The sequence below is a fragment of the Pseudomonas sp. CFBP2511 genome (assembly GCF_030209255.1).
GTDB lineage: Bacteria > Pseudomonadota > Gammaproteobacteria > Pseudomonadales > Pseudomonadaceae > Aquipseudomonas > Aquipseudomonas avellanae.
Genome location: NZ_JARVSI010000029.1, coordinates 54,311 through 108,945 on the forward strand (window position 1 = coordinate 54,311; position 54,635 = coordinate 108,945).

Here is a 54,635-nt window from a genome sequence, read left to right on the forward strand (position 1 = left end):
AGCGCGAGACGCGTCACGGGGAATCGGGAGGCGCGCGGTATCGATCGAATGCTCATGAAAAGGGTTTCCTGGAGGCGTCAGGGGGCCGCGCTTGCGGCGGGTCATGTGTTTAGCGTCGAGTGTTGTTCAGGGGCTTTCGGTGATCACCGACAGGCGACTGATGCCGGCTTTCTGCACATCGGCCAGCACTTGGGCGACGCGGCCGTAGCGGGTCGCCTGATCAGCACGCAGGCTGACGGCGACGTCCGGGTCTTGGTCGTGCAGGGCTTGCAGCGCGTCCGGCAGTTGCTCCATTGCCACCGCCTGGCTGTCAATGAACACACCACCGCTGGCGTCGACGCTCACCACTGTCGGGCTTGCCTGGTCCAGTGAGGTGGTGGCGACGGTTTGCGGCAGGTCCAGCGGGATGGAGTTGTTGAGCAACGGCGCGGTGACGATGAACGTCACCAGCAGCACCAGCATTACGTCTACCAGCGGCGTGATGTTGATGTCGCTGATTGCATCGTCGTCATGGGAGGTGGAGAAGGACATCTCAGCTCACTCCTTTCAGGTTAGGTGCTGCCTTGTCGCGACTCTCGGGTTGCAACCGGAAGGCGTTGCGCTGCGAGAGGTTGAGAAAGTCCACGGCGAACTCCTCCAGGTCGGCGATCACCAGCTTCATGCGTCGTCCGAAAAAGTTGTAGGCCAGCACGGCGGGCACGGCGACGGCGATACCGACGCCGGTCGCCACCAAGGCTTCACCGATGGGTCCTGCAACCACCGCAATGCTCGCTGACTTGGCCTGGCTGATCGCTGTGAGTGCGTGAATGATTCCGAAGACGGTACCGAACAGACCGATAAAGGGCGCTGTGCTGCCGATCGAGGCCAGCAGGATCATGCCGCTCTCCAGGCGACGACGCTCCTTGTGGATCTGCTGGCGCAGGCTGCGCTCCAGCAGGTCCTGACGATTCCAGCTGTGGCCCAGGTCCGGCGAGTCGTGCGGCGTTGCGAGGGCCTGCGCGCCTGCGTCGGTCAGGCGTGCCAGGCTGCCTTCACTGTGCGGCAGGTGCAGCGCATTTTTCAGGTCGCGGGCGGCCCAGAATTGCGTCGAGTAGCGCCGGTTCTGACGGCTCAGTCGCCAGTGCTGAAGAGTTTTGCCGAGCAGCAGCGCCCAGGTCACCAGCGAGAAAATCACCAGCAACGTCATCGAAGATTGAGTGATGAGTACGGAATAAGCAGTGTTCATGACGTAAGCCTCAGGGTGCGAGTTTGAAAGCCAGGGGCACGTTGACCCAGCCTTCAACCGGGGTTTCGCCGCGTTTGGCGGGAATAAAAGTCCATTGCCGGACAGCGGCCTGCGCGGCTTCGTCCAGCGCCGGGACGCCACTGCTTTGCAGCACTTGCACCTGATCGGTACGTCCGCTGGGCAGCACATGAACGCGCAGCAATGTCGTGCCTTCCTGGTGCCTGCGCGCAGCGGCGGGCGGGTAGATCGGGGGCGGGTTGTTCAGGTAACCGGCGCGGCCTATGGGCGCAGTGGTGGTCTGTGCTGGCGCAGGTGCTGCAGCTGGCGACGGTGCTGGCGCGGGCGCAGGTGTCGTCGGTGCTGTAGAAGGTGCCGCGGAATGCGTCGGTGCGGCGGGTTTTGCTGCGGCCGTTTTCGCCTGCGTTTTGGGCCTGGGCAATGCTGTGGGGTTAGGCGCAGCAGGCGCGGGAGCCTGCTGCTGTGGTTCGGCCGCAGGCTGTGGCGTCGGTTGTGAAACGGGCTGCGTGGCTGGCACGGGGGCTGGCGGCGGCACCCATTGCACAGTGATCGGCATTGGCGGCGTGGGTTCGGGCGCCTGTGGGTGCTCGGCTGTCAGCCAATACGCCAGTGCAGCATGCAAACTGAGCGCAACCATGATCGCCAGTGCGTTTTGCGGCCATGCTCGTGGTTGCGCCGGGTTCTGTTGCGGCACGCGCAGCGAAGACGGGGCGACCGGGCAGCCGCCGTTTGGCTGTTCTGGCCAGTGGCGTAACTGACGCGGCGGTAGTCGGCGGGGCAGGATCAGCGTTGACATGAGTTCAGCTCACCAGCGAAAGAGTACGAGCCCGGCGCGTTGGCGACGGGCTCGTTTCAACTGGTGCTGATATTAATACTCAGTGTGTGTATTAATTATGACCACTGCCGCTTGGTCAGGGTTTTTCTATCGATGGAGGCGGGCGAGGGGATTTCTACAGTGGCTGTGTCAGCTCGCGACAAACGCCAGCAAATCCTCGTTCAACTGCTGCGCGTGAGTCACGGCAAAGCCATGCGGTGCGCCTGAATAGACGTTCAGTCTGGCACCCTTGATCAGTTCGGCAGCGCGTTTGCCCGAGGCCTCGAAGGGCACCACCTGATCGTCATCACCGTGGATCACCAGGGTCGGCACATCGATTTTCGCCATGTCATCACGCAAGTCCGTTGCCGAGAACGCCGTGACGCAATCCAGCGTGCCTTTCAGCGAGGCAAGCAGGGCGATATTCAGCGTCTGGGTCAGTACGCCCTCGGAGACTTTCTGGCCATGGTTGATGCCATAGAACGTGTTGGCGAAATCGCTGATGAACTGCGCACGGTCTTTCAGCAAACCGTCCTTGATCCCGTCGAAGACTGACTTGTCGACGCCTTCCGGGTTGTCTTCGGTCTTGAGGAAAAACGGAGTCACCGAGCCCAGCAAGGCCAGTTTGGCGACCCGCTCGCTGCCGTATTTGGCGATGTAGCGCGTCACGTCGCCGCCGCCCATCGAGAAACCGACCAGTGTCACGTCGCGCAGGTCAAGGTGCTCGATCAATGCCGCCAGGTCGTCGGCGAAGGTGTCGTAGTCGTAGCCCGTCCACGGCTGGCTGGACCGACCAAAGCCGCGACGGTCATACGCGATGGTGCGGTAGCCGCGGCTGCTGAGGTATTCCATCTGGTATTCCCACATGTCCGCATCCAGCGGCCAGCCGTGACTGAACAGTACCGGCGTGCCTGTGCCCCAGTCCTTGTAATAGATCTCGGTGCCATCTTGTGTGGTGAACGTGCTCATGTAGATTCCTCTCGATGTCGGATTGATCGGGCAGCGCCATTGCGGGCTGACTCATCGGAGCATTTGGCAGCTCCCGATAATTCCGGCATTCAGCCCTTTGCATAGTTCAGCCGGGAAGACTAAATGCACGGTGCCAAGGCGGCTTTTGAAACATTGGCTCACCGTATTTCCCTCCCACAACCGAACTTGCCGGGCAAACGGGAATCAGTTCCTTGGGACTAAAGCCCCCGGACCTGTCCATTTAAGGAGAACTGCGTGGCGTCTCAGCTGAAAATCCTGATCCTGTCGGGTCTGTTGTTATTGGCAGGCAGTTTCAATCTTCAAGCGGCCGATGTTCCTGCACTGCCCATGGGCGCCGCGGTGCCAGCCGATGACAAGGCGGCCGACAAGGCCGATGGCAAGGCTGCTGACAAAGCAGCGGCCAAGCCGGATGAAAAGGCCGCCGAAAAAACCGATGCCAAATCAGACGCTGCTGCCGACCCTGCCGCAGCCGATCCGGCCGCCGAGCTTCTGGTGCAAGGCGGTTTGCTTGGGGCTATCAGCTCCAGCATCGATGACGTCCAGGAAAAGCTCAATCTGGATGACAACCTGTTCGACGCCTGGCGATTGCGCGCCGACCGCGCAGCCGATGAACTGGAAAAACTGGTCAACAAACGCACGACGCGCTCTGGGTGGAGTGTCGTGGGCGACTTTCTCGCCCTGTCGTTTGTGTGGATCGGCTCGTTCGCGGTACTGACGACCCTCGGACGCTTCCTCGCCGTTCGCCTGTGCCGGACCAACTTTATCCATGTTCGCGAGCGCAGCCAGGCGCTGCTCAAATACGTCTTGCCGTTCACATTGCCGGCGATCATCTGCCTGCCGTTGACCCTGTATGTCAGTCACTTCATGCCGGCATCGGTCGGCCGTGCGCTGGCGCTGTGTTTTGCCTACGCGACCAGCAGCGGCATCGTGTCCACCTCGGTGCTGCTCTGCGTGATCGTGATGTTCAACTCCGGGCACAAGCGCGCTGCGGTGCGCATGATCCGCCGCTACGCGCCAAGGCCCTTGTTTGTGGTCGGCTTTCTGGCGGCGCTGAGCGATGCACTGACCAGCCCGCAGATCGCCCGTCAACTGGGCAGTAACGTTACCACCAGCGTTGCAGTGTTCACCGGGCTGTTCGCCTCGGTGGTGTTCTGCATGCTGATCATCAAGGTACGTCGCCCGGTCGCGCACCTGATCCGTAACCGCTCGTTGGGCAGCCGCTTGCAACGACCTGCACTGCAACAGTCGCTGAAGATATTCTCCAATCTGTGGCACCTGCCGATTCTGCTGATGATTCTGGTCTCGGCGATCAACCTCATCGGTGCCGCTGAAGACAGTCAGGAAGCGCTGCGTTGCGCGTTGTTCACGACCATTCTGCTGATCGCCACGGTGTTTTTGAGTACGGTCTTCCAGCACCTGTTCAAACCGAACGAATCTCTGGGGCGCGGCGGCCATGTGTACAAGGCGCGCCTGCTGAGCCTGCTGTATGCGGTAGTGCGCATTGCGCTGGCCATCACGTTCATTGAGGTGTTGGGGCGTATCTGGGGCTTCTCGATGTTCGAGTTTGCCCAGCGCAATACTCTGGGCCGGGTGATCAGCGACTCGTTGAGCAGCATCGGCCTGATATTCGTGGTCACCTGGTTGCTGTGGGTGGTGCTCGACACCGCGATTCAGGAAGCCCTCAAACCGCCGGTCAACCATCGCAGCGGCCGCCAGCCGAGCACGCGCATCAAGACCATTCTGCCGCTGCTGCGCAACGCCGTTAAAATCATTCTGGTGGTGATCTGCGCGATCACCACCATGGCCAATCTGGGCATCAATGTCGCGCCGCTGCTGGCGGGTGCCGGGGTGGTCGGTCTGGCCATCGGTTTTGGCTCGCAACAACTGGTGCAGGACGTCATCACCGGCCTGTTCATCATCATCGAAGACACGTTCTCGGTGGGCGACTGGGTGGTGCTCAGCACCGGCCACTCCGGCTCGGTTGAAAGCCTGACCATCCGCACCGTACGCCTGCGGGACGGCAAGGGCTTCGTTCACTCGGTGCCGTTCGGGCAGATCAAGGCGGTCACCAACCAGTCGCGACAATTCGCTTACGCGTTCTTCTCGGTGCAGTTCACCTACGACTCCGATATCGACGATGCGCTGGCGCTGATCCGCGAAACCGGGCAGTCGATCAGTGATGACATTCTGCTCAAGCACAACCTGCAGGGGCCGCTGGAGGTGTTCGGCGTAGACAGCATGAACCTTAACGGCATGGTGTTAACGGCGCAATTTCGGACCTCTTCCGGTGGTCAGTACGCAGTGGGGCGCGCCTTCAACGAGCGCCTCAAGCGGCTTGTGGATAAAAACCCGAACGTGCGTTTCTCGCAAACTTATCCACAGGTGGTCATGGGGCCGGGATTCAACAATCCGCAAGCGGGCACCGAACCCGAAGGGCCTCCTGCGCCGTCGGACCCTGCTGCTGCCACACCTTCTGCGCCAGCACCGGCACCGCTGGGTCTGCCCAAGGGTGGCGGCGCGCCAGGGCCTGCGGCTCAATAACTGAAGGTGTCGGCCATAAGGGAGGCGCTGTAACGCCTTGTTTTGGCATCATTAACCGGCCAGGCTGCGCAACTGTTGGGGGTTGGCAGCCAACGTGTTATGTTTGCAGGCGTTTTTGATTGTTCGTTTGATTATCTGACACCGAGCCTGCTGACTCTATGCGAATGCGCCTTATGCTGTTGGGCGGCGGGAATGCCCTCGGGCAGGCGCTGATTCGTCTGGGTGCCGAGGAAAACATTGGTTTCCTTGCACCACGTCCACCGCAAGACGGCTGGGATGCGGCGAGCCTCACGCAACTGCTTGACGACACCCGTCCCGATGCCCTGATCAACCTTGCTTACTACTTCGACTGGTTTCAGGCGGAGAGTGTCAGCGAAGCGCGTCTGACCCACCAGGAACGCTCTGTCGAGCGCCTGGCCGAACTGTGTCAGCACCACAACATTACGCTGGTTCAGCCTTCCAGCTATCGAGTGTTCGACGGCTCGCGGGCGACCGCCTACAGCGAAAAAGACGAACCTGTGCCATTGGGCCTGCGCGGCCAGGCGCTGTGGCGTATCGAACAAAGCGTGCGCGCGACCTGCCCGCAACATGTGCTGGTACGTTTCGGCTGGCTGCTGGATGACAGCGCCGACGGCGTACTGGGCCGCTTTCTGTCGCGTGCCAAAGAGCCCGGCGAATTGCTGCTGGCCGATGACCGACGTGGCAACCCGACACCGGTCGACGACGCCGCGCGGGTGATCATTTCGGTGATCAAGCAACTCGATTGCGAAGCGCCGTTGTGGGGTACTTACCACTACGCCGGGCATGAGGCGACCACGCCGCTGGCACTGGGTCAGGCGGTACTCACCGAAGCGCGCCTGCTACACCCGCTGGCTATCGAGTCGCCTACCGCGCAGGCGCATGCCGCGCGTCCCGACGCAGCCGAAGAACCGCAACACGCGGTGCTCGCCTGCAAGAAAATTCTCCACACTTTCGGCATCAAGCCCCGCGCCTGGCGGGCCGGCTTGCCAAGCCTGCTGGATCGGTATTATCGACATGTCTGACGCTCCTGTTCTGATCACTGGAGGTGCGGGTTTCATCGGCTCGCACCTGACCGACGCATTGCTCGCCAGCGGGCACAGCGTGCGCATCCTCGACAACCTTTCGGCGGGCAAGCGCAGCAACCTGCCGCTGGACAATCCACGGGTTGAACTGATCGAAGGCGATGTGGCCGATGCCGAACTGGTCAAGCGTGTGGCGCAGGGCTGCAAGGCGGTCGTTCATCTGGCGGCGGTGGCCTCGGTGCAGGCGTCAGTCGATGACCCGGTGCGCACCCATCAAAGCAATTTCATCGGCACGCTGAATGTCTGCGAAGCGATGCGCGAGGCGGGTATCAAGCGGGTGATCTTCGCGTCCAGCGCAGCGGTTTACGGCAACAATGGCGAAGGCGAAGCGATCACCGAAGACACCACCAAAGCACCGCTGACCCCTTATGCTTCGGACAAACTGGCCAGCGAGTTCTACCTGGACTTCTACCGCCGCCAGCATGGCCTGGAGCCGGTGATCTTTCGCTTCTTCAACATCTTCGGCCCGCGCCAGGACCCGTCGTCGCCGTATTCCGGCGTCATCAGCATCTTTGCCGAGCGCCTCCAGAACGGCTTGCCGATCCTCGTGTTTGGCGATGGCGAGCAGACACGCGATTTCTTCTACGTGGGCGATCTGCTCAAGCTGCTGTTGCAGGCTCTGTCACGAGACAGCGCCATCGAAGGCGCGATCAACGTCGGATTGAACAACACCACCTCGCTCAATGAGCTGTTGTCGGCACTGTCGCAAGTGGTTGGCAAACAGCCGCAAGTCACCTACCAGGCGCCACGTTCGGGAGACATCAAACACTCCCGCGCCAGTAATCGGCGACTGCTGGAGCACTTCACCCTCGATGAAGTCACCCCTTTGAAGCGCGGGCTTGAGTTGCTGATAGGGTAGTGAATGCAGGAACGGACCGGGCGATGCGTCGCCTATCCGCGATCTCTCGATGTAGGAGCGGACTCGTCCGCGAAGACGATACTCCGTTATTTCGAAATGAACTATTAACGTCCACAAAAAACAAAGGCACCCGATAAGGGTGCCTTTGTGTGTGGCGTTTGAAAGTGTGCAGATCAGAACTTGTAACCCACACCGACCATGTACACCCACGGGTCGATGTCCACATCGACCTTGGTCTGGCCGACTGCCAGCGCAGATGGGCCGTCCACTGTCGCTTCGGACGCAATATCCACGTACCAGACCGAGGCGTTGACCAGTACGTTGTCGGTGATCATGTAGTCCATGCCCAACTGAGCGGCCAGGCCGACCGAGTCCTTGAGTTTGAGGTTGCTGAAACCTTGACTCTTGCGATCGCTGGTCAGGTCATTGTCGAAGAAGGTGGTGTAGTTGATGCCCACGCCCGCATACGGCTGGAATCTGGACGAAGGCTCCATCGGGTAGTATTGCAGCGACAGGGTTGGCGGCAGATGTTTGACATCGGCCAGCTTGCCGTCAAGCCCGGGGCCCAGGCCCTTGACGGATACGGTGTGGTTGAACGGTGTGGCAGCCAGCAGCTCGATGCCGATATGGTTGGTGAGCATGTAAGCGAACGTCAGGCCCAACTGAGTATCGCCATCCAGCGTCGATTTGGTGCCGGAAACCTTGGCACCGTCCAGGCGGACTTCACCGCTGTCTTCGTTGGGCTGGACGTGGGCGGCACCGGCGCGAACGATGAAGTCGCCTTTCTCGTAGGCGTTCGCCGCGAGCGGGGCTGTGAGGGCAAGCGCGGCAAGAGATGCGCGTAGCAGATGCTTGTTCATGGAGGCTCCAGGGGATCAGTCAAAATTTATGGGCAGAATGTTAAAGCGCTGTCGAGCGGCGACTTTGACTCAGCTCAATGAAATCGCTGGGAACCCCGTCATCCTTATGAATCCGGCAACTCGTAGACAAGAATCTTGTCTGCCTGCATCTGATAACCCGCTTCTGCCAGTTCGCTGGTCGACGACTTGGCCTGCATCGGTCCTTCGATCCAGTACGGCTGATACAGCTCATCGACCTTCACGCCCAGCTCACTCGTGACATGCACGATCTGGTTCGCTGGCGGCGGCGGCACATGGATGCAGGCGCCGAAATACGGCACCAGCAAAAACTCCGTCACTCTGCCTTCCTCACTGACCTCAAGCGGCACGATGTAGCCCGGTAAACGCACCAGTTTGCCATCCAGTGCCTTGACCACCGGCGCATGCGGTGCCAGTTGATGGGCCGCAGGCGCTGCCTCCATGGCCAGTGCATCGGACAGCTTGGACATATCGTGTATGGGCGCCGTTACCGGCTTCACCACGGGTGCATCGGGCGGAATCATGTCATTCCAGGTCAGTTCACGCGGCTCGGCGGCCCACACCTGAGTGGTAACCGAGAGCAGCAAAGTGAGTAGCATGCGCCGCATCATGAAGGTCCTCATAAACGAATCGACAGTCCATCGGCCAGTGACTGCCTGTAGGCTCGCCAGGCTGGCACGGTTCCCATCAACAGCGCGCAACCGAGAATGCCACCCAGTAAAGTCCATTCATATTGGCCAGGTGGCATAGACGACAGGTATAAGCCGTAGTTCTCGAGCACGTAGTCGTGGGCCGCGAAAATGCCGATATAGAGCAGCGCAAGGCCACTGACCACCCCGGCCAGTGCCAGGGCGAAGGCCTCCAGTATAAGCAGGCTTGCGATATGCCAGGGCCGCGCGCCGACCGAGCGCAGGATGGCCATTTCCCGACGTCGTTCGTTAAGGCTGGTGAGGATCGCGGTCAGCATGCCGATCAGCCCGGTCAGCACCACGAACAGCGAAATCACGAACAGCGCCTTTTCAGCGGTGCCCATCAAGCTCCACAGTTCCTGCAAGGCCACGCCCGGCAGAATCGCCAGCATCGGCTCGCCGCGGTACTCGTTGATCTCGCGTTGCAGGCTGAACGTTGAAATCTTGCTGTTCAGGCCCAGCATGAACGCAGTAATCGCGGTGGGCGTCAGGTCCATGTTGCGCGCCTGATCGGCTGAAATGCGTTCGTTGCCCCGGGCCGGCGCGCCGTTGTGCCAATCGATATGGATGGCTTCCATGCCGCCCAGGCTGATGTGCAGTGTGCGATCCACAGGCGTGGCGGTAGGCTTGAGGATGCCCACCACGGTAAACGGCTTGTCGTCGTGCTTGACCAGGCTGATCGCTGCAACGCCGTGCGCCAGTACCAGCTTGTCACCGAGCTTGTAATGCAGCGCTCTGGCGACTTCCGAGCCAAGGACAACCTCAAAAGGATCGGTCTGAAACTCACGCCCTTCAGCCATTTGCAGGTGCTGCTGGCGGCCGAACTGATAATGCTCGAAGTACGACTCGTTGGTGCCCATCACCCGGTAGCCACGGTGCGAGTCGCCCAACGAAACCGGTATCGCCCATTTGACCTGTTGGCTTTGGGCAAAGTGCTCGAAGCTGTCCCAGCGAATGTTGTTGGTGGCGTTACCGATGCGGAACACCGAATACAGCAACAGATTGAGCGAGCCGGAGCGCGCGCCGACGATCAGGTCGGTGCCGCTGATGGTGCTGGCGAAGCTGGCGCGGGCTTCGGTGCGCACCCGCTCGACGGCCAGTAACAGGCAGACCGAAAGGGCGATGGCGAAGGCAGTGAGAAACGCAGTAAAGCGGCGGTTGGCCAGGCTGGCGAGCGCCAGACGAAACAGATACATCTCAGATCTCCACAGCGACGGCGGCGCGATTCAGGTCGCTCAGCGACAGGTTGCGATCAAACAGCGGAGCCAGGCTCTGGTCATGGCTGACGAACAACAGGCTGGCGCCGGCCTCGCGACATTCGGCGAACAGCAGACGAATGAATGCCTCGCGCGAGTCTGCGTCCAGCGCGGATGTCGGCTCGTCGGCAATCACCAGTTCAGGCTGGCCGATCAGTGCCCGTGCGGCGGCGACGCGCTGCTGCTGACCGATGGACAGCGAATCGGCGCGGCGGGCGAGCATCGCCGGGTCTTTCAGGCCCAGATGGGCGAGCAGGGCGGTGGTAGCTTTTTCGACACTGCCGTGACGTTGCCTGGCACGTTCGGCGCGGACGCTGGAAAAGTGGCAGGGCAGCTCGATGTTTTCCCGCACCGACAGAAACGGCAACAGATTGAACTGCTGAAAAATGTAACCGGTGTGGTCGACACGAAAGCGATCACGCGCCGCCGACGACAGGCTCGACAGCTCCTGATTCAACAGGCGAATGCTGCCGCTGACAGGTTGCTGCACGCCGCCGAGCAGGCCCAGCAACGTGGTTTTACCGCTGCCGCTGGGGCCTTTGAGGAACAGGGTTTCGCCGGTTTCGAGGCGAAAGCCCGGGATGTCCAGCAATTGAGGGTGACCTGGCCAGTTGAAACTCAGGTCAGACAGCTCGATCAGTGCTTGGGGCATGGGCTGACTCACGCTCGGTTGGAAATTAAAAGACCGGGCCAGGCCCGGTCGTTGTGCCGCAGGGTGCGATCAGAATTTCAGCGTTGGGTTGGCTGCGATCACTTCTGCGCCCGACTGGCCGCCTGGCGAAATCAGTTGTACCTGAAGCTTTTTGGTGGCGGGGAAGGTTTTGAATATCTGCGACAGGTCGAGATTTTTCAGAACGGCCGGTGCGTCGCAAACGAATTTGTAGTGACCGTGAATTTCACTGTGTTCATGGTGTTCTGCATCGCCAGCCTTGGCGTGCTCGTCGTGCTCGTCATCCTTGTCGCCAAACAGCGGGCTTTCCAGTTTCACCGACGTAGCCGAGCAGTTTGCCGCATCGGCGATGCTGAACAGTGCATTGGGCTTGAGCAGCAACTCGCGGGCCTTGGCGACCTTGTCTTTGTCTTCTGCTGAGGTTGCAACGTGCTCGAAACCGACGATGTTCATGGCAGGGCTGTCGAACTCAAACTCCAGCGTCTTGCCTTCCAGCACCACATCCAGACGCCCGACGCCATGCTCGTGGGCACCCAGGCTGCCGTGTTCGTCGCCGTGATCGTGGTCGTGTTCTTCAGCAGCGTGCGCAGCAACAAGTGGCAACAGGGCGAAAGGCAGGGCGAGTAGCAGGCGGCGCATAGCGAACTCCGGAAGTTATGGGCGGGTATCTGTTATGTGATCTTATAACAAGTGCCGGTGAGGGTGGACGTGTTTTTTGTGCCGCGCCTGGATGATTGAGTCGCTTTAGGCCGGCAGCGTGTGGTGCTCTCTGGAATACCTCGACCCGCGCTTATGCAGAAGTAGTCTCACACGTTGCGTCATCAAGTCCTACTCTGGAAGATGAAAATCGCTACACCTGCGCCGGATGCGTCGGGAGGATTTTCATCGCCAGCCCGCACAGGCGTTCGACGTCGGTCGAGTGCATTATCAAGGACGATATCCATGAACAAACTCCATTCGAACAGGGAAATACTGCGTGCGGTGTACAAGGATCCGACACGTATCACCGAGTTTGCCGACACTGACATCGTCCTGCATAAGGCGGATCAGGGCGCTGGTGGTGGCCTGTCCATAGCCATCGGCAAGGACGCGGTGCTTTCCCACGAGATCAATCTGCTCAGACGCACGCGTCAGACGCTCTACATGGATGTCCACGACATCATTGCCAACGACCATTTCGGCTCGGTGGTGGGCGACCTGCGCGCCCGCTGCGAGGGGCGCAGAATCATCATGCCGTTTTGCGGCCTGTGGCGATTTCGTGACGGCAAAATTATCGAGCACTGGGAAAACGTCTACGACGTGCGCGCACTCGGCAATTTCATGAACGGCAAAGAACCGGTCATCAATCAGTGGCTTTACGGCTGAGCCCTTGCGGTTGTGCATGGGAATGCGCGCCAGCCTGTGGGAGCATGTGTGCCTGACTGTCAGCAGGTACACATCATGTTGCGTATTCGTGGAACCGTAGGCCAATGGCCGGTGGATTTGACCCTTGAACTGGACGAAGGCGACTGGGCCCAACTGGGCGCGCAGCTCAAGGCGGTAGCGCCTGACCTGGCGGCACCGACCGCTGCCGAGAGCAAGCCGATCAACCCGGATGACCGACTGTGGCTGGTCGCTCGGGAAATGCTGCAAAAAGCCGGGCAAATGAGTGGGCCGGATCTGCTGGGGCAACTGGAGGGGCTGGCCGGCAGCACCGCCGCTGGCAAGCATTTGCTGGTGCGTTTGCGTCACTCTGCGAACGTGAAGGTCGAGAGCGGCGGGGATGCGCCGCTTTACAGCTGGGTAGAAGCGACCTGATCTGACCTGGTTGTTCAGCCACAGGAAACCGTGCGTCGCCTGTGTCGAACAGCCTTAATACAGCGCAGCAAACAGCTTGCGGCGATACGCCGTCACCAATGGATGGTCATTGCCCAGCAGGTCGAACACTTGCAGCAGCGTCTTGTGCGGCAGGCCTTCGGCGTAGTTGCGGTTGCGGATGAACAGCTTGAGCAGGCCATCAAGTGCGGCTTCGTACTGTTGACGCGACAACTGCTGAATCGCCAGTTGATGCGCGGCTTCGTCATCCTGAGGGTTTTGCGCCAGACGGCTTTTCAGCTCGGCAGCATCCGGCAGGGTGGCCGCTTCAGCCAGAAAAGTCAGTTGCGCCTTGGCACCGGCCAGTTCGGCTTTATGTGCATCGCCGGTAACTGCATCGAGCACAGCGCGGGCTTCACTCAACTCGCCACGCTCGGCCAGGCAGCGCGCATACAGAATCAGCGCGGCTGCGTTAGTGTTGTCTTCGCCCAGCAGTTGCTTGAGAACCGCCTCGGCCTCGGAGAATCGGCTTTCGGCAAACAATGCCTGCGCCTGCTTGAGCGGGTCAGCCGCCGGGGGCGGTGGCATGACGACATGTTGTTCAAGAATCTTACGGATTTCCGACTCGGGCTGCGCACCGGCAAAGCCATCCACCGGCTGGCCGTCCTTGAAAAGCACCACGGTCGGCAGGCTGCGAATACCGAAGCGGGAGACAACATCCGGCTCAGCGTCGCAATTGACCTTGGCCAGCAGCAACTCGCCCTGATAGCTTTCGGTGATCTGCTGCAACAGCGGCATCAGGACCTTGCAGGGCGCACACCACTCGGCCCAGAAATCAACGAGGACAGGCTGATCGAATGATTTGTCGATCACCTGTTGGTCAAAGTTCGCGCTGGTTGCGTCGAAGATGTAAGCAGTTTCTTGGCTCATTGCACGTCTCGAAGAATCTGAATGCCGCCAACTATAAAGCCCGCAGGGCAATGCTGAAAGCGGCGTCGGCGGTGGGGCATCATCCTTACCCTACGCTTGGCACTGTCCACACATCTGCTTTTGATTCTGCAGAAACCGTTTGGCTGAGCGATTCTGGACTGTTATTCAGCGCTCACCGCGCCGCGTGATACACACTCACGTCGCGAAACTCGTGCGGCTCTGCCAGGTCCGGCAGGGTGTGCGCATGCAGTATCGCCACACGCTGGTAGGCATCGTGCTTGAAGTCGCGCACGCGGGAGTCCGCCACCAATGCCTCGCGGCCTCGGGAGAGAAACTGGTCCAGCAGCGGCATGTTGGCGCGGTCGTAGAGCACGTCGGCGACCAGAATCAGATCGAAGCGGTCCGCCTCGGCAAAGAAATCCGTCGAGTAGCTCAATGGCACCTGATTGAGTTCGGCATTGGCCCGGCAGGCAGCGAGCGCCAGTGGATCGAGATCACAGGCAACCACTTCAAGCGCCCCGGCCCTGAGCGCAGCAATGCCCGCCACACCCGAGCCCGCACCGAAGTCCAGTACCCGCTTGCCAGCCACCCAGTGCGGGTTTTCAGCCAGAAAACGCGCCAGGGCCAGGCCACTCGCCCAGCAGAAGCTCCAGTACGGTGGATCTTCCAGAATACGGCGCGTTTCATCCGGGCTGAAGGCGCGGTCCATGTTGGCCTCGTCGATCAGCCACAGCTTCAGCTCTGTGCCCGGCAGCGCAGTGACAACCAGCCGGGCGTCGCCAAGCAGTTCGCTCAACGCGTGTTGCAGATGTTGCGGGGCGATCATGGCGCCTTGACGAACTGCAATTGCCCCAGTGCCTGAGTGGTTGCCTGTTCGATGCGCATTGATGGCAGGTGCAGAATCAACTGTCCTGATTTGCTCGCGCGGCCGCGCAATTCGACGCGTCCGCCCACCGGAAAGGCTTCAGGGTTGAAGCGCAACTGAAACGGCAGCGACTGGCCGTTGCCCTTGAGCAGGGTGCTGGTCAGCAGTTTTTGCGGACGACCGCGATCGTCGATCACCAGCATCGCCAGTTCGACCTCGGCACCGGCCGGGACACCCAGCAATTGCCCGCTGAGCTCACGCTGATAAGGCAGCAACGGACCCGGCCCGGCCGGCAGCTTGATCGCTGGCGCCACTGGGGGCGCGGCGACAGGTTTCGGGGCGTCATTGCTGCTGCATGCGGCCAGCAAACCGATGAGGCCGAGTAAAAAAAGGGGGCGTAACGTCATCAAGAGCTCCACAAGACAAAAATCGAAAGGCTGTGTCACGCCAAGCGTGCAGTATTACCGAGCCGGGGCAATTTCACATCGCTTTAATGCGCGTCTATATACCGTAAACCCCCAGCCTTGTCTTGCCAGCAGGATGCGCTAACATGGCGCTCCTCATTCTTTCGTTGCCAGCCACCATGCACTGTCCCTTCTGCGGTGCCAATGACACCAAAGTCATCGACTCCCGCCTCGTCGCCGAAGGCGAGCAAGTACGCCGCCGCCGCGAATGCCTGGCCTGCGGCGAGCGCTTCACGACGTTTGAAACCGCCGAGCTGGTCTTGCCGCGCCTGATCAAGCAGGACGGCAGTCGCCAGCCGTTCGACGAAGAAAAGCTGCGCGCCGGCATGCAGCGCGCCCTTGAAAAGCGCCCGGTGAGTGTCGAACGCCTTGAAGCTGCACTGGCCCACATCAAGCACAAGCTACGGGCCACGGGTGAGCGCGAGGTCAAGTCGCTGGTGGTCGGCGAGCTGGTCATGGGCGAGCTGCAAAAGCTGGATGAAGTGGCCTATATTCGCTTCGCGTCCGTGTATCGCCGCTTTCAGGACCTCAACGAGTTTCGTGAAGAAATCGACCGTCTGGCCCGCGAGCCGGGTAAGGAATGAGTGCAGTGTTGACTGAACAGGCAGCCCTCGACGTTCATTACATGGCCCATGCGCTGGAACTGGCGCGCAAGGGCCTTTATTCGACACACCCCAACCCGCGAGTCGGTTGCGTGATCGTGCGTGACGGCCAGATTGTCGGTCAGGGCTGGCATGCGCGGGCTGGCGAGCCGCACGCCGAAGTGCACGCGCTGCGCGAGGCCGGGGAGCTTGCCCGGGGCGCAACCGCCTACGTCACACTTGAACCGTGCAGCCATCAGGGACGCACCCCGCCGTGCGCCGATGCACTGATCAGCGCCGGGCTGGCGCGGGTCGTTGCGGCAATGCAGGACCCCAATCCGCAAGTGGCCGGCAGCGGGCTTTTGCGCCTGATGACTGCCGGTATCAGCGTTCAGTGCGGCGTACTGGAAAGCGAAGCGCGAGCGCTGAACAAAGGTTTTATCAAGCGCATGGAAACCGGACGGCCCTATGTGCGGGTCAAGATGGCCATGAGCCTGGATGGCAGAACGGCCATGGCCAGCGGTGAAAGCCAGTGGATCACCGGCCCCGAGGCGCGTTCTGCGGTTCAGCGCCTGCGCGCCCAATCGAGTGTGGTGCTGACCGGTGCCGATACGGTGCTGGCCGACAAGGCACGCCTGACCGTGCGCCCTGACGAGTTGGGGCTCAATGCCGAACTGACGGCGCTGGCGGCTGCATGTCCGCCCCTGCGCGTATTGATCGACGGACGGCTGCGCGTGCCATTGGATACGCCGTTCTTTCAGGCGGGCAGTGCGCTGGTCGTGACCTGCGCCGCGGCGTCGGCGCGGGGTCGTTATCAGGAAGACGGTCACGAGATGCTGGCGCTGGCCGACAGCGCCGGTCATGTTGACCTGCGCAGGTTGATGGGCGAACTGGGCGCGCGGGGCGTCAACGAGGTGCTGGTCGAAGCCGGTCCGCGTCTGGCCGGTGCCTTCACGCGTCTCGGGCTGGTCGACGAATTTCAGCTATTCATTGCAGGCAAGTTTCTCGGTTCGTCGGCCCGGCCGCTGCTCGATCTGCCCCTGGCGCAGATGAGTGAAGCGCTGGAGCTGAACATCATCGAAATGCGAGCCGTCGGCAATGACTGGCGAGTCATTGCTCTCCCTGTCAGTGCACCCGGCGTATAATTCTTCGCTTTCGCCTAGCGCGTAGCCCTTGTTCTCCCGGAGGACCCATGTTTACCGGCATCATCGAATCCATCGGCAGCATCCGCGCCCTGACTCCCAAGGGTGGCGACGTCCGCGTTTACGTGGAAACCGGCAAGCTCGACCTGAGCGACGTCAAACTCGGCGACAGCATTGCCGTCAATGGCGTGTGCCTGACCGCCGTCGAATTGCCCGGCGACGGCTTTTGGGCTGACGTCAGCCGTGAAACCCTGACCGTGACTGCCTTTGTCGATTTGAAGAGCGGCAGCCGGGTCAACCTGGAAAAAGCCCTGACGCCGACCACGCGCCTGGGCGGTCATCTGGTCAGCGGCCATGTCGACGGCGTAGGCGAAATCGTCGCCCGTGCCGATAACGCCCGCGCCATCCAGTTTACGGTGCGTGCGCCGCGCGAGCTGGCCAAATACATCGCCCATAAAGGCTCGATCACCGTTGACGGCACCAGCCTGACGGTCAACTCGGTCAATGGCGCCGAGTTCGAACTGACCATCGTGCCGCACACCCTCAGCGAAACCATCATGGCCGACTACCTGCCTGGCCGTAAGGTCAACCTGGAAGTGGACCTGCTGGCGCGCTATCTGGAGCGTCTGTTGCTGGGCGACAAGGCAGCAGAACCGGGTCACGGGACGATCACCGAAAGCTTTCTGGCCGAGAACGGCTACCTCAAATCCTGAATCAAGGAGGGTGCCGCGTGGCGCTCAATAATATCGAAGAACTGGTTGAAGACATCCGCCAGGGCAAGATGGTCATCCTCATGGATGACGAAGACCGCGAGAACGAAGGCGACCTGATCATGGCCGCCGAATGCGTAAAGCCTGAGCACATCAACTTCATGGCGCGTTTCGCCCGTGGCCTGATCTGCATGCCGATGACCCGCGAGCGCTGCGAAACCCTCAAGCTGCCGCTGATGGCGCCGCGCAACGGCTCCGGTTTCGGCACCAAGTTCACCGTCTCCATCGAAGCTGCCGAAGGCGTGACCACCGGTATTTCCGCAGCCGACCGTGCGCGTACCGTGCAGGCCGCCGCTGCCAAAGAAGCCAAAGCCGAAGACATCGTCAGCCCGGGGCACATCTTCCCGCTGATGGCTCAGGCCGGTGGCACTCTGGCTCGCGCCGGGCATACCGAAGCGGCGTGCGATCTGGCGCGCATGGCCGGGTTCGAGCCGACGGGGCTGATCTGCGAAGTCATGAACGACGACGGCACCATGTCGCGTCGCGCCGAACTTGAAGAATTTGCCCTGCAACACGACATCAAGATCGGCACCATCGCCGACTTGATCCACTACCGGATGATCCACGAACGTACCGTTCAGCGGATTGCCGAGCAGCCGATGGACAGCGAACTGGGCAGTTTCAACCTGGTGACCTACCGTGATTCGGTCGAGGGCGATGTGCATCTGGCGCTGACCCTGGGCAAGATCTGCGCAGAAGAGCCGACCCTCGTACGCGTCCACAATATGGACCCGTTGCGCGACCTGCTGATGGTCAAACAGCCCGGCCGCTGGAGCCTGCGCGCCGCCATGCGTGCGGTTAGCGAGGCGGGCAGCGGTGTTGTGCTGTTGCTTGGTCACCCCCTGGATGGTGATGTATTGCTGGCCCATATCCGCGAAACCGCAGGGCAGCAACCGATCAAGACGCCGACCACTTACAGCACGGTGGGTGCCGGTTCGCAGATCCTTCGTGACCTCGGTGTGCGCAAAATGCGCCTGATGAGTTCGCCAATGAAGTTCAATGCGATATCCGGTTTCGATCTGGAAGTTGTAGAATACGTGCCCTCCGAATAAATACCGGCAGGTCGAGGCGTGCGAAAGACGGTTTTCGCAGCTTTTGGCCTGACAGTTGTGATTCGTGGCCTAATATCCCTCAAAGTCCGCCCCAAGGCGGGCTTGCTCTTTAATACGAGACTCACCGAATGACCTTGAAGACCATCGAAGGTACCTTCATCGCCCCCCAAGGCCGCTACGCCTTGGTGGTTGGCCGTTTCAACAGCTTCGTCGTGGAAAGCCTGGTTAGCGGTGCCGTTGATGCGCTGGTACGCCACGGCGTGAGCGAAAGCGATATCACCATCATCCGTGCGCCGGGTGCGTTCGAGATTCCACTGGTCGTGCAGAAAGTTGCTCAACGCAGCGAGTTCGCGGCCATCGTTGCACTGGGTGCAGTGATCCGTGGCGGTACTCCGCACTTCGAATACGTGGCAGGCGAGTGCGTCAAAGGCTTGTCCCAGGTTTCCATGGAATTCGGCGTTCCGGTCGCTTTCGGCGTATTGACTGTCGATTCCATCGAGCAGGCCATCGAGCGCTCCGGCACCAAGGCCGGCAACAAGGGCGCTGAAGCTGCCCTGTCCGCCATCGAAATGGTCAGCCTGCTGTCGCAGTTGGAGGCCAAGTGATTTCCGACGACACCGACCAGTTCAACCCGCGCGACGCCAAATCGCCGGAAATCGCCAAGGGCAAGAGCGCCAAACGTCGCGAAGCGCGTCAGATGGCAACTCAGGCCCTGTACCAACGGCACATGGCTGGCCACGCGCTGAACGAAATCGAAGCCCAGTTCCGTGTCGATAATGACTTCAGTAACGTTGACGGCACTTACTTCCGTGAGCTGCTGCACGGCGTGGCAACCAACCAGACCGAGATCGACACTGCTCTGACGCCTTGCCTTGATCTGACCATCGAAGAACTCGATCCGATTGAGCTGGCGATATTGCGCCTGTCCACCTTCGAACTGCTCAAGCGCATCGACGTGCCTTACCGCGTTGTGATCAACGAAGGCATCGAACTGGCCAAAGTCTACGGCTCCACTGACGGCCACAAGTTCGTCAATGGCGTGCTGGACAAGCTTGCACCGCGCCTGCGTGAAGTCGAAGTGAAGGCTCACAAGCGCTGATCAGCGCCTGACCTTCATGGGAGAGTTCGAGCTGATCCGCAATTACTTCGCCGCCGCGCCCTGTGCGCAGGCGGGCGAAGAGGTTGTATTGGGGATCGGCGACGATTGCGCGCTGCTGGCGTTACCGCCCGGTGAGCAGTTGGCGATCTCGACCGATACGCTGGTGGCCGATGTGCATTTTCCGGCCGTCTGCGACCCCTTTCTGCTTGGTCAGCGTGCATTGGCCGTCTCTGCCAGTGATCTGGCGGCCATGGGCGCTCGTCCCGTTGCATTCACCCTTGCCCTGACCTTGCCGCATGTCGATGCCGACTGGTTGCAGCGCTTTGCTCACGGTTTGAGCCTGATGGCGCAAGGCTGTTCGTTGCGCCTGATCGGTGGTGACACCACGCGCGGTCCGTTGAGCCTGACCCTGACCGTGTTCGGCGCTGTACCCTCAGGGCTTGCATTGACACGTAGCGGCGCTCGCGTAGGTGACCTGTTATGTGTCGGCGGTGCGCTGGGCGATGGTGCCGCTGCGTTGCCCCTGGTGTTGAATCAACGCAGCGCCGAGGCTTCTATTGCCGAACCGTTGCTGGCGCGCTACTGGTCGCCACAACCGCAATTGGCGCTGGGTCAGGCATTGCGCGGCAAGGCGACATCGGCACTGGATATCTCCGATGGCTTGCTCGCGGACTGCGGGCACATCGCCCGTGCTTCGGGGGTACGTCTGTTGATCGAGCGCGACGGGCTGCCAATGTCGCCGCACTTGCTCGCGTTGTTCGACCTGCAGGCCGCGCAACAGGCGGCGCTTAGCGGCGGTGACGATTACGTGCTGGCCTTTACGCTGCCGCCCGAACATCTGGCTGGGTTGCTCGACGCCGGCTGGCCGGTGCATGTGATCGGCCGGGTCGAGGCTGGAAATGACGTGGTTCTGATCGACCATGCCGGAGCCGACATCACCCCCGATACCCGTGGCTACCAGCATTTTGGCGGCCCACAGTGACGGGGTGTGTCAGGTCTATCTATCGAACTTTATGATCTAAATGCCCGAGAATTCAGCCTGAGCGTCTGTAGGAACCTGCTGTTACAATGCAAATCTTGCGAATTTCCAGTCTTCATACTGATCAGGAGCACACGGTGCCCGTCGTATTTGTCGCCGCTTCCAAACTGCCCACACCCTTTGCAGAATTTGCCATGCACGGCTTTATCGAGTCAGCAACCGGCCGTGAACACGTTGTCCTGAGCCTGGGCGATGTAGCGGATGGCGCTCCGGTTCTTGGCCGGGTGCACTCCGAATGCCTGACCGGTGATGCACTGTTCAGTCAGCGTTGCGATTGCGGCTCTCAACTGGAAGCCGCCATGCGCGCCATTGCTACCGAGGGGCGCGGCGTATTGCTGTATCTGCGTCAGGAAGGGCGCGGCATCGGCCTGATGAACAAGATCCGCGCCTACGAGCTGCAGGACGGCGGGGCCGATACGGTCGAAGCCAACGAGCGTCTTGGTTTTGCCGCCGACCAGCGCGACTACGCCATCTGCCTGCCGATGCTTCAGCATCTGGGTGTGCAGTCGCTGCGCCTGATGACCAACAACCCGCGTAAAGTCAAAGCGCTGACCGACATGGGCATCAATGTCGCCGAGCGTGTGCCGCTGCACACTGGGCAAAACCCGCACAATCGCCTTTATCTGGCGACCAAGGCCGGCAAGTTGGGGCACATGATGGGTAACGAACACCAAAGCGAGGTTGGCCCCGCGTGACACGCAGCCAGGTGCGCCAAAAGCTGGAAATGGCCTGGTGGCGCCAACTGGGCCTGACTCTGGCACCCTTGTTGGTGGTTTGTGTGTTTTTCGGCTCCAGTGAGCCACTTATCCCTGTGTTGGCGATACCGTTGTTCATCGCCGGGATAGGCTCGATGTTTGTCAGCTTGAAGCCGTTCGGTGCCTACAAACGTGCATTGGCGGCCACTCAGGCTGCGCTCGACACGCCGGAAGAGCCCGCCGCCTGGATCAAACTCGCTGCGGTTCGCCGTTTCGCCTTTCTGGCGGCCGGGCTTCCCGCCTGGATCGCCGCCATCGCTGTACTGTTCGGCCTGCACCCTCTGCCGGTTTGCCTGTTGGCATTTTCCAGTGTGGTGCTGCTTTACCTGTACCGGATTCCGGCAGCCAGCTGACTAAGGGTGCCGGTGCTGTAGCGCCCGGTCCGCTCCCACATAAGCCACTCTGCGAGCATTTTACAGGTTTTGAGGTGCGTGAAGATTTGGGCTTCTGCCCGGAGGGCGTGGGAGCTTCAGGAGGTTACGACGGCTGCGATGGGCTGCAAAGCAGCCCCAAAAACCGGCCAACTCGGCTCTGTCTGGCAAACCGAGGCGGCAGGTTTTGCTGTCGGTTACCGACAGTTCGCGGACAAGTCCGCTCCTACAGATTCCGACAGGCCCCATAAAAGTCTGACAGGTCGCGTAAAAGTCCGGGAGTTTGTGGACAAGCGAGGCGTCGCCCGGTCCGCTTCACGGTCTGAGTCGGAAGCGGACTTGTGTAACTGTCAGCCAATCAGCGCTAACCGCTCATTGATCGCCGCTTCGATCCCTTCAGCATCCAGCCCGCATTCAGCCAGCATCTGCGCCGGTTTGGCGTGCTCGACATAAACGTCCGGCAAGCCCAGGTGCAGCACGGACTTGAGGATGTTCGCGCGGGCCAGAAACTCGCTGACTGCCGCACCCGCACCACCCATCACCGCGTTTTCTTCCAGCGTGACCAGCAGTTCATGACTGGCAGCTGTTTCACGTACCAACGCCTCGTCCAGTGGTTTGACGAAACGCATGTCGATGACGGTCGCGTCCAGTTTCTCAGCGACCACCAGAGCCTCGGCCAGTTGCACGCCAAACACCAGAATCGCAACCCCCTGACCTTGACGGCGCACAACGCCTTTGCCAATTTCGACCGAGTCCAGATTGGCCTCGATCACAGCATTCGGCCCGGTGCCGCGCGGGTAGCGCACAGCGGCAGGCCCGGTGTGCAGATAGCCGGTGCTGAGCAATTTGCGCAATTCGTTTTCGTCACTCGGCGTCATCACCACAATGCCGGGGATGCAGCGCAGGTAAGACAGATCAAAGCTGCCCGCGTGGGTCGGGCCGTCTTCGCCCACAAGCCCGGCACGGTCAATGGCGAACAGCACGTCGAGGTTCTGCACCGCAACGTCATGCACCAACTGATCGTAGCCGCGCTGCAGGAACGTCGAATAGATCGCCACCACCGGCTTGCTGCCTTCACAGGCCATACCGGCTGCGAGGGTGACGGCGTGTTGCTCGGCAATGGCCACATCGAAGTAGCGCTCGGGAAAGCGCTCGCTGAAGTCCACCAGGTCCGAACCTTCCTTCATGGCCGGCGTGATACCCACCAGGCGCGAGTCGGCCTCGGCCATGTCGCAGATCCACTGGCCGAACACACCGGAGTATTTCGGTGAGCTGACTTTTTTCTGAACGCTGACAGGTGCATTCAGGGGTTCAAGCTTTGTAATGGCGTGATAGCCGATCGGGTCGACTTCGGCGGGCGCAAAACCCTTGCCCTTCTTGGTCACCACGTGCAGGAATTGCGGGCCTTTCAGGTCACGCATGTTGCGCAGCGTGGCAATCAGGGTTGGCAGGTCATGGCCGTCGATAGGGCCGATGTAATTCCAGCCCAGCTCTTCGAACAGCGTGCCGGGGACCAGCATGCCCTTTGCGTATTCTTCGGTACGCCGTGCTATTTCCCACGCGCCCGGCAGCCGCGAAAGCACTTTCTTGCTGCCTTCGCGCATGCTGGTGTAGGTACGGCTGGAAAGAATCTTGGCCAGGTAGTTCGAAAGCCCGCCGACATTGCGCGAGATCGACATATCGTTGTCGTTGAGGATGACCAGCATGTTCGCCGCGACTTCCGGCGCGTGGTTCAACGCCTCGAATGCCATGCCGGCGGTCAGCGCACCGTCGCCGATCACGGCAATCGATTTGCGCTCGCTGCCTTGCAGGCGTGAAGCAATCGCCATACCCAGCGCCGCGCTGATCGAGGTGCTGGAGTGGCCAACGCCAAACGTGTCGTACTCGCTCTCGCTGCGGCGCGGAAAGGCGGCAACACCGTCCTTCTGGCGCAGGGTGGACATGCGCGCGCGACGGCCGGTGAGAATCTTGTGCGGATAGGCTTGATGACCCACGTCCCACACCAGACGGTCGTCCGGGGTGTCAAACACGTAATGCAGCGCGATGGTCAACTCGATGACCCCAAGACCGGCACCGAAATGCCCTCCGGTCTGGCCAACGGAGTACAGCAGCTCCAGGCGCAGTTCATCGGCCAGGGTTTCGAGCTCGGCTTCACCCAGACGGCGTAAGCCGTGTGGGGTGTCAGCCTGGTCGAGCAACGGCGTGACCGGGCGCTCGCGGGGGATCTCTTTGAACGTCGTGGGCATCAGGCGAATCGTTATTTATAAGTAAAGAGGCGGCAGTTTACCTTATGCATCGCACGCTGCCCATGAAGTGAGTCGGCGGAAGGTCCGTCGACTGACAAGCTTGATGATTCAGACCTGATGAACCGTCGTTGATTCATCGTATTTCAGTCCCGGCAAATAGCGATCAGTGACGGCGCTCGACGATGTACCGCGCCAACTCGCGCAACGGCTCTGCCGTGGTGTCGAAAAGACTCAGCGCAGCGAGCGCCTGATCGCGCAATTCCAGGGCATAGCCCTTGGCCGAGTCCAGGCCCAGCAGTGCGGGGTAGGTCGGTTTGTCGCGGGCGATGTCGGCACCCTGGCGCTTGCCGAGGGTCGCGGTATCGCTTTCGACGTCGAGAATGTCGTCTTGAACCTGAAAGGCCAGACCGACCGCACGTGCATAGACCTGCAGGGCATCGAGCCGCGCCTGATCGGCCTGACCGCTGGCCAGGGCGCCGAGCCGAACACTGGCTTCGATCAACGCGCCGGTCTTGTGACGGTGCATGTATTCCAGCGCAGCCTGATCCAGCTTCAGCCCTACCGAGCCCAGATCGATGGCCTGGCCGCCCACCATTCCGGCCGGACCTGCGGCAGCGGCCAGTGTGCTGACCATCTGCAATCGGGTTGCGGCGTCACGCGAGCTCAGGTGCGGGGCGAGCAAGGCGGTGAAAGCGAGGCTTTGCAGGCCGTCACCGGCGAGGATCGCGCAGGCCTCATCGAACGCTTTGTGGGTGGTCGGCTGGCCGCGACGCAGGTCGTCATCGTCCATCGCCGGCAAATCGTCGTGCACCAGTGAGTAAGCATGGATCAGCTCGACCGCACAGGCCGCGCCATTGGCATCTTCGGCCACGCCGCCCAGTGCTTCACAGGCGGCGTAGGCCAGCAGCGGGCGCACACGTTTGCCACCGTTCATCACGCTGTAACGCATGGCCTCGTAGAGGCGGCTCAGCTCAGGGCTCGGTGCCTGAAACAAGCCTTCGAGTGCTGCATTGACGCGAGTCTGGCTTTGCGCTTGATAGCTCGCGATCATTCGGGGAGTTCCGCGTCGTCGAACGGCTCTTCGGTCAGTTCACCGTCGCGTTCCAGCAACACTTGAACCTTTTGTTCAGCCTGGGTGAGGGCGCTCTGGCAGTCACGCGTCAGGCGCACGCCTTGCTCGAAGGCGGTCAACGAGTCTTCCAGCGACAGCTCACCATTCTCCAGTCGCTCTACCAGCGCTTGCAGATCAGCGAGAGACTGTTCGAAATCCAGTGCAGCTTTCTTGCGGGCCATGGGGGCATTTCCGGTAGAGGTTAAACCGCGCGACACTAGCAGAGCGGCGGCCTTGGGGCAAATGACGGCGATGGATGTTCGTTGTCGTAGCGAGCAAAGTGACTCAACCCGCAGCAAACCCGTTCTGCAAGTCGGCGATCAGATCATCCGGGCTTTCAAGGCCGACCTGCAGCCGCAGCATAGGCCCCATACCGCGGTCTGGACCATGCTGCTCGATTTCCGTGACCAGGCTTTCAAAACCGCCCCAGGAATAACCGATGCCAAACAGCGTCAAGGCACCTGTAAAACGATCCAGCACCTGCCGATCAGCCGTTTTGAACTCGAAACTGAGCAAGCCGTTGCAACCATGGAAATCGCGTTTCCAGAGGGCGTGCCCCGGATCGCTCGGCAGCGCGGGATACAGAACGCGCGCGACTTCAGGCTGATCCTGCAGCCATTGCGCGACCTGCATCGCGTGGCGTTCGTGCATGGCCATGCGTGCCGCCAGACTGCGCGCCCCGCGTAGCACCAGATAGGCGTCATCCGGGCTGACGGTGTTGCCGACAGCGGTGTTCATGGTTTTCAGGGTTTGCCAGTGAGTTTCGGTGGTACTGACACTGCCCATCATCACATCCGAGTGCCCGGCCATGTATTTGGTCAGGGCCATCAGCGAGATGTCCGCGCCCAGCTCCAGCGGCTTGTATAAAACCCCGGAACCCCAGGAGTTATCCACCGCCAATAGCATGCTCTTCGCTTTGCACAGCTGCGCCAGGGCGGGCAGGTCGCACATCTCGAAGGTCAGCGAGCCCGGTACTTCGGCGTAGATCATCCGCGTGTTGGTTTTGATCATCGATTCCACGTCACTGCCATCGGCGGCATAGAAGTCGAACTGAATATCGAAAGCCTTCAACATCGTGTTCGCCAGACGCCGGACAGGTCCGTAGACCGATTCGGTGAGCAGTATGTGATCGCCGGGGCGCAGAAAGGATTGAAACATCTGTGCGACGGCGGCAAGCCCGGTCGGGTAAAGACATGTGCCGTGCGCGCCTTCCAGCTCGGAGATCAGGTCCTGCAAGGCAAACGCAGTCGGGTTGCCATTGGCCCCGTAAGTCAGCGAACGCTCCGGCCCAGCCGTGCGAACCTCGGCTTCGCGCAAGCTTTCCAGGCTGTCGAACACTACCGTGCTGAGGCGCACAACCGGCGGATTGACCGCAAGCCCCGGGCCGCTACTGGCGCTGCGACCACGTTGCGACAGGGCAGTGTGGGCGCGAGGGTCTTTGCTGTGCGGCATCTGAGGCTCCGGTAAGTGCTGGCGTTATTGATTGCACCAAGCGTAATGCATCCGTGCGGTTGGCAGGTATTACTGATCGTCCTTCGCTATGTCCAGTGCGTAAAACTCGTGCAGTTTGGCCTGTAGCAATTGCCTGTCCGGCAGTCGGGTCTGGTATTCGGCAATCAGTGCCGGTGACAACGAGCGGTTCAGCGCGTACTCGACCACTTCATCGTTCTTGCTGGCGCACAGCAGCACGCCAATGGCGGGGCTTTCATGGGGTTTGCGCTCGGTCTGGTCCAGTGCTTCCAGATAGAAGTTCAGTTTGCCCAGGTACTCAGGCTCAAAGCGTCCGACCTTAAGTTCGATGGCAACAAGGCAGTTGAGGCCACGATGGAAAAACAGCAGGTCCAGGGCGAAATCCTGGCCACCCACCTGCACCGGGTACTCGGAGCCGACAAAGCAGAAGTCACGACCCAGTTCGATCAGAAAATCCCTCAGGCGTTGCAGCAAGCCGCGATGCAGGTCCGCCTCGGCATGTCCGGCAGACAGCTCCAGAAACTCCACCATGTAGGCATCACGAAACACCTCCAGTGCGGCCGGCCGGGTTTCCTTGAGCATGGCCGAGGCTTTGGCTGGCTGGGTGACAGTGCGTTCGAACAAGGCGGTTTTGAATTGGCGTTCCAGTTCGCGGCTGGACCATTTTTCCCTGATAGCCATACGCAAGTAAAACTCACGTTCTTCGGGTCGCTTGCTTTGACTGAAAATGATCAAGTGATGAGTCCACGGCAATTGTGTCAGCACTGCTGACACTTTCTCATCGCCCCGGTAAGCCTCGAAAAACTGGCGCATGCGAAACAGATTTCGACGTGTAAACCCGCGCAGCCCCGGTTGGGTGGTAGCCAGGTGCTCGGCAAGCTGGCTGACCACTGCATCGCCCCATTCGGCGTTTTCAATCTTGCGACTGATGTAGGCGCCGACTTGCCAGTACAGCTCGATCAGACGCGTGTTGACCGCCTGCGCTGCCTGCTGTCGAGCGCCCTGAATCATGGCGAGCACTTCATCGAAGCGATCACTTGCGGGTGCCTGCGGTACGTTGGGAGTATTCATGCTGCCAGTACTCCGCGATGTGGCAATCGGGTTGCTGGTTGCAAGAGAGGGGCCGGGCGGGTAGTTCCCTGGTTCATGTGAGCGCGTCCTTTGGAAGTCAGTAGGCCGGCTACTTTACGTGCAGATCACACCTGCCAGACCCGGCATTTGCGCCGGGTTTGTGACATCAGGTTTCTCTTCGCGCCGACCTTGACTTGCGCCTCATTTATCCAGATCAGAGGCCTCATGTCGCTCCGGAACCTGATCCGCTTCTTCGCCCCAGGTGCGATTGACCTTCTGGCCTTTGATGACAGCCGGGCGTGCTGCGATCTCTTCCGTCCAGCGGATCAGGTTCGGGTATTCGTGCACTGACAGGAACTCGGCAGCCGAGTAAACCTTGTTGCGCACCAGCGCGCCATACCATGGCCACACCGCGATATCGGCAATCGTATAGGTATCGCCGGCCAGGTAGCGGTGCTGCGCAAGGCGACGGTCCAGCACATCGAGTTGACGCTTGGCCTCCATCGCGAAACGGTTGATGGGGTATTCGAGTTTCTCGGGCGCGTAAGCATAGAAATGCCCGAACCCGCCGCCCAGATAAGGCGCAGCGCCCATTTGCCAGAACAGCCAGTTGAGGGTTTCTGTGCGGCCTGCCAGGTCTGCGGGCAGAAAGCTGGAAAACTTCTCCGCCAGGTACAGCAGGATTGACCCGGACTCGAAGACCCGCACAGGCGTTTCATGGCTTCGGTCCAGTAACGCCGGGATCTTGGAGTTGGGATTGATCTCGACAAATCCGCTGGAAAACTGATCGCCCTCGGATATGCGGATCAGCCAGGCATCGTATTCCGCCCCGCTGTGCCCCAGCGCCAGCAACTCTTCCAGCATGATCGTGACCTTCACCCCATTGGGCGTGGCCAGTGAATAAAGCTGCAGCGGATGCTTGCCGACCGGCAGCTCCTTCTCATGCGTGGGACCGGCGACAGGCCGGTTGATGCTGGCAAACGCGCCACCCGTTGGCGTTTCCGGCTGCCAGACTTTTGGTGGGGTGTAAGGAGATTGCGTCATGAAGAGCCTCGCTTGTTCAGGGACGATCGCAGGACCGGTCGCGTTGAAATGACCATTGACGTTATAGATCAATGCACGGGGAGGGAAGTGCCTTGCGATTCTGGTCGTGCACAGCGCCCATCGTAACGAGGCAGCCAAGGCAGCATTAGATTGCCGTCTGTAGTCTGTGGAATATTCCTACAGCAACTAAGGCGGCGTCCTATAGCTGTAGATCGGCAAAACAAGGGAGTATGTGCGCGCATCAGGAGGCCTGAAGGTTATCCATGTTAGCGCTTGATTGTCAGAGGTCGTTTGCCCAGGCCAAATTATTAATAACCGGATATCCGTATGCCGTTATCTTGTATCGCAGGCGTTATCAAATGGCGCGATCTGGTCATCAACCTCGTCTGCAAAGAAATAAAAATCCGCTATATGGGCGCGACGCTGGGTTTCGTATGGTCACTGGGTAACCCGTTAGTTGTGACACTCACGTATTACATGGTGTTTACCTACATTCTGCCCAGCAGTCAGGACCGTTTCGCACTTCATCTGGTGACCGGCGTCGTCCACTGGATGCTGCTGGCGCAAATAGTCTCGCAAAGTGGAGAGTGGCTCATCAACAACGGCAATCTCATTCGCAAATTACGCTTTCCACGCATCTTGCTGCCCGTCTCCGGGGCGCTCACGATTATTGTGTTCTGGGCAGGCTGCATGATCGTGTACGCATCATTGTTTGCCATGCTCGGCGGTGTGTTTACCCGGGCACTGTTTTTTTACCCGATTGTATTGATCGCATTCATGGCATTGATCATGGGCTTGGGTCTGGCGCTCAGCGTCATCCAGATAACCGTGCGTGATGCCAAGCATTTCATCGATGTGTTTTTACCCTTGCTGTTCTGGTTCACGCCAATCGTGTGGGTCACCTCTTCGCTGCCCGAGGGTATTGCCAGTATCGCGGCCTACAACCCGGTAGCCCTGTATTTCAACAGTTTCAGCAGCATTCTGCATGCCGGGGTCATTCCGGATACCCGTGAACTGGTCCTCTGCGTAGTGCTGGGCGCCACGTCGCTTGTAGCCGGCCTCGCCATATTCAGACGAGTAGACCGTGCGGTGGAGTACTTATGAGCAGCGTCGTCATCAAGGCCGAAAACCTCACCAAGCGGTTCGTCCTGCGCCATAACAGAGGCGGTCTGAAGAAAAAGTTTCTAGGACTGTTTGACGCCCGACACCGGGAGTACGCCGAGCACTTCATGGCGGTAAGCGACGTGTCGTTCACCCTGCACAAGGGCGAGTCGCTGGCGCTTGTGGGCCACAACGGTTCTGGCAAAAGCACGCTTTTGCAGCTTGTCTCAAGAATCCTTATTCCTACCAGCGGGCGTTTGACTACCGTTGGCCGTGTAGCGCCGTTGATTGAAATTGGCGTTGGCTTTCATCCCGAACTGACCGGCGAAGAAAATATTTACCTGAACGCCAGTCTGTTCGGCTTGAGCAACAAGGAAATACGTTCGCGCTTCAACGAGATTGTCGACTTCTCCGGTCTGGGGAATTTCATTGATACACCGGTGAAGAACTATTCATCGGGCATGTACATGCGGCTGGGGTTTTCGGTTGCTGTCCATGTGGAACCGCAGACGTTACTGGCTGATGAGGTACTTGCTGTGGGTGATGAAGAATTCAAGCTCAAATGTCACGAACGAATTCGCAGCCTGCAGGATGACGGCATGGCCTTGATTCTGGTGACTCACGCCGTAGAAGAAGGCAGAGCATTTTGTCAGCGATATTTGAAACTTGAGCGTGGTCGGATGATTGAACATGGTTGCTATTAGTAAGTCTTTTTTTGAAGTTTAAAAGTTCAAGGCGTCAGGTTTACATCAACTGGGTAAACACTATTTCACACAGGAATTTCCATGCTGCAAATTATCGTTCCAATGGCCGGAGCCGGGAGTCGCTTTGCCGTTGCAGGCTACACAGACCCCAAGCCATTGATCCCTGTGCATGGTGTGCCGATGATCAAGGTCGTGATTGATAACCTGACACCTGACTGCCCGCACAGATTCATCTTTATATGTCAGGCGGAACAGGTCGCGGCTTACGGGCTCAGAGAAAAACTGAATGCCTGGGCACCCGGTTGCGGCATCGTCGAACTTGGCGGTTTGACCGGTGGTGCGGCCTGCACTGTTTACGCAGCAAGGCACCTGATCGATTATGACCAGCAAGTGATGATTGCCAACAGCGACCAGTACGTTGACGTAGACATCAATGCCTATCTGCATGCAATGAACGAATGCGATGCCGCTGGCCTGATCATGACCATGAAAGCCAGCGATCCGAAGTGGTCATTCGTGGGGTTCGATTCACAAGGCCACATCAATCGCGTGGTTGAAAAGGAAGTCATCTCGGACGAAGCCACTGTCGGCATCTACAACTTTCGCAGTGGCGGCCAGCTGGTATCAGCCATCGAAGCGATGGTCCTGAAAGATCTTCGCGTCAACGGCGAGTTCTACGTCGCGCCGGCCTACAACGAGCTGATCGAGCAAGGTGCAAAGGTCATTCATTACAGCATTGGCGCTGAAGGTCATGGCATGTATGGCCTTGGCATACCCGTCGATCTGAACCTGTTTCTGTCACTGCCTTTAAGCCGGCAGGCAGCCTCGGGCGTCGGGAACTGACATGCAGATCATCAGCCATCGCGGTTACTGGTTGCACAAGCCCGAGCGCAACCTGAAGCAAGCCTTCCATCGATCATTCGATTTCGGTTTCGGTACCGAAACCGACGTCCGTGATGTGGCGGGTCAACTCGTGATTTCTCATGACATGCCCGTGGGCGGCGAACTGACGCTCGACGGTCTGCTCGACATCATGGCGGGTCGCAACCTGCCTCTGGCCATCAATGTGAAGGCCGATGGCATGGCGCTTGCGCTCAAGAAGACGTTTGCCCGTTACGGCCACACCAACTGGTTCGTCTTCGACATGGCTGTTCCGGACATGCGCAGTTACCTCATCGAAGAGGTCATCACCTATTCCCGCCTCAGCGACGTTGAACCTTCACCCGCCTGGCTCGAAAGGGCCACAGGCGTGTGGCTTGATGGTTTCGACAGCGAGTGGTTTTCCAATCAGGTTATTGGTGATCTTTTGTCACAAGACAAGCAGGTCTGTGTGGTTTCACCGGAACTGCACGGCCGCGACTGCATGGCGCTGTGGCAACAGTTGCTTGAGTTCAGGTCGGAGAACCGTTTGACGCTGTGCACTGATACTCCCGTAGACGCAGCCATTTTCTTCAAGTGAGGCAATCATGATCAAGGCAGTGATTTTCGATATGGATGGTGTCCTCATCGAAGCCAAGGAGTGGCACTACGATGCACTGAACAAAGCACTCAGTCTGTTCGGCTACACCATCAGTCGCCACGAGCACCTGACGGCTTATGACGGTCTGCCCACTTCGCGAAAACTCGACATGTTGAGTGTCGAACGTGACCTGCCGGTTGCCTTGCACACCTTCATCAACGAGATGAAACAGCAATACACCATGGAGATTGTCCACGCCCAGTGCAAACCGACATTTGTGCATCAATACGCGTTGTCATCGCTGAAAACCCTGGGCTACAAGCTGGCCGTTGCGTCCAACTCCATTCGCAACACCGTGGAGATCATGATGGGCAGGGCAGATCTTGATAAATACCTCGACCTGCAACTTTCCAACGAAGACGTGGCACACGCAAAGCCCGCGCCCGACATCTACACCAAAGCCATCAAGCAGCTTGGCATGAAGCCCGAAGAGTGCCTGATCGTCGAAGACAACGAAAATGGCATCAAGGCCGCCAGAGCCTCGGGTGCCCATGTTCTGGTTGTTGCGCAAACCTGCGATGCAAACCTCAACAACATCCTTGACCGAGTCGAACAGATCAACGCCGACAAGGTGGCCAGCCTGTGAGCAAAATGAACATCATTCTTCTGTCAGGCAAAAAGAGCGAAGCGCAGCCCGGCGATGGCGAGTACCCCGAATACTTGTGCGAGTACAACGGCAAGCCGTTGATCCATACGCTGATCGATAATTGTGCCGCGCTTGAGCCGCGCAGGATTATCTGCACGTTCTCGAATGACGACGTCATCGGTTTGCACCTGCGCAACATGGTCCAGCAGATGCATCCTTCTGCCAGCGTTCTTCCCGTTCACAACATCACCCAAGGCGCTGCCTGCACCGCGCTTCTGGCGAGCGGGCAAATCGATAACGATGATGAGCTGCTGATCCTCAGCGTCAGTGATTTTCTCGACATAGAACTGCGAGAGGTGCTGCGTGTTTTTCGGGAAGCGAACGAGGACGCCGGTGTCGTCATCTTCAACTCTCTGCACCCTCGTTATTCATTTGCACGCCTGGACAGCGACCAGCGCGTTATCGAGGCCGCCGAAAAGAATCCGATCAGTCCTCACGCCATTGCAGGCATGTACTGGTTCAAATCCGGTTCGCTGTTTGTCTCCGCCGCCAAGGAGATGATTCGCAAGGACGCCAGGGTCAATGACCACTTCTACATCGCCCCAGCCCTCAATGAACTGGTGCTGTTACACAAGAAGATTGGTGCCTACCGGATTGAACCCCGTCAGTACCGCCCCTTGAAAACCCAGAACCAGCTTCACGCGTTTGAAATGGCGGACATTCGATGAAAACGGCGAAGCTGGGAGACATGGTCAAAGGCTGGTTCGTGGGCGGGTTTGAACCGTCTGCGTTCAAGACCGAGTCTTGTGAGGTGGGCATCAAGCATTACAAGTCCGGCGACAGGGAAGTGGCTCACTATCACAAGGTTGCCACCGAGATAACTGTGTTGCTCTGCGGGTCAGTCATCATGCGCGATAAAGTCTGGGAGGCCGGCGACATCATCGTTCTCGAGCCTGGGGATATCACGGCTTTCGAGGCACTTACCGATGCGACCACCGTGGTCGTCAAGTTGCCGGGTGCACTCGATGACAAGTACGTGGTCTGACGCATGAAAACCATTCATCTTCAACACCATCCAGGTCTTGGTTATGCGTCGGCGAATGTGCTGCGTACTCTGCCGGCGGACCTGTTATTGCCCCACGAGTGCTCAAGCCTGGTCTCGTTTCGCAAGCACCCTGTGCGCAAGCCTGATATGGAAATCAGCAAGCTGCATGCGGCGCAACGGTGTACGCAAATACATGATCATGGTTCGTACTGCTTTTATGGCGTGCAGAGTGATTCACCCCTCGCGCCGCTGCTGCTGTGGGACGGCGCGCATTTTCTGAATGTCGGCGAGAAGATCACCGTCATCGAAGACACTCCGATCGAGTGTTACCTGGACCGTGAATACTTCGCCGGATCACTCAAGGCTATTGCGCGTTCGAGCAACTCGGTCACCTACGAGAAAGTGTCCAGGCTGGCTGCCGAGTCGAATGACGATCTCGATAGCTGGACCTTCGGCATTCCTGTCGGTTCAGGCGACGCTACCGTTCTCAATGCGGTAGTGAAGCGCATTCTGGAAATTGAGATTCCGCACAAGGAGATACTGCTGTGCGGCACACCCGGTAGCAACTTCGCTTATTTCGACAAGGTTCGCATCATTGGGGAGGATATTACTGCGCCGCCCGTGCAGATCTGCAGAAAGAAAAACCGCCTGGCGCAGGAGGCCCGATACAGCAACCTGGTGATCCTGCACGACCGCGTTTTTCTACCCCGGAATTTCGGAGAAGTCGTACATCGCTTCGGTCCGCGCTATCCGCTGATGACGCTGCAAAGCATGTTCTTTGACAATCGAATCAGCATGCATCCGCAGCGCTATTCGGATTACGGCATGGCCATGGACGAGGTCGCGCAGGGGCTGTTAGGGCTGCACCGCACCAACGGTAATGCGCAAGCTATTGCACCGTCAGTATTCTCGGAAGTCGACCGGACTGGATTCTGTTTTGCCAGCCCGATGCGTTATAACAACGATGCCAGTTACCCGACAGGCAGCCTCTATATTTGCCGTAAGGAGGTATGGAATGGCTGCCCTCTGGACGAGTCTCTCCACTGGGTCGAATACGAAGACATCGAGCACGCACTAAGGGCTTCCAGAGCGGGTATTCCGAACCGCGTTAACCCGTACGGTATCACCCAGTCCGTGACCTCCCGAGCATTGCTGGGCGGCAAGGCTCCGGTCGAATCAGTTAACGGATGCCTTGAAATGTCCGGCCCCTGCTATTTGTCCTTGCTTGAAAAGAAGCCTCTTTTCAATCTGTCCGTCGAGGCCGCGTTGACTCGATTGCGGCAGTTTGGCGACAAGTACCTGGCCAATCCGTCGGCGGTGATCATTCCAACCGGTCTTGATCGCATCACCGTCCGCGCCTGGATTGAACTGATTGATCGCGTGGTTCAGCAGTCCACGTTCAAAAACGACATTGAGACGGTCCGAGCGTTTATCGCCGACTTCGAGGGGCTGGTGCTGTGTGATCAGTTGCCAAGTATCCGGCATGCGTTTCTGGTCAGCTGTTTCCTGACAGACCCTATCCAGGCCAAACAGACACTGATCACTCATAGTTGCGAAGTGCGCAACATGTTGCGTCAACGCAGCACGCAGACGTGGTTTGTTCGTCAGCAGGATGATTACTTTCACCACAACCTGCTGTCGCTCCCCGGCATTTTGATTTCGGCGCTGGGTGCTTACAGAAACAACGGGAAAATCTTCTATTTTGAAAGCGCGTGGGCTGCGGTGAAGGCCATCTACAACTCCACGCCCTTCACGTCCTATGCCAGAGGTTCCAGATGAAGATATTCGTCGTGTCTCATTTGAGCCCCACGCCTGCCAGTCATGAGTTGATCTGTCAGTTGTCCCATATTAAACACGAGCCTAGAAAAACCGTTCCTGTGCTTGTCATCGACGACCGCTACAACCTGACCAAACTGCCCGTCAGTGATCTATCGACAGATCATGTCCAGTTCAGCCTGGAAGATTTTCTTCACGAGAACGGTGTGAGCGGCGTCGTGGCCAACACAGTTGCCCGTCATATGGACACGGTGGAGAGCGACTGGGTGCTGATTGATTTTGGGCAGCACGACTCGGCTACCTGCATGGATTTCATCCGGAAAATTGCTCGCTATAACTACCTGAGCCCAAGGCTGCGACACCGGAACATTGTGATCATGGTGCCTGCCATGCATCTGGGCATCTACTCGCGAACGCTCAATGAGTCATTCAACAATTTGCCGGTAAGCACAACCGCTTCGGTCCGCTCCGCTCAGATCGGACGGTTATTCATGGTTACGCGTCTTGAGAAGGTACTGATCAGCCTGCCATTGCTGGTGGGTGTCTTGCGTCGAGCGCGACGTCTTTTTCTTCGCATATTTCGGCGTGCTGCAAGATCCATCTGACTGATCTGTTCTTACCGTTGTTAGCGGTCGTCTTACATTACAAGGTTAAAACATGCGTCATCTTACGGCCGTTGATTCCACAAAGATCAGCGTGGTTATCCAGGGCCCTCTCTATCGAAACTTAAGCCCCAAGCGGAACATCTTCGCCTGCATCGCGTCGATAAGAACGCATTTGCCGCACGCTGAAGTCATCGTTTCAACCTGGTGCAACGAAGATGTTTCTGCAGTGGAGGCTGATCAGATCATCCTGTCGGATGATCCAGGTGCTTTCGTCGACGATGCCGGCAATCAAATCAACGTCAATCGCATGCTGCGATCAACGCTGGGCGGGATTCAGGCAGCAGCACGGCCGTACATCATGAAGATGCGCGCTGACCACAACCTGACCAGCGCTGCACTTGCTGTCATCGGCCGGCCAGATGACAACGAGCCCGTCGAGCCCCGATTGTTCGACACGCCTATTACCACCACGACGCTTTACATTCGCGACCCTGAACAAATGCCGATGCTGTTTCACATATCGGACCTGGTCCAGTTCGGCACACGTGACGCCATGCTCGCCATGTGGGTACAGCCGTTGTTCAAAAGAGAAGAGCTCTTCAACAACACGCCGTCTCGCAACCCGTTCGGAAACTTCATCGGCTATACATCCGCGCGCATAGTGAGCGAACAGGCACTCATGCTTGGCCTCATGCGCAGGCGCGGTATTGACGCTCGACTTGCAAAACCCTGTCAGGTGGGCCTCAGTAATCTGAAACTGTGGGATAACGTTTTGGGGTGCAATTTCAGGGTATTGAACCACCACGAAGCCGGAGTCGATTTCCCTGAGCGCTTTACCGCAAACAGCTACGTGCTGAAAACGCTCTATACAGCAGATGAGATCGAGCAACTAAGGCGCCTTGGGCCTGGCGCCTACCGGTCGAGAATAGCGCGCATCTGGCTCAACCAATACGTACTCAACTGCTTGCGCCCCGGCTGGTGGATATCGTTCGCGACCATCGCCCTGTTCAGCCTCTCGCCTGCGATGGCAAGAGTCGTACGCTCGTACTGGCGAAAGAGCAGGAAGCTGGAGCATGTGGGGTCTTATCGGGTTTAGGCATCATAAGCCCGAACACCTGTACAGTTTAACGAGGCATGATTGTACCGATAATATTTGATGTTATTTCAAGGCTGTTACTTTATTCTCGCCGCGCTCTTCTATGTGGCCAATCGCCATTTTTGCCGCAGCAGGTTCCCGCTACGCATGGAAGCGCCCCCAACATAAGGAATGAATCGTGACCGCTGTGATTTTTCGCAAGACCCTTCTCGCCATGGCTGTGGCTGCAACTGCTATCCCTGCTTTTGCTGAAACTGTCCAACTGACCAATGCTGGCTACAACAGCGAGCGTCAGGCCCATACTGGCAATCTTGAAATCAACGGCGCCTATACCGGCAGTACGGTTAAAGACGCGATCAAACTCAGCGGTTCGACGGTTGACAAGGATCTGATCTTCAACGCGAACATCAACAACTCCGGCAACCTTGCCGGTGGTGAAGAAGCCAAAGGCGTCAGTCTCCAAGGCGGCAGAATTGTCGGCAGCGTTATCAACCGGCGCCTGATTGATGTGACGAGCACAGGGGCAACTGCTCTGGATGTCGCGACGAGTCTGGCTGTTTTCGAAAACCATGGCAGCATTACCGCCACGGGCACGGGGTCTAAAGGCCTTCGCATCGACGGTGCCACGATCACGGGCTCCAATGCTTATATAACCAATGCGGGGACGATTCGTGGGGATGGCGCTGCTATTGCGATCGGTACTACCCGATACAGCATTAGCAATGCCCAACCCTGGTTTATCGAGCGGGGCGACTTCAACATCTACAACACCGGCTCGATCATTTCTGCAGACAGGGCCATCGACGCTTCAAAAAGCAACCGACCGGTCGAGCTGATCCTGAGAAAAGGCAGCGTTGTGGTCGGCAACCTGATAGACCTGAGCAATATCGAGCTGGAAGGGGATACCTCTTTCGCAGGTACTGACAGCCATACCGATGGCTACAATATTCGTCTCAAGACGGGCGGCGAGGTTTACGTTGGCGGCACCTCCAGCAGCCCCACTACCATGACCTTTGAGTCCACGCACACCAGCATTAACGGCGACCTCTATGTCGACGGCAACTCTGCGCTCGGCCTGAATCTGAGCAATGCCACTGATACTAAAACTGCTGTGCTGAAAGTGACCGGCACTACTCAGTTCGAGCAGGGCGCGCAAGTAAAGCTGGCGGCAAAGGGTGACGACTTCAACGCCAACGGCACGACTTACAAGCTTATCGAGGCAGGTAAGATCGAATTGCTGGGCAAAGATGGGACAGCGGTCGATTCTGCCGGCAAGCTCGATGTGGTCAGTACCTCCGCGCTACTTAAAATCGACAGCTATACCGTCGACGGCAAAAACGTGGTGGCTGTAGTCACCGGTAAAGGCCGGGAAGAGGTCGCCCAGGTAGTTGCTGATAACGGCGGCTCAGTTAATGAACAGGCAACACTGGTCACCTTGACCGGTGACAGCATCGTCAGCAGATTGAATGACAGCGACTCGTTCAAACAACTCTTGTTGAACGCGGATGGAGGTCAAGTTGCCAAACTGGCTTCGGCGTTGACCCCGGAAGTCAGCGGTGGGGCCAGAAGCGCCGCCACCACCAGCCAGAGCCTGATCAGCAATGTGACGGGCAGCCGCACCAGTTCTATACGCGGTGCATCCTCTGGCGAAGGCTTCAAAGATGCGGGTGTCTGGGTCCAGTCACTCTACAGCGACGCCACTCAAGACCGGCGTGACGGCATTGCCGGCTACAACGCCTACAGCAACGGAATCGCAGTAGGTGCTGACGGCAAGGTCAATGAAAACCTGACGCTGGGACTGGCCTACAGCTTCATCAACACCGATGTGAATGGCAAAAGTGGCAACAAAACCAACGTTGATAGCCATGCCTTTACGCTGTACGGCGGGTTTGAAAAGGGCAACTATTTCGTTGATACGAGCTTGACTTACGGCTTCAACGACAACCAGGGCAAGCGCAGCATCGCAGGTACGCGTGCCAAGGCCGATTACGACAGTGACCTGCTGGGTCTGAATCTGGTGGGCGGCTACACCTATCACGTCAGCCCGCAAGTACTGATCGAGCCACGTCTTGCCGCGCGTTACAGCCAGGTAAACATTGATGGCTACCGCGAAAAAGGTTCTTCGGCTGCGCTGAAAGTAGAAGACCAGCGTTATGAGGCGATTGAGTTGGGCGCAGGTATGCGTGTGGCTGGCAGTTTCAGCTTGGGTGCCGGCACGCTGGAGCCGCAGGCCAAGCTGATGGCTTACCATGACTTCGCCGCCGACGAGGCTCAGAGTACATCGACCTTTTTGCTCGGCAGCACGCCGTTCGTGACAACTGGCGCCAAAGCGGTGCGTGACAGCTACGAAGCCGGTGTAGGTGCCGATTACAAACTGGGCGCAGTTACATTGGGCGTCAACTACGACTACATCGGAAAGTCCGGCTTCGATGCCGACGTGTTTTCGGCAAAAGTGCGTTACGACTTCTGATGGATTGGTTTCGTCCTTGCGAACAACGCCGGGTCGGTATTCATGGGGTTTTGATGGCGCTGCTGGTCAGCGCCTTCATCTCGGGTTGTCAGTCGCCAAGCGCCTCATTGCAACAATTGGCGGACGAGCACCACCGGCAGATGCAGATTCTGCCGGGACAGCCTTTTCCGCTGATCGCGCTATTGCCGCCAGAGACCTTCAGGGCCGCTCGCCTGCGAGTATATCTGGAAGGCGACGGTCACGGCTGGGCCACGGCAACCCAGCCCAGTCTTGATCCAAGCCCACGGAAACTGCTCGTACCGAGCCTGGCAATCAACGATCCGACGCCCAATGCTTACCTGGCGCGACCCTGCCAGTTCATCAAGGTCGCAGCGTGTAACCCTGCACTCTGGACCCATCGACGCTTCTCTCTTGAAGTCGTCTCCAGCATCAGCCAGGCGCTGGACCAATTGAAGCACCGCTACGGTAACCGTGAGTTTGAGTTAATCGGCTATTCCGGTGGCGCTACCCTGGCACTGTTGCTCGCTGCGCAGCGGGATGACGTGACTGGTGTTCAGACCCTCGCGGGCAACCTCGACCCGACACAATGGGCAAAAACAAAAAGCCTTTCGCCGCTTAGCGGGTCACTGGACCCACTGGATTACACCCAGCGCTTGGCGCTTATACCTCAGCGTCACTTTTCGGGAGCAGGTGACGAAATGATACCCACTGAATTAGCGGAGCGTTATAACCGGCTACTGGGCAACACAGCGTGCAGTCTGCTGATTATCGTTGCAGATGCGACCCATGAAACTGGATGGGAAGAGGCGTGGAAGGTGTGGAGAGGGCTTGAGTTTGCAGGGTGTAAATGAGTCCTTTCGTCAAAAAAGTCATTCATGTTTTGCCCAAGCGATCATTCAACATATCCAGTAGAGATTGAGGGCTCATCGACGCCTGCTTGGCATAACAGGAAACCAGCAACTCCAACGGGTGAATACCGATTCTGGTTGCAAGCTGATCGAGTTTTTCAAGCGTAGGGCTCTTCAACCCTCGTTCTATCTCGGACAGATAAGTCCGGCCACTGACACCGACAAAATCTTCCTGCGTAAGACCTTTTGCTTCGCGCGCTTCCTTTAGCGCCGCTCCGATTGCTTTGCTCAGATCCATTGCGCACCCCCTTTACAAAAGGAAGGGATTTCGCTTGAATGCACGTTATAGCACTACACGCTATAGCATTCGTTGCGTCGAATGCGCTTTTTCAGGGACGAGCCGCACAGCACAAGGAGTAAAGCTCTCATGAGCCATAATAAAACCTTCGGGTCATCGCAAAAGCGTAACGCTCTATTGGCCCAGCCCATCTGCAAGAAATGCCGAGCCCTCCAGCGTCGCCACACGCGCACACGTATTGCTGTTGAACAATCTGACTCCCCAACCAAACTCCAGATCGTCAGCGCGATGTACGCCTACCTCATGACCAGTTGGGAAGAGCTGCCCGACCAGAACAAGCGAGCGCTGGGCTTTGATTCTGTCGTGGGCGGCGAAGAGGAAGAGGCTGCGCTGAATCGCCTGGCGGGGCTTTTCATGGAATATGCAGATGTTTCGTTGCGCCGAGCACTGGATGCGCGGAGGCGGCGGTTGGGGGGGTGAAAGTGATTGAGTGTCTGACGTGCGGCTTTTCCTAAGCTTTGGTTCCATGTTATGACCATGTTGACCTGTGACTGCATGGGCAAGCGTGGCGGCACGCGAGTCATCTACTACAACGCGCTTTCAGAAGGCTATATCTGGCTATTGATTGCTTACACCAACGCGAAATTCGACAATCTGCCGATCGCGTTCCTGAGTCAATTGAAAGATGAGATCAGTCATGGACAATGAAATGGAACAGTTTCAGAAGGACTTGCTGGATTCAGTACGCCAAATGAAAAATGGCAAGGCCGCGCGCACTACAGAAGTGACGCTGTCGGCTGCTGAGGCCCGAGCTAAAGCCGGTGTTTCCCAGAATGCGTTTGCTCAACTCTTGGGTGTCAGCTTGCGTACTCTTCAGGATTGGGAACAGGGTCGTCGGCAGCCTAACGGCGCGGCACAGACATTGCTGCGGGTTGCCAGCCAGCATCCTGAGGCGCTTCGCGACCTGCAAGGCATTTAATGCGGGTAGTGTCGGTTGTTGTGGTACACGCCATCAGGGTCAATCATTAAGCCGCGATGGACATTAAAAAGCCGGCTTGTGGCCGGCTTCTCGTAGGCGATTCCTATCTATTTTTGATAAACCGCAATCGCCTTCAACAGATGCGCCCTCAACGAAGCGCGAATAGACAACAGGGCAAACGGATCATATGCCCCGTTCAAGCAACGCACCGCTCAACAGCGCCGTGTACTCTGGATGGTGCGCAGGATACTAAACCTCACCACTTATGCCCAGCCCGGATACCTCCCAAATCCCGAACCCCGTCACAACAACAGCATCGCATTGCGCCGGCTGTTCAGTGTCGACCACCAGAATATCCAGCCTAGAATCCGGATCTTTTCCCTGGCAATGTCCTCGCCGCTGAATACTTCGTCCGGGTATTCGGCGTCGTTGTGGCTGCGCAGGCGCAGGCCGCCGTTGGGGAGGCGGTAGAGGTAGCGCACGCGCAGGATGCCGCCGTGTTCGAGGGCGTAGATTTCGCCGTCGATGACTTGGGTCAGTTCGCGATCGACGCCGAGGATCGAGCCGTCCTGGATTTTGTCGGCCATGCTGTTGCCGACCATGGCGACGCACATGCAATTTTTCGGGTCGATGCCCATGGTTTGCAACACTTGCAGGGGCAGGCGGATTTTTTGTCCGGGGGCTTCGGACAGCACGGTTTTACCGACGCCGTGGGGGGATTCGACTTCCATGTAGATCTGAATTTCCACGTCGCCGCGCAGTACGTTTCTTGTTTGCTGGATGGCCATCCGTTTGTCGTCACCGGTGTTTTCATTGGCCGATTCATTGGGGTGTTTGGGCCCGTCGCCGCTGCGCAGCCAACGGGCGTTGACGGTTAATAGTTCAGCCACCTCGTCAATCCGCGCCATGGGTACGCCGCGTTTGAACCAGTTATTGACGTGTTGCGGCGTGATTTTGCGGTTGGCGGCAAAGTCAGTCGCGGTGAGGTGGCACTCCCGAAGGAGGATGCGGAGTCGATCGCCTGATGTATTCATGGCGCAAATTCTACGGGCGTCGCTTGGGCGTTTAAATGAACGAGGTGTTGAGATCGACGTTATCCCAAGAGAGTGGTGGCTATCTGGACTACGGATGGAATGAATAGCGTGTAGGCAGATTCCGTAATAACGCTTTTTCGACTAAACGACGTATCTGGTGTTTACCCAGGCTATACGGGCATTAACGGACTGTTTACGGGCAGGTGAAAAGCCGAGCGCGTTTTTAAACGTGCGGTCTGCAAAAAAATACGTATGAGGGTGTGTCGGGAGCAGATTTGACGCGCAGGGCGCAGCGCAGGAGAGGTAAAGCGTGTTTCCGGGCCCTGGCATCAGGTGCCCGGAAACGCGAAATCGATGATCAGCCTTTGAACGCTTCTACCGATTTCATGATCTCGGCACGGGCAGCGTCAGCGTTGCCCCAACCTTCGATCTTCACCCATTTGCCTTTCTCGAGATCCTTGTAGTTCTCGAAGAAGTGCTTGATCTGCTCAAGCAGCAAGGCTGGCAGGTCGGTGTACTCTTTCACGTCGACATACAGCTGGGACAGCTTGTCGTGGGGTACTGCGATGACTTTGGCATCGCCGCCGCCGTCGTCAGTCATGTGCAGAATGCCGACCGGGCGTGCGCGGATGACCGAGCCTGGGGTAACCGGGTAAGGGGTGACCACCAGCACGTCCAGCGGGTCGCCGTCGTCAGCCAGGGTGTTAGGGATGAAACCGTAGTTGGCCGGGTAGAACATCGGGGTGGCCATGAAACGGTCAACGAACAGGCAATCGGTGTCTTTGTCGATTTCGTACTTGATCGGCGCATGGTTGGCCGGGATTTCGATCGCGACGTAGATGTCGTTCGGCAGGTCTTTACCGGCCGGAATCTTGCTGTAGCTCATTGGGCATTGCCCCCCTGGTTGAACAGACAGATTGCGGCGCGAGCCGCCCTAAAGTGGTCCGGATTATAGGCATATTCTGTTTTGGTTGCTACGCATGGCCTCGGTAGCGGTCAGTGGTCCCGATAAGCCGGGTCCTGATGACGCAACGCATTTAGCCGCGCGAGGGTGTCCTGACGGTAGAACGCCTGAAGTTGTGCGTAGACCGCCGGGTAGCTTTCGTGCAGCAGGTCGGGTGCGCTGAAGAAGTACTCGCTGGTCACGGCGAAAAACTCGCAAGGGTCTTGTGCGGCATAGGGGTCGATGACGGTTTGTGCATCCGGGTCCTGATCCAGCTGCCGGTTGAGGTCGTCGAATGCGCTTTGCATGACGCTGGCCCAGTCGGTCACCCGCATGTCGCTGTGCAGCGGTGGCAGGCCGTTGGCTTCGCCGTTGAGCATGTCGAGCTTGTGCGCCAGTTCGTGGATGACCAGGTTGTAGCCGTCCCAGTCGCCGCTGCTCAGCACGCCCGGCCAGGCCAGAATCACCGGGCCTTGCAGCCATGCCTCGCCGCTGTGTTCGCCATCCCACTCATGTTCCACGCCACTTGCATCGCGATGGCGCTGCGGGCTGACGAAGTCGTCGGGGTACAGCACGATCTCGTGAAAGCCCTGATACCAGTTCAGTTCGCCCAGGCTGAGCAGCGGCAATTGCGCTTGCGCGGCGAGAAACAGCCTTTGTTCGTCGTCCAGCTCTACACCCTGCAGCGCGCTCAGGTGTTTGTCGTTCAGAAACAGCACGCAGGCGTCGCGCAGGTGTGCGTCCTGCTCGGTACTTAAGCCATCGAGGATCGGCAGACGCTTGCGCACCTGCTGCCACAGTTTTTCAGCAACCGGATGCCTGGCGAGGGTTCGTCGCCTGCGCCAATTGCGCAATGACCACATGGTTTAGCGTGCATCTACCGGCGGGGCGCTGCGGCTGCGCACCACGCCAATGACCATCGGTACCAGCGAAATCAGGATGATGGCGAGCACCAGCAGGGTCAGGTTTTGCTTGATGAACGGCACGTTGCCGAAGAAGAAGCCCAGCGCGACCAGACTGCCGACCCACAGCACCGAGCCCAGCACGCTGAACCCCACGAAGCGCGGATAGGACATTCGGCCGACACCGGCCACGAACGGCGCGAATGTGCGGATGATCGGCAGAAAGCGCGCCAGCGTGACGGTCTTGCCGCCGTGGCGCTGGTAGAAATCCTGGGTGCGCAGCAGGTAGTCGCGGCGGAAGATGCGCGAGTTGGGGTTGCTGAACAGTTTTTCCCCGGCGGTACGACCGATGACGTAGTTGGTGCTGTCACCGAGAATTGCCGCCAGCATCAGCAGCCCGGCCAGCAATACCGGGTCCATACCGCCACCGGCAGCCACGGCCCCGGCGATGAACAACAGCGAATCGCCCGGCAGGAAAGGCATGATCACCAGCCCGGTCTCGCAGAAAATCACCAGAAACAGGATCGCGTAGACCCATGTGCCGTAGTTGGTCACCAGCAGGTCGAGATAGACGTCGAGATGCAGGATAAGGTCGAGCGGGTTGAATTCCATTGAAGCACCTGAGGCGAGAACCCTGTCCGGGGTCGCATGCGGAAGAAACGACTTTTCGGTATGCGCGGCATTATAGAAGCAGAATGCGCAGAAGGGGTTTTTGGAATAAGCGGCGGGCTTGACCGAGTGACGACCGGGGCGCCTTATCGTAGCCGAACGCGGCGCTGCTGCCGCGCTCGATCAGGCGGGTGATCAGTCTGAGCTGATCGGCAGCACGTAGTTTTTGAACTGCGTGTCTTCTTTGAAACCAATAGACTCGTAGACCTTCTGCGCCACATCGTTGTTGCTGCTGGTGGACACACGCAGGCGGACTGCATGGGTTTGCTTGGCCATTTTCTTCGCTTGTTTCATCAGATGATCGGCGACCAGTTGGCGGCGAGCGTCTTCAGCAACGTAGATGTCGTTGAGAATCCATACACGCTTGAGCGACAGCGACGAGTAGCTTGGATAGAGCTGGCAAAAACCCAGCAACCTGCTTTCGTCATCATTGGCCAGCGCCAGGTAGATCACCGATTCGTCACGACGCAGGCGTTTTTCGAGAAAGTCCCGTGAAGAGTCCGGGAACGGTGCTTGGCCGTAGAACTCGCGGTATTTGATGAACATCGGGCAGAGTATGTCCAGGTGTTCGAGAGTCGCTTTGATGATCCGCATGGTTGGCCTCAACTTCCCTATGGGCTAATGCAGTGTGCCGGGAGGATTACGCGATCCTGCCCGGCAGCTTTAGAAAGCACAATCTAATGTGGGACTGCGGGGCCGTCGAGCAGGAAATTGCCGATTTTCCTGTCTGAGTTTTCGGCAGAGTCATCGGACTCCAGGGTATTCAATTGTGCTTCGTCCTTGAGGCTGACCCCGGAAATCTGCCGTTTGCAGGCTTCGCGCATCAGGTACAGCAGGCGATGGGCGGCCATTGCGTAACTCAGGCCCTCCAGCCGCACGTTGGATATGCAGTTGCGATGTGCGTCGTTCAGTCCGACTTTTGGCGCGTAGGTGAAATACAGGCCCAGGCTGTCAGGGGAGCTCAGGCCAGGCCGTTCGCCGATCAGGATCACCACCATTTTCGCGCCGAGCAGCTCGCCGATTTCGTCCGCCACCGCCACACGGCCTTGCTCCACCATCAGCACTGGCGACAGGGTCCAGCCCTCGGCGCTGGCCTGTTCTTCCAGGCGGGTGAGGAAAGGCACGGCGTGGCGATGGACGGCGAGTGCCGACAGCCCGTCAGCCACCACCACGGCCAGGTCCAGCCCGCCCGGATGAGCTGCGGCGTAATCGCGCAATGTCTGTGCAGACTCGTCATTCAGGCGACGGCCCAGGTCCGGGCGTTGCAGGTAACTGTCGCGGTCGGCTGCAGCGCTGTGCAGCAGTATGGTTTCCCGGCCTTTTTCGGCCAGTTGCGCGCTGATCGCTGCATGATCGAACGCCAGGTGCACAGCATCACGCGCCTGGGCATGCGCTGCTTGAAAGTCGAGCTGCGCGCAGGTTGGCAGGCTTGTGCCGGTGCGCCCCAGCGCGATGCGGGCGGGCGTCAGGCGGCGCAGTTCCAGCCACGGATTGGCGGGCGCGGCGTTGTCTTGTACTTCGTTCATCGGCTGATCACTCATGCGAGGTGCGCCAGTGCCTGACGAAAGGCAGGCGGCAGGCTGTCACCGAAGCGAACGCGGCCGTCTGTCTGAGTGAAGATGCCCATTTTCTCCAGCCAGGCTTCGTATTCCGGTGCCGGACGCAGGCCCAGGCTCTGGCGGGCGTATAGCGCGTCGTGGAACGAGGTGGTCTGGTAGTTGAGCATGATGTCGTCGGAGCCGGGGATGCCCATGATGAAATTGATGCCGGCGACGCCCAGCAGTGTCAGCAAGGTGTCCATGTCGTCCTGATCGGCTTCGGCGTGGTTGGTGTAACAGATGTCGCAGCCCATCGGCACGCCCAGCAACTTGCCGCAGAAATGATCCTCCAGGCCGGCGCGAATGATCTGCTTGCCGTTGTACAGGTACTCCGGGCCGATGAAACCGACCACGGTATTGACCAGAAACGGGTTGAAATGCCGGGCGACGGCGTAGGCGCGGGTTTCGCAGGTCTGTTGGTCGACGCCGTGATGGGCGTTGGCCGAGAGCGCGCTGCCCTGACCGGTCTCGAAATACATCAGGTTTTGCCCGAGGGTACCGCGGTTCAGGCTCAGCCCTGCGTCGTAGCCTTCCTGCAGCAGCTTGAGGTTGATGCCGAAGCTGGCGTTGGCGGCTTCCGTGCCGGTGATCGACTGGAAGACCAGATCGACCGGCACGCCACGATTGATCACCTCGATGGAGGTGGTGACGTGGGTCAGCACGCAGGACTGGGTCGGGATGTCATAGCGCTGGATGATGGCGTCGAGCATCTCCAGCAGCGCGACGATGCTTGAGGTGCTGTCGGTAGCCGGGTTGATGCCGATCATGGCATCGCCGTTGCCGTACAGCAGGCCGTCCAGCACGCTGGCGGCAATCCCGGATGGGTCGTCAGTCGGGTGATTAGGTTGCAAGCGGGTAGACAGCCGGCCACGCAGGCCCATGGTGTTGCGAAAGCGGGTGACGACCCGGATCTTCTGCGCCACCAGGATCAGATCCTGCACGCGCATGATTTTTGAAACGGCAGCCGCCATCTCGGGCGTCAGGCCCGGCGCCAGCGCGCGCAGGCTGGTTTCGTCGGCCTGATCGCTGAGCAACCAGTCACGAAAACCGCCGACGGTCAGGTGGCTGACCGGCGCGAAGGCCAGTTTGTCGTGGGTGTCGATGATCAGGCGGGTGACTTCGTCCTGTTCGTAAGGGATCAGAGCTTCTTCAAGAAAATGCTTGAGGGGAATATTGGCCAGCGCCATTTGCGCGGCAACCCGCTCGGCATCATTTTGCGCCGCGACTTCGGCCAGATAATCACCGGAACGCGCGGGGCTGGCCTTGGCCATGACTTCTTTGAGGCTGTCGAAGCGGTACGTCTGCGCACCGACAGAATGGGAAAAGCTCGCCATACAGGTTCTCCATGACGTCGCGCTGTTCGCGTTGGACGTAGTCTTTCGGTTGAACCGGTGACGTCCCGGTTCAAACGACTGTGGGAAGCGATGCAAGCAATTAATACTCCATCCCGGCCGGGAGTGCGAGTTTGCAGGCGTAAGCGGATTAGTCTGGGGCAGGATGCATCACGCCGCAGCGTTAAGCCGGGGCGTGATGCACAGGGTTGGTGCGTGGTGTGTTTGATCGCGCAGAGCGTCCAGGGCGGCGTTACCACGCTGGAGCGTGGTAACGATAATCGGGCAATCAACAGGCCTAGAAAAAACCCAGCGGGTTAGTGTCGTAGCTCACCAGCAGGTTTTTGGTCTGTTGGTAGTGCTCAAGTGCGATTTTGTGGGTTTCGCGGCCGACGCCGGATTTCTTGTAACCACCGAATGCGGCGTGTGCCGGGTACAGGTGGTAGCAGTTGGTCCAGACGCGCCCGGCCTTGATTGCCCGGCCTACGCGGTAGGCGCGGTTGATGTCGCGAGTCCACAGGCCTGCGCCCAGGCCGAACTCGGTGTCATTGGCAATCGCCACGGCTTGCGCTTCGTCCTTGAAGGTCGTGACGCTGACCACCGGGCCGAAGATCTCTTCCTGGAAGACGCGCATCTTGTTGTTGCCTTTGAGCAGCGTCGGCTGGATGTAATAGCCCGTCGAAAGATCGCCTTCCAGCTTCTCGACCTTGCCGCCTGTCAGCAGCTCGGCGCCTTCGCTCTTGGCAATTTCCAGGTACGAGAGAATCTTGTCGAATTGTTGCTCGGAGGCCTGAGCGCCGACCATGGTGTCAGTGTCCAGAGGGTCACCACGCTTGATTTTTTCGACCTTGCGCAGCACTGCCTCCATGAACTGTGGATAGATCGACTCCTGCACCAGCGCGCGCGACGGGCAGGTACAGACTTCGCCCTGATTGAAAAACGCCAGCACCAGGCCCTCGGCAGCTTTGTCGATGAATTCCGGTTCGGCGCTCATGATGTCTTCAAAGAAGATGTTCGGCGACTTGCCGCCCAGCTCAACGGTGGACGGAATGATGTTGTCTGCCGCCAGCTTCATGATGTGCGAGCCGACCGGTGTAGAGCCGGTGAAGGCAATCTTGGCAATGCGCTTGCTGCTGGCCAGCGCTTCGCCGGCTTCGCGGCCATAACCCTGGACGATGTTCAGCACGCCCGCAGGCAACAGGTCGCCGATCAGTTCGATCAGCACGCTGATGCCCAGTGGGGTCTGCTCGGCAGGTTTGAGTACGATGCAGTTACCGGCAGCCAGTGCGGGGGCGAGTTTCCAGGCGGCCATCAGGATCGGGAAGTTCCACGGGATGATCTGCCCGACCACGCCCAGCGGCTCGTGAATGTGATACGCCACGGTGTTGCCGTCGATCTCGGCGGCGCTGCCTTCCTGGGCGCGCAGCACGCCAGCGAAGTAGCGGAAGTGGTCAGCGGCCAGCGGGATGTCAGCGTTGAGGGTTTCGCGAATCGCCTTGCCGTTGTCCCAGGTCTCGGTGATGGCCAGGACTTCCAGATTGGCTTCGATACGATCGGCGATTTTCAGCAGCACCAGCGAGCGCGCCTGCACCGAGGTCGAGCCCCAGGCTGCGGCGGCTGCGTGGGCAGCGTCGAGTGCCTTGTCGATGTCTTCGGCGGTGGAGCGCGGGAATTCGGCGATGGGCTTGCCGTTGACGGGCGAGGTGTTGGTGAAATACTGACCTTTGACCGGCGCGACGAACTCGCCGCCAATGTAGTTACCGTAGCGTTCCTTGAAGTTGACGATAGCGCCTTCGGTACCGGGATGAGCGTAACGCATGGTATGTCTCCTGGTTCTTGTTGTGAGGGAGTCTGTGTCGATTCTGCAGTCGGGTAGTGGGCAGCAAGCATTCAAGATTAGGCTATTTGCAACCGGCCGTGATCAGGACTTTAGGCTTATCTGCCGCGCATTGAAATGCCCCGTGCACGCAATGCAGCGTACAAACTCAGGGTGCCATTTCACCGCCCCTACGTTAACCTGCGTGGATGTTCTGAGAGGTTGGTCATGCACATTCATATCCTTGGTATCTGCGGCACGTTCATGGGTTCGCTGGCGGTGCTCGCCAAAGAGTTGGGGCATCGGGTCACCGGCTCCGACGCCAACGTCTACCCGCCGATGAGTACCCAGCTCCAGGCCCAGGGTATCGAGCTGACTCAGGGTTACGACCCTGTGCAGCTGGTTCCGGCGCCGGATCTGGTGGTGGTTGGCAACGCACTGTCGCGTGGCAATCCGTCGGTTGAATATGTCCTGAATAAAGGTTTGCCATATGTGTCTGGCCCGCAATGGCTGGCAGACCACGTGTTGCAGGGTCGCTGGGTACTGGCGGTAGCCGGCACGCACGGCAAGACCACCACCAGCAGCATGCTGGCCTGGGTGTTGGAGCACGCGGGCATGAGCCCTGGCTTTCTGATCGGCGGCATCCCGCAGAATTTCGCGGTGTCGGCGCGCCTGGGGGGAACCCCGTTCTTTGTGGTGGAAGCCGACGAATACGACAGTGCCTTCTTCGACAAGCGCTCCAAGTTCGTTCATTACCGCCCGCGTACTGCGATCCTCAACAACCTTGAGTTCGATCACGCCGACATTTTCCCCGATCTGCCCGCCATCGAGCGCCAGTTTCACCATCTGGTGCGCACCATTCCGAGCGAAGGCCTGGTGATTCATCCGACCACCGAGCCTGCGCTGTCACGCGTCATCAAGATGGGCTGCTGGACACCGGTGCAAACCACGGGCGAGGGCGGTCAGTGGCAGGCACGGTTGTTGAGTGAAGACGGTTCGCGTTTTGAAGTGCTGTTCGAGGGCGAGCTGCAGGGCGCGGTCGAGTGGGACATGACTGGCCTGCACAACGTCGCCAATGCGCTGGCGACCCTCGCTGCAGCCCGTCACGTCGGTGTTGTTCCGCTGCTGGGCGTGCAGGCATTGAGCGCGTTCAAAAGCGTCAAGCGCCGTATGGAAAAGGTCGCCGACGTGCGCGGCATCACTATTTATGACGACTTCGCTCATCACCCGACCGCGATTGCCACCACGCTGGATGGCCTGCGCAAAAAGGTCGGTGATGCACCGATCATTGCCGTGATCGAGCCGCGTTCCAACTCCATGAAGCTGGGCGCGCACCGCGACGGTTTGCCGGAAAGTGTGCAGCAGGCCGATCAGGTGGTCTGGTACGCGCCACCCAATCTGGGTTGGGACCTGGCGGCAACCGTCGCCGCAGGCACTGTGCCTGCGTTGGTCTGTGATTCCCTTGAGGCAATCATCGCCCAGGTCAAAAGCCAGGCCCAGCCTGGTACGCACATTGTCATCATGAGTAACGGCGGTTTTGGCGGCCTGCATGGCAAGCTCGCGGAGGCGTTGCAATGAGCGGGCCGGAGCGCGTCACCGTTGCGATGACCGGTGCGTCAGGTGCGCAATATGGCCTGCGTTTGCTGGATTGTCTGGTGCGTGAGGACCGTGAAGTGCACTTCCTTATCTCCAAGGCTGCGCAACTGGTGATGGCCACCGAGACCGACGTGCGCCTGCCGCCCAAGGCGATGATGATGCAAGCGTTCCTGACCGAATACACCGGCGCGTCGGCCGGGCAGATTCGCGTCTACGGCCGCGACGACTGGATGTCGCCGGTGGCCTCGGGCTCTGGTGCGCCCAGTGCGATGGTGGTGGTGCCGTGTTCCACCGGTTCGTTGTCGGCGATTGCGACTGGTGCCTGTAACAATCTGATCGAGCGCGCCGCCGACGTCACCTTGAAAGAGCGTCGGCAGTTGATCCTGGTGCCCCGCGAGGCACCGTATTCCAGCATTCATCTGGAGCACATGCTCAAGCTGTCGAACATGGGCGCGGTGATTCTGCCAGCGTCTCCCGGCTTTTATCACCAGCCGCAGACCATTGACGACCTCGTGGACTTTATCGTCGCGCGGATCCTCAACCTGCTGAACATCCCTCAGGACATGCTGCCGCGTTGGGGTGAGCATCATGTGGGCGGCGATGAATAAGCTGATATTGATATCAGTTGCGCTGGCACTGACCGGTTGCGCCACTGCACGCACGCTCGATGCCGCCAAGCCTGGCGCGCCCGTGGTGTATGCCGGCACACGGCTGAACCTGTATGCATTGCAGGGCGGTTGCTGCGCCGCGGACCGGTTCGGTGCAGAAGCACCAGGCTATCCGGGCCTGGACCTGCCAGGCAGCGCGCTGCTCGACACCTTGCTTTTGCCGCTGTCGTTGCTGACGGCGGCTGGGGTGGGCGTTCGGGCGACAGGCGGGCTTTAGGGGATTGATCGTCATAAGACGACTATCGTGCCAACGCTCTATTTCCCCAGCTTACGCAGCTCATCCGACTCGACAATCCGCACACCATTCTGCTCCTCCAGCGCCAGGCGCCACATGGCGCGGGCGAGTTGGCAGGCTTCGATTGCGCCGTATTTGCCGGGGAGCAGCTTGGCAATAGGCGCGGCCAGTTGTTCGACCCAGCGGGTTTCTGTACGGCTGCCCACCAGCAGTGACGGGCGGGCGATGGTCAGTTGCGGCCAGTCTTGCGCGCGCAGGGCCTGTTCCATCTCGCCTTTGATGCGGTTGTAGAACGTGCTCGATTTCGGGTCAGCACCAATTGCACTGATCACCAGCAAATGACGCGCACCCAGCTCAAGGGCGCGAGTGGCGAACGCCAGCACTAGGTCCAGATCGACCGCCTTGAAAGCATCCTGCGAGCCGGCCTGTTTGATGGTGGAGCCAAGGCAGCAGAAGGCGATGTCCACACGGCCACCCAGCAAGGGCAGCAAGGTGGTCAGTTCGCCGACCGGGTTTTCCAGGTGAGGGTGTTCCGCCAGTGGCCTGCGCGTCGGTGCCAATACTCGGCTGACAGTCGGCTCGTTAAGCAGGCGATCAAGCAAATGCTCACCGGTAAGGCCGGTGGCCCCGGCGAGCAGAATATGTTGCGGCGTCAAATACATTACCGTTCTCCCTTGGTACTGATAAGCCTAGCGGCTAGTCGAGGTCTTCGCTTCCGTGCGGTTCAACGCCGTATTCAAAGCGCGTTCGGCCTGGCTTTTGCGCAATTGCTGCCAGCGCGCCAGAACTCCTTTTGGTGCCCATATCTGCGGCTCGGAGGCTTCGAAATTGTCTTCGGTCTCACGTTGGGCGACATAGGCTTTTGCTTCATTGAATGCTTGTTGCAGGTCATCGGTTTCGACCAATGCCTTGGCAAATAGTGCATCGCCAAAATAAGTGAAGTCGGCTTCTTCCGAGCAACCGAAGGACACCCGGTCGGCGCGGGAGGCGGTCATGACCAGGGTGCGCTCGTCCTTGAGGTCCGGAATGAAGCCGCCGGAATAGCAGGCCGAAATGACCACGACCTTATCGCGATTTTTCAGCGGGGCGAGGGCGGCAGCCAGCGCGTCAGCAGGCAGATCAGCCAGCGACAGGCGCGGTTGGTCGAGTACCAGTTCATGGTCCTGGGTGCCGTGGCTGGTCAGGTAAATGAACACCAGGTCTTCCGGGCCGGTGCGCTGTGCAAGGGTCTGCACTGCGCGGGTGATGGTTTCGCGGGTGGCCATCGGTCGGTCATCCATGTGATCGCGATGATTGACCAGGCCGACCTGGCCAATGGCGCCAAAACGCGATTTCAGCAAATTGCTGACGTAGTCCGCTTCGCGCATGAACACGCTCTGCTTGCCGTCGCCGGCCACCACCAGCGTGTACAGTTCGGTAGCCGGTGTCGATGCAGGCACGGCGGCGAGCGCCTTGTCCAGCAAAGTGCCCTGCGCAAGCAACCCGGCTTCAAGCGCATCGGGCAGCAATTTTCCCTTGGCGTCACGTACCCGCTGACCATTGGCCCAGATGCCGCGCTGTTCCTTGCCATCCGGGGCGGTTAGTACGCCGTTGCCCTGATAGGTGTCATCGGCGAACTGGCCGACGTAACGACTGCCATCAGCCAGTTGCAACTGACCCTGGCCCATGAAGCGCCAGTTATCGAAGTCGCCCTGATAGCGGCTGCCGTCCGAGCCGATCAGCTCGCCTTTGCCGGTCAGTGCGCCTTCCTTGAACTCACCGCTCCAGACGTCGCCGTCGCTGTTTTCGTAGCGGCCCTGGCCGTCCAGCTGGCTGTTGCGGAAATTGCCGACATATTGGTCGCCTTCCGCGCTGGTGAAGCTGCCGGTGCCCTGCAACTGGCCGTCGACGAAGTTACCGCTGTATTGATTGCCGCTGGCATCACTGCGCGAGCCTTCGCCATTGGCCTTACCTTTGGCGAACATGCCCT

General features: G+C 59.1%; 62 protein-coding genes and 1 pseudogene (2 of these 63 running past the window's edge). 33 read left to right on the forward strand and 30 right to left on the reverse strand.

What is annotated here, in order from left to right; translation table 11 throughout:
- The 5 genes from QRN38_RS24965 to QRN38_RS24985 form a co-directional block, all read right to left on the reverse strand.
- Positions 1 to 56: the start of a TonB-dependent receptor gene (locus tag QRN38_RS24965; protein WP_057417501.1), read on the reverse strand. It extends 2,251 nt beyond the left edge of the window; the window shows 56 of its 2,307 coding nt (coding positions 1-56); the start codon lies at positions 54 to 56; the stop codon falls past the left edge of the window.
- Positions 57 to 126: 70 nt separating this feature from the next.
- Complete coding sequence (locus QRN38_RS24970) at positions 127 to 531, reverse strand: ExbD/TolR family protein (RefSeq protein WP_005768982.1); 405 nt, start codon at positions 529 to 531, stop codon at positions 127 to 129.
- A 1-nt stretch (position 532) separates the two neighbouring features.
- Entirely contained in the window at positions 533 to 1,225 is a 693-nt protein-coding gene (locus QRN38_RS24975) for a MotA/TolQ/ExbB proton channel family protein (protein WP_005739308.1), read from the reverse strand.
- 10 nt (positions 1,226 to 1,235) lie between these two features.
- Positions 1,236 to 2,039 carry an energy transducer TonB gene (locus QRN38_RS28410; RefSeq protein WP_081025282.1) on the reverse strand — a complete coding sequence of 268 codons (804 nt, stop codon included), beginning with the start codon at positions 2,037 to 2,039 and terminating at the stop codon, positions 1,236 to 1,238.
- 168 nt (positions 2,040 to 2,207) lie between these two features.
- Complete coding sequence (locus QRN38_RS24985) at positions 2,208 to 3,026, reverse strand: alpha/beta fold hydrolase (protein ID WP_057415820.1); 819 nt, start codon at positions 3,024 to 3,026, stop codon at positions 2,208 to 2,210.
- A 255-nt stretch (positions 3,027 to 3,281) separates the two neighbouring features.
- On the opposite strand from QRN38_RS24985, the gene QRN38_RS24990 reads away from it, so the two are divergent.
- From QRN38_RS24990 to QRN38_RS25000, 3 genes are all read left to right on the forward strand, one after another.
- On the forward strand, positions 3,282 to 5,588 hold the full coding sequence (locus QRN38_RS24990) for a mechanosensitive ion channel domain-containing protein (protein WP_057415821.1): 2,307 nt from the start codon (positions 3,282 to 3,284) through the stop codon (positions 5,586 to 5,588).
- Between the two features lie 158 nt (positions 5,589 to 5,746).
- A complete protein-coding gene (locus tag QRN38_RS24995) occupies positions 5,747 to 6,631 on the forward strand; it encodes a sugar nucleotide-binding protein (RefSeq protein WP_032640563.1) in 885 nt (294 codons plus the stop codon).
- On the forward strand, positions 6,624 to 7,550 hold the full coding sequence (locus tag QRN38_RS25000; protein WP_057417503.1) for an NAD-dependent epimerase/dehydratase family protein: 927 nt from the start codon (positions 6,624 to 6,626) through the stop codon (positions 7,548 to 7,550). Before QRN38_RS24995 ends, QRN38_RS25000 begins: the two co-directional genes overlap by 8 nt.
- Before the next feature lie 173 nt (positions 7,551 to 7,723).
- Here QRN38_RS25000 and QRN38_RS25005 read toward each other — a convergent pair whose 3' ends face one another.
- The 5 genes from QRN38_RS25005 to QRN38_RS25025 form a co-directional block, all read right to left on the reverse strand.
- Entirely contained in the window at positions 7,724 to 8,410 is a 687-nt protein-coding gene (locus tag QRN38_RS25005) for an OmpW/AlkL family protein (RefSeq protein WP_057417504.1), read from the reverse strand.
- A gap of 104 nt (positions 8,411 to 8,514) precedes the next feature.
- On the reverse strand, positions 8,515 to 9,039 hold the full coding sequence (locus QRN38_RS25010; RefSeq protein ID WP_005769001.1) for a DUF3299 domain-containing protein: 525 nt from the start codon (positions 9,037 to 9,039) through the stop codon (positions 8,515 to 8,517).
- A gap of 8 nt (positions 9,040 to 9,047) precedes the next feature.
- Entirely contained in the window at positions 9,048 to 10,313 is a 1,266-nt protein-coding gene (locus QRN38_RS25015; protein WP_005769004.1) for an ABC transporter permease, read from the reverse strand.
- 1 nt (position 10,314) lies between these two features.
- Entirely contained in the window at positions 10,315 to 11,025 is a 711-nt protein-coding gene (locus QRN38_RS25020; protein ID WP_007245482.1) for an ABC transporter ATP-binding protein, read from the reverse strand.
- 69 nt (positions 11,026 to 11,094) lie between these two features.
- Complete coding sequence (locus QRN38_RS25025) at positions 11,095 to 11,682, reverse strand: DUF2796 domain-containing protein (RefSeq protein WP_057417505.1); 588 nt, start codon at positions 11,680 to 11,682, stop codon at positions 11,095 to 11,097.
- A gap of 303 nt (positions 11,683 to 11,985) precedes the next feature.
- On the opposite strand from QRN38_RS25025, the gene QRN38_RS25030 reads away from it, so the two are divergent.
- Positions 11,986 to 12,408 (forward strand): nuclear transport factor 2 family protein, encoded by a 423-nt coding sequence (locus QRN38_RS25030; protein ID WP_005614373.1) that lies wholly within the window; start codon positions 11,986 to 11,988, stop codon positions 12,406 to 12,408.
- 75 nt (positions 12,409 to 12,483) lie between these two features.
- Positions 12,484 to 12,840 (forward strand): hypothetical protein, encoded by a 357-nt coding sequence (locus QRN38_RS25035; RefSeq protein ID WP_005769010.1) that lies wholly within the window; start codon positions 12,484 to 12,486, stop codon positions 12,838 to 12,840.
- A gap of 54 nt (positions 12,841 to 12,894) precedes the next feature.
- Here the strand turns inward: QRN38_RS25035 and trxA are convergent, their stop codons facing one another.
- The 3 genes from trxA to QRN38_RS25050 form a co-directional block, all read right to left on the reverse strand.
- On the reverse strand, positions 12,895 to 13,767 hold the full coding sequence (trxA, locus tag QRN38_RS25040; RefSeq protein WP_003379146.1) for a thioredoxin: 873 nt from the start codon (positions 13,765 to 13,767) through the stop codon (positions 12,895 to 12,897).
- A gap of 172 nt (positions 13,768 to 13,939) precedes the next feature.
- Entirely contained in the window at positions 13,940 to 14,593 is a 654-nt protein-coding gene (locus QRN38_RS25045) for a class I SAM-dependent methyltransferase (protein WP_057417506.1), read from the reverse strand.
- Positions 14,590 to 15,039, reverse strand: a complete 450-nt coding sequence (locus tag QRN38_RS25050; protein ID WP_003379143.1) for a lipoprotein — start codon at positions 15,037 to 15,039, stop codon at positions 14,590 to 14,592. The genes QRN38_RS25045 and QRN38_RS25050 overlap by 4 nt, the downstream gene beginning before the upstream one ends.
- Before the next feature lie 176 nt (positions 15,040 to 15,215).
- Here QRN38_RS25050 and nrdR point away from each other — a divergent pair, with 176 nt between their 5' ends.
- From nrdR to QRN38_RS25095, 9 genes are all read left to right on the forward strand, one after another.
- Positions 15,216 to 15,680: a transcriptional regulator NrdR gene (nrdR, locus tag QRN38_RS25055; RefSeq protein ID WP_003379141.1), complete on the forward strand. Its 465-nt coding sequence runs from the start codon at positions 15,216 to 15,218 to the stop codon at positions 15,678 to 15,680.
- The gene (gene ribD, locus QRN38_RS25060) at positions 15,677 to 16,822 is read left to right on the forward strand and encodes a bifunctional diaminohydroxyphosphoribosylaminopyrimidine deaminase/5-amino-6-(5-phosphoribosylamino)uracil reductase RibD (RefSeq protein WP_074844442.1); all 1,146 of its coding nucleotides are present in this window, start codon (positions 15,677 to 15,679) and stop codon (positions 16,820 to 16,822) included. Before nrdR ends, ribD begins: the two co-directional genes overlap by 4 nt.
- Positions 16,823 to 16,869: 47 nt before the next feature.
- Entirely contained in the window at positions 16,870 to 17,532 is a 663-nt protein-coding gene (locus QRN38_RS25065) for a riboflavin synthase (protein ID WP_003379137.1), read from the forward strand.
- Between the two features lie 17 nt (positions 17,533 to 17,549).
- Positions 17,550 to 18,641 carry a bifunctional 3,4-dihydroxy-2-butanone-4-phosphate synthase/GTP cyclohydrolase II gene (gene ribBA / locus QRN38_RS25070; protein WP_005769016.1) on the forward strand — a complete coding sequence of 364 codons (1,092 nt, stop codon included), beginning with the start codon at positions 17,550 to 17,552 and terminating at the stop codon, positions 18,639 to 18,641.
- A gap of 128 nt (positions 18,642 to 18,769) precedes the next feature.
- Entirely contained in the window at positions 18,770 to 19,246 is a 477-nt protein-coding gene (ribH, locus tag QRN38_RS25075; RefSeq protein ID WP_002555427.1) for a 6,7-dimethyl-8-ribityllumazine synthase, read from the forward strand.
- The gene (nusB, locus tag QRN38_RS25080) at positions 19,243 to 19,740 is read left to right on the forward strand and encodes a transcription antitermination factor NusB (RefSeq protein WP_003379132.1); all 498 of its coding nucleotides are present in this window, start codon (positions 19,243 to 19,245) and stop codon (positions 19,738 to 19,740) included. The genes ribH and nusB overlap by 4 nt, the downstream gene beginning before the upstream one ends.
- 16 nt (positions 19,741 to 19,756) lie before the next feature.
- On the forward strand, positions 19,757 to 20,722 hold the full coding sequence (gene thiL / locus QRN38_RS25085; RefSeq protein ID WP_011103239.1) for a thiamine-phosphate kinase: 966 nt from the start codon (positions 19,757 to 19,759) through the stop codon (positions 20,720 to 20,722).
- A gap of 134 nt (positions 20,723 to 20,856) precedes the next feature.
- Positions 20,857 to 21,474: a GTP cyclohydrolase II gene (gene ribA, locus QRN38_RS25090; RefSeq protein WP_003379129.1), complete on the forward strand. Its 618-nt coding sequence runs from the start codon at positions 20,857 to 20,859 to the stop codon at positions 21,472 to 21,474.
- Complete coding sequence (locus tag QRN38_RS25095) at positions 21,471 to 21,887, forward strand: hypothetical protein (protein ID WP_057417507.1); 417 nt, start codon at positions 21,471 to 21,473, stop codon at positions 21,885 to 21,887. Before ribA ends, QRN38_RS25095 begins: the two co-directional genes overlap by 4 nt.
- A gap of 368 nt (positions 21,888 to 22,255) precedes the next feature.
- Here QRN38_RS25095 and dxs read toward each other — a convergent pair whose 3' ends face one another.
- The 6 genes from dxs to yghU form a co-directional block, all read right to left on the reverse strand.
- Positions 22,256 to 24,151 carry a 1-deoxy-D-xylulose-5-phosphate synthase gene (dxs, locus tag QRN38_RS25100; protein ID WP_057417508.1) on the reverse strand — a complete coding sequence of 632 codons (1,896 nt, stop codon included), beginning with the start codon at positions 24,149 to 24,151 and terminating at the stop codon, positions 22,256 to 22,258.
- A 163-nt stretch (positions 24,152 to 24,314) separates the two neighbouring features.
- Entirely contained in the window at positions 24,315 to 25,202 is an 888-nt protein-coding gene (locus QRN38_RS25105) for a polyprenyl synthetase family protein (RefSeq protein WP_024667225.1), read from the reverse strand.
- Entirely contained in the window at positions 25,199 to 25,444 is a 246-nt protein-coding gene (locus QRN38_RS25110; RefSeq protein WP_003379121.1) for an exodeoxyribonuclease VII small subunit, read from the reverse strand. Before QRN38_RS25110 ends, QRN38_RS25105 begins: the two co-directional genes overlap by 4 nt.
- 103 nt (positions 25,445 to 25,547) lie before the next feature.
- On the reverse strand, positions 25,548 to 26,714 hold the full coding sequence (gene metC / locus QRN38_RS25115; protein ID WP_057417509.1) for a cystathionine beta-lyase: 1,167 nt from the start codon (positions 26,712 to 26,714) through the stop codon (positions 25,548 to 25,550).
- Positions 26,715 to 26,783: 69 nt separating this feature from the next.
- Positions 26,784 to 27,803, reverse strand: a complete 1,020-nt coding sequence (locus tag QRN38_RS25120; protein WP_005769035.1) for a PDDEXK nuclease domain-containing protein — start codon at positions 27,801 to 27,803, stop codon at positions 26,784 to 26,786.
- A 201-nt stretch (positions 27,804 to 28,004) separates the two neighbouring features.
- Positions 28,005 to 28,847: a glutathione-dependent disulfide-bond oxidoreductase gene (yghU, locus tag QRN38_RS25125; protein WP_005769036.1), complete on the reverse strand. Its 843-nt coding sequence runs from the start codon at positions 28,845 to 28,847 to the stop codon at positions 28,005 to 28,007.
- 327 nt (positions 28,848 to 29,174) lie between these two features.
- On the opposite strand from yghU, the gene QRN38_RS25130 reads away from it, so the two are divergent.
- The 12 genes from QRN38_RS25130 (at position 29,175) to QRN38_RS25185 (ending at position 40,600) form a co-directional block, all read left to right on the forward strand.
- Complete coding sequence (locus tag QRN38_RS25130; RefSeq protein ID WP_024667227.1) at positions 29,175 to 29,951, forward strand: ABC transporter permease; 777 nt, start codon at positions 29,175 to 29,177, stop codon at positions 29,949 to 29,951.
- Complete coding sequence (locus QRN38_RS25135; protein ID WP_024667228.1) at positions 29,948 to 30,652, forward strand: ABC transporter ATP-binding protein; 705 nt, start codon at positions 29,948 to 29,950, stop codon at positions 30,650 to 30,652. Before QRN38_RS25130 ends, QRN38_RS25135 begins: the two co-directional genes overlap by 4 nt.
- 81 nt (positions 30,653 to 30,733) lie before the next feature.
- The gene (locus QRN38_RS25140) at positions 30,734 to 31,495 is read left to right on the forward strand and encodes a glycosyltransferase family 2 protein (RefSeq protein ID WP_005769040.1); all 762 of its coding nucleotides are present in this window, start codon (positions 30,734 to 30,736) and stop codon (positions 31,493 to 31,495) included.
- Position 31,496: 1 nt separating this feature from the next.
- Positions 31,497 to 32,111 (forward strand): phosphatidylinositol-specific phospholipase C/glycerophosphodiester phosphodiesterase family protein, encoded by a 615-nt coding sequence (locus QRN38_RS25145; RefSeq protein WP_122223246.1) that lies wholly within the window; start codon positions 31,497 to 31,499, stop codon positions 32,109 to 32,111.
- Between the two features lie 7 nt (positions 32,112 to 32,118).
- A complete protein-coding gene (locus QRN38_RS25150; protein WP_005769043.1) occupies positions 32,119 to 32,757 on the forward strand; it encodes an HAD family hydrolase in 639 nt (212 codons plus the stop codon).
- Positions 32,754 to 33,485: a glycosyltransferase family 2 protein gene (locus QRN38_RS25155; RefSeq protein ID WP_005769045.1), complete on the forward strand. Its 732-nt coding sequence runs from the start codon at positions 32,754 to 32,756 to the stop codon at positions 33,483 to 33,485. Before QRN38_RS25150 ends, QRN38_RS25155 begins: the two co-directional genes overlap by 4 nt.
- On the forward strand, positions 33,482 to 33,802 hold the full coding sequence (locus QRN38_RS25160; protein ID WP_005769047.1) for a hypothetical protein: 321 nt from the start codon (positions 33,482 to 33,484) through the stop codon (positions 33,800 to 33,802). The genes QRN38_RS25155 and QRN38_RS25160 overlap by 4 nt, the downstream gene beginning before the upstream one ends.
- A 3-nt stretch (positions 33,803 to 33,805) precedes the next feature.
- Positions 33,806 to 35,581, forward strand: coding sequence for a hypothetical protein (locus QRN38_RS25165; protein ID WP_005769049.1), 1,776 nt, complete (start codon positions 33,806 to 33,808; stop codon positions 35,579 to 35,581).
- Positions 35,578 to 36,183, forward strand: coding sequence for a hypothetical protein (locus QRN38_RS25170; RefSeq protein WP_007245501.1), 606 nt, complete (start codon positions 35,578 to 35,580; stop codon positions 36,181 to 36,183). The genes QRN38_RS25165 and QRN38_RS25170 overlap by 4 nt, the downstream gene beginning before the upstream one ends.
- 52 nt (positions 36,184 to 36,235) lie before the next feature.
- Positions 36,236 to 37,279, forward strand: a complete 1,044-nt coding sequence (locus tag QRN38_RS25175; protein ID WP_057418416.1) for a WavE lipopolysaccharide synthesis family protein — start codon at positions 36,236 to 36,238, stop codon at positions 37,277 to 37,279.
- 178 nt (positions 37,280 to 37,457) lie between these two features.
- A complete protein-coding gene (locus tag QRN38_RS25180) occupies positions 37,458 to 39,749 on the forward strand; it encodes an autotransporter family protein (protein ID WP_057418415.1) in 2,292 nt (763 codons plus the stop codon).
- Positions 39,749 to 40,600, forward strand: coding sequence for an alpha/beta hydrolase (locus tag QRN38_RS25185; protein WP_057418414.1), 852 nt, complete (start codon positions 39,749 to 39,751; stop codon positions 40,598 to 40,600). The genes QRN38_RS25180 and QRN38_RS25185 overlap by 1 nt, the downstream gene beginning before the upstream one ends.
- Before the next feature lie 22 nt (positions 40,601 to 40,622).
- Here QRN38_RS25185 and QRN38_RS25190 read toward each other — a convergent pair whose 3' ends face one another.
- A complete protein-coding gene (locus tag QRN38_RS25190) occupies positions 40,623 to 40,895 on the reverse strand; it encodes a helix-turn-helix domain-containing protein (RefSeq protein ID WP_007245505.1) in 273 nt (90 codons plus the stop codon).
- Between the two features lie 129 nt (positions 40,896 to 41,024).
- Here QRN38_RS25190 and QRN38_RS25195 point away from each other — a divergent pair, with 129 nt between their 5' ends.
- Genes QRN38_RS25195 through QRN38_RS25205 form a run of 3 tightly spaced genes read left to right on the forward strand, consistent with a single transcriptional unit; the run spans position 41,025 to position 41,874 of the window.
- Positions 41,025 to 41,375 (forward strand): hypothetical protein, encoded by a 351-nt coding sequence (locus QRN38_RS25195; protein WP_080397035.1) that lies wholly within the window; start codon positions 41,025 to 41,027, stop codon positions 41,373 to 41,375.
- A gap of 51 nt (positions 41,376 to 41,426) precedes the next feature.
- Positions 41,427 to 41,603, forward strand: a complete 177-nt coding sequence (locus QRN38_RS25200; RefSeq protein ID WP_010201210.1) for a hypothetical protein — start codon at positions 41,427 to 41,429, stop codon at positions 41,601 to 41,603.
- Positions 41,593 to 41,874, forward strand: coding sequence for a helix-turn-helix domain-containing protein (locus QRN38_RS25205; protein ID WP_010201208.1), 282 nt, complete (start codon positions 41,593 to 41,595; stop codon positions 41,872 to 41,874). The genes QRN38_RS25200 and QRN38_RS25205 overlap by 11 nt, the downstream gene beginning before the upstream one ends.
- Before the next feature lie 302 nt (positions 41,875 to 42,176).
- Here QRN38_RS25205 and QRN38_RS25210 read toward each other — a convergent pair whose 3' ends face one another.
- The 8 genes from QRN38_RS25210 to exaC all read right to left on the reverse strand — a co-directional run bounded on the left by QRN38_RS25210 (position 42,177) and on the right by exaC (position 50,170).
- On the reverse strand, positions 42,177 to 42,908 hold the full coding sequence (locus QRN38_RS25210; protein WP_005770134.1) for a LexA family transcriptional regulator: 732 nt from the start codon (positions 42,906 to 42,908) through the stop codon (positions 42,177 to 42,179).
- Positions 42,909 to 43,266: 358 nt separating this feature from the next.
- The gene (gene ppa, locus QRN38_RS25215) at positions 43,267 to 43,794 is read right to left on the reverse strand and encodes an inorganic diphosphatase (protein WP_005614429.1); all 528 of its coding nucleotides are present in this window, start codon (positions 43,792 to 43,794) and stop codon (positions 43,267 to 43,269) included.
- 110 nt (positions 43,795 to 43,904) lie between these two features.
- The gene (locus tag QRN38_RS25220; protein WP_057418413.1) at positions 43,905 to 44,714 is read right to left on the reverse strand and encodes a M90 family metallopeptidase; all 810 of its coding nucleotides are present in this window, start codon (positions 44,712 to 44,714) and stop codon (positions 43,905 to 43,907) included.
- Between the two features lie 3 nt (positions 44,715 to 44,717).
- The gene (locus QRN38_RS25225; RefSeq protein ID WP_005770132.1) at positions 44,718 to 45,365 is read right to left on the reverse strand and encodes a DedA family protein; all 648 of its coding nucleotides are present in this window, start codon (positions 45,363 to 45,365) and stop codon (positions 44,718 to 44,720) included.
- Between the two features lie 192 nt (positions 45,366 to 45,557).
- Positions 45,558 to 46,016, reverse strand: a complete 459-nt coding sequence (locus QRN38_RS25230; protein WP_024667238.1) for a GNAT family N-acetyltransferase — start codon at positions 46,014 to 46,016, stop codon at positions 45,558 to 45,560.
- Between the two features lie 83 nt (positions 46,017 to 46,099).
- Positions 46,100 to 46,963, reverse strand: a complete 864-nt coding sequence (gene eutC, locus QRN38_RS25235) for an ethanolamine ammonia-lyase subunit EutC (protein ID WP_005770129.1) — start codon at positions 46,961 to 46,963, stop codon at positions 46,100 to 46,102.
- The gene (locus QRN38_RS25240) at positions 46,960 to 48,354 is read right to left on the reverse strand and encodes an ethanolamine ammonia-lyase subunit EutB (protein ID WP_054089839.1); all 1,395 of its coding nucleotides are present in this window, start codon (positions 48,352 to 48,354) and stop codon (positions 46,960 to 46,962) included. Before QRN38_RS25240 ends, eutC begins: the two co-directional genes overlap by 4 nt.
- A gap of 295 nt (positions 48,355 to 48,649) precedes the next feature.
- On the reverse strand, positions 48,650 to 50,170 hold the full coding sequence (gene exaC, locus QRN38_RS25245) for an acetaldehyde dehydrogenase ExaC (protein ID WP_024667240.1): 1,521 nt from the start codon (positions 50,168 to 50,170) through the stop codon (positions 48,650 to 48,652).
- Between exaC and QRN38_RS28085 the strand changes: the two are divergent.
- The 4 genes and pseudogenes from QRN38_RS28085 to QRN38_RS25260 all read left to right on the forward strand — a co-directional run bounded on the left by QRN38_RS28085 (position 50,169) and on the right by QRN38_RS25260 (position 52,648).
- Positions 50,169 to 50,367: pseudogene (locus QRN38_RS28085) on the forward strand (hypothetical protein). The gene exaC and the pseudogene QRN38_RS28085 overlap by 2 nt on opposite strands.
- Positions 50,368 to 50,395: 28 nt before the next feature.
- Entirely contained in the window at positions 50,396 to 51,745 is a 1,350-nt protein-coding gene (gene mpl, locus QRN38_RS25250; protein WP_122223242.1) for a UDP-N-acetylmuramate:L-alanyl-gamma-D-glutamyl-meso-diaminopimelate ligase, read from the forward strand.
- Positions 51,742 to 52,371, forward strand: a complete 630-nt coding sequence (gene ubiX / locus QRN38_RS25255; protein ID WP_003379089.1) for a flavin prenyltransferase UbiX — start codon at positions 51,742 to 51,744, stop codon at positions 52,369 to 52,371. The genes mpl and ubiX overlap by 4 nt, the downstream gene beginning before the upstream one ends.
- A complete protein-coding gene (locus tag QRN38_RS25260; RefSeq protein WP_005770118.1) occupies positions 52,364 to 52,648 on the forward strand; it encodes a YceK/YidQ family lipoprotein in 285 nt (94 codons plus the stop codon). Before ubiX ends, QRN38_RS25260 begins: the two co-directional genes overlap by 8 nt.
- Positions 52,649 to 52,686: 38 nt before the next feature.
- On the opposite strand, the gene QRN38_RS25265 is transcribed toward QRN38_RS25260, so the two are convergent.
- Positions 52,687 to 53,328, reverse strand: a complete 642-nt coding sequence (locus QRN38_RS25265) for an oxidoreductase (protein WP_057417916.1) — start codon at positions 53,326 to 53,328, stop codon at positions 52,687 to 52,689.
- Positions 53,329 to 53,355: 27 nt separating this feature from the next.
- Positions 53,356 to 54,635, reverse strand: the 3' portion of a protein-coding gene (locus QRN38_RS25270; protein WP_057417915.1) for a C13 family peptidase. It continues 448 nt past the right edge of the window; only the last 1,280 of its 1,728 coding nucleotides appear in the window; its start codon lies beyond the right edge, outside the window; its stop codon occupies positions 53,356 to 53,358.

Coding starts and splice junctions, on each gene's coding strand:
- QRN38_RS24970 (WP_005768982.1), bottom strand. CDS start 531: ATGTCCTTCTCCACCTCCCATGACGACGATGCAATCAGCGACATCAAC.
- QRN38_RS24975 (WP_005739308.1), bottom strand. CDS start 1,225: ATGAACACTGCTTATTCCGTACTCATCACTCAATCTTCGATGACGTTG.
- QRN38_RS28410 (WP_081025282.1), bottom strand. CDS start 2,039: ATGTCAACGCTGATCCTGCCCCGCCGACTACCGCCGCGTCAGTTACGC.
- QRN38_RS24985 (WP_057415820.1), bottom strand. CDS start 3,026: ATGAGCACGTTCACCACACAAGATGGCACCGAGATCTATTACAAGGAC.
- QRN38_RS24995 (WP_032640563.1), top strand. CDS start 5,747: ATGCGAATGCGCCTTATGCTGTTGGGCGGCGGGAATGCCCTCGGGCAG.
- QRN38_RS25000 (WP_057417503.1), top strand. CDS start 6,624: ATGTCTGACGCTCCTGTTCTGATCACTGGAGGTGCGGGTTTCATCGGC.
- QRN38_RS25005 (WP_057417504.1), bottom strand. CDS start 8,410: ATGAACAAGCATCTGCTACGCGCATCTCTTGCCGCGCTTGCCCTCACA.
- QRN38_RS25010 (WP_005769001.1), bottom strand. CDS start 9,039: ATGATGCGGCGCATGCTACTCACTTTGCTGCTCTCGGTTACCACTCAG.
- QRN38_RS25015 (WP_005769004.1), bottom strand. CDS start 10,313: ATGTATCTGTTTCGTCTGGCGCTCGCCAGCCTGGCCAACCGCCGCTTT.
- QRN38_RS25020 (WP_007245482.1), bottom strand. CDS start 11,025: ATGCCCCAAGCACTGATCGAGCTGTCTGACCTGAGTTTCAACTGGCCA.
- QRN38_RS25025 (WP_057417505.1), bottom strand. CDS start 11,682: ATGCGCCGCCTGCTACTCGCCCTGCCTTTCGCCCTGTTGCCACTTGTT.
- QRN38_RS25030 (WP_005614373.1), top strand. CDS start 11,986: ATGAACAAACTCCATTCGAACAGGGAAATACTGCGTGCGGTGTACAAG.
- QRN38_RS25035 (WP_005769010.1), top strand. CDS start 12,484: ATGTTGCGTATTCGTGGAACCGTAGGCCAATGGCCGGTGGATTTGACC.
- trxA (WP_003379146.1), bottom strand. CDS start 13,767: ATGAGCCAAGAAACTGCTTACATCTTCGACGCAACCAGCGCGAACTTT.
- QRN38_RS25045 (WP_057417506.1), bottom strand. CDS start 14,593: ATGATCGCCCCGCAACATCTGCAACACGCGTTGAGCGAACTGCTTGGC.
- QRN38_RS25050 (WP_003379143.1), bottom strand. CDS start 15,039: ATGACGTTACGCCCCCTTTTTTTACTCGGCCTCATCGGTTTGCTGGCC.
- nrdR (WP_003379141.1), top strand. CDS start 15,216: ATGCACTGTCCCTTCTGCGGTGCCAATGACACCAAAGTCATCGACTCC.
- ribD (WP_074844442.1), top strand. CDS start 15,677: ATGAGTGCAGTGTTGACTGAACAGGCAGCCCTCGACGTTCATTACATG.
- QRN38_RS25065 (WP_003379137.1), top strand. CDS start 16,870: ATGTTTACCGGCATCATCGAATCCATCGGCAGCATCCGCGCCCTGACT.
- ribH (WP_002555427.1), top strand. CDS start 18,770: ATGACCTTGAAGACCATCGAAGGTACCTTCATCGCCCCCCAAGGCCGC.
- thiL (WP_011103239.1), top strand. CDS start 19,757: ATGGGAGAGTTCGAGCTGATCCGCAATTACTTCGCCGCCGCGCCCTGT.
- dxs (WP_057417508.1), bottom strand. CDS start 24,151: ATGCCCACGACGTTCAAAGAGATCCCCCGCGAGCGCCCGGTCACGCCG.
- QRN38_RS25105 (WP_024667225.1), bottom strand. CDS start 25,202: ATGATCGCGAGCTATCAAGCGCAAAGCCAGACTCGCGTCAATGCAGCA.
- QRN38_RS25110 (WP_003379121.1), bottom strand. CDS start 25,444: ATGGCCCGCAAGAAAGCTGCACTGGATTTCGAACAGTCTCTCGCTGAT.
- metC (WP_057417509.1), bottom strand. CDS start 26,714: ATGCCGCACAGCAAAGACCCTCGCGCCCACACTGCCCTGTCGCAACGT.
- QRN38_RS25120 (WP_005769035.1), bottom strand. CDS start 27,803: ATGAATACTCCCAACGTACCGCAGGCACCCGCAAGTGATCGCTTCGAT.
- yghU (WP_005769036.1), bottom strand. CDS start 28,847: ATGACGCAATCTCCTTACACCCCACCAAAAGTCTGGCAGCCGGAAACG.
- QRN38_RS25130 (WP_024667227.1), top strand. CDS start 29,175: ATGCCGTTATCTTGTATCGCAGGCGTTATCAAATGGCGCGATCTGGTC.
- QRN38_RS25135 (WP_024667228.1), top strand. CDS start 29,948: ATGAGCAGCGTCGTCATCAAGGCCGAAAACCTCACCAAGCGGTTCGTC.
- QRN38_RS25140 (WP_005769040.1), top strand. CDS start 30,734: ATGCTGCAAATTATCGTTCCAATGGCCGGAGCCGGGAGTCGCTTTGCC.
- QRN38_RS25145 (WP_122223246.1), top strand. CDS start 31,497: ATGCAGATCATCAGCCATCGCGGTTACTGGTTGCACAAGCCCGAGCGC.
- QRN38_RS25150 (WP_005769043.1), top strand. CDS start 32,119: ATGATCAAGGCAGTGATTTTCGATATGGATGGTGTCCTCATCGAAGCC.
- QRN38_RS25160 (WP_005769047.1), top strand. CDS start 33,482: ATGAAAACGGCGAAGCTGGGAGACATGGTCAAAGGCTGGTTCGTGGGC.
- QRN38_RS25165 (WP_005769049.1), top strand. CDS start 33,806: ATGAAAACCATTCATCTTCAACACCATCCAGGTCTTGGTTATGCGTCG.
- QRN38_RS25170 (WP_007245501.1), top strand. CDS start 35,578: ATGAAGATATTCGTCGTGTCTCATTTGAGCCCCACGCCTGCCAGTCAT.
- QRN38_RS25175 (WP_057418416.1), top strand. CDS start 36,236: ATGCGTCATCTTACGGCCGTTGATTCCACAAAGATCAGCGTGGTTATC.
- QRN38_RS25185 (WP_057418414.1), top strand. CDS start 39,749: ATGGATTGGTTTCGTCCTTGCGAACAACGCCGGGTCGGTATTCATGGG.
- QRN38_RS25190 (WP_007245505.1), bottom strand. CDS start 40,895: ATGGATCTGAGCAAAGCAATCGGAGCGGCGCTAAAGGAAGCGCGCGAA.
- QRN38_RS25195 (WP_080397035.1), top strand. CDS start 41,025: ATGAGCCATAATAAAACCTTCGGGTCATCGCAAAAGCGTAACGCTCTA.
- QRN38_RS25200 (WP_010201210.1), top strand. CDS start 41,427: ATGACCATGTTGACCTGTGACTGCATGGGCAAGCGTGGCGGCACGCGA.
- QRN38_RS25205 (WP_010201208.1), top strand. CDS start 41,593: ATGGACAATGAAATGGAACAGTTTCAGAAGGACTTGCTGGATTCAGTA.
- QRN38_RS25210 (WP_005770134.1), bottom strand. CDS start 42,908: ATGAATACATCAGGCGATCGACTCCGCATCCTCCTTCGGGAGTGCCAC.
- ppa (WP_005614429.1), bottom strand. CDS start 43,794: ATGAGCTACAGCAAGATTCCGGCCGGTAAAGACCTGCCGAACGACATC.
- QRN38_RS25220 (WP_057418413.1), bottom strand. CDS start 44,714: ATGTGGTCATTGCGCAATTGGCGCAGGCGACGAACCCTCGCCAGGCAT.
- QRN38_RS25225 (WP_005770132.1), bottom strand. CDS start 45,365: ATGGAATTCAACCCGCTCGACCTTATCCTGCATCTCGACGTCTATCTC.
- QRN38_RS25230 (WP_024667238.1), bottom strand. CDS start 46,016: ATGCGGATCATCAAAGCGACTCTCGAACACCTGGACATACTCTGCCCG.
- eutC (WP_005770129.1), bottom strand. CDS start 46,963: ATGAGTGATCAGCCGATGAACGAAGTACAAGACAACGCCGCGCCCGCC.
- QRN38_RS25240 (WP_054089839.1), bottom strand. CDS start 48,354: ATGGCGAGCTTTTCCCATTCTGTCGGTGCGCAGACGTACCGCTTCGAC.
- exaC (WP_024667240.1), bottom strand. CDS start 50,170: ATGCGTTACGCTCATCCCGGTACCGAAGGCGCTATCGTCAACTTCAAG.
- mpl (WP_122223242.1), top strand. CDS start 50,396: ATGCACATTCATATCCTTGGTATCTGCGGCACGTTCATGGGTTCGCTG.
- ubiX (WP_003379089.1), top strand. CDS start 51,742: ATGAGCGGGCCGGAGCGCGTCACCGTTGCGATGACCGGTGCGTCAGGT.
- QRN38_RS25260 (WP_005770118.1), top strand. CDS start 52,364: ATGAATAAGCTGATATTGATATCAGTTGCGCTGGCACTGACCGGTTGC.
- QRN38_RS25265 (WP_057417916.1), bottom strand. CDS start 53,328: ATGTATTTGACGCCGCAACATATTCTGCTCGCCGGGGCCACCGGCCTT.